Annotated in this window: 54 protein-coding genes, 1 tRNA gene and 1 pseudogene (2 of these 56 cut by a window edge); 25 read left to right on the forward strand and 31 right to left on the reverse strand. The window is 45.7% G+C overall.

Translation table 11 applies throughout. The features are described 5' to 3' along the window. The 4 genes from QUA74_RS00390 to QUA74_RS00405 form a co-directional block, all read left to right on the forward strand. Positions 1-2,121, forward strand: the 3' portion of a protein-coding gene (locus tag QUA74_RS00390) for a nitrate reductase (protein ID WP_333323935.1). It extends 87 nt beyond the left edge of the window; 2,121 of the gene's 2,208 nt are visible here — the last part of the coding sequence; the start codon falls outside the window, past its left edge; it ends in the stop codon at positions 2,119-2,121. 322 nt (positions 2,122-2,443) lie between these two features. Next, complete coding sequence (locus QUA74_RS00395; protein WP_333323937.1) at positions 2,444-2,719, forward strand: hypothetical protein; 276 nt, start codon at positions 2,444-2,446, stop codon at positions 2,717-2,719. Between the two features lie 16 nt (positions 2,720-2,735). Continuing rightward, on the forward strand, positions 2,736-3,047 hold the full coding sequence (locus tag QUA74_RS00400; protein ID WP_332948676.1) for an RNA recognition motif domain-containing protein: 312 nt from the start codon (positions 2,736-2,738) through the stop codon (positions 3,045-3,047). Positions 3,048-3,407: 360 nt separating this feature from the next. Continuing rightward, positions 3,408-3,866, forward strand: a complete 459-nt coding sequence (locus tag QUA74_RS00405) for a phosphate-starvation-inducible PsiE family protein (RefSeq protein ID WP_333323939.1) — start codon at positions 3,408-3,410, stop codon at positions 3,864-3,866. Between the two features lie 69 nt (positions 3,867-3,935). Here QUA74_RS00405 and rimM read toward each other — a convergent pair whose 3' ends face one another. From rimM to QUA74_RS00420, 3 genes are all read right to left on the reverse strand, one after another. Continuing rightward, on the reverse strand, positions 3,936-4,577 hold the full coding sequence (rimM, locus tag QUA74_RS00410; protein ID WP_333323941.1) for a ribosome maturation factor RimM: 642 nt from the start codon (positions 4,575-4,577) through the stop codon (positions 3,936-3,938). Between the two features lie 238 nt (positions 4,578-4,815). Beyond that, positions 4,816-5,448: a response regulator gene (locus QUA74_RS00415; RefSeq protein WP_006632834.1), complete on the reverse strand. Its 633-nt coding sequence runs from the start codon at positions 5,446-5,448 to the stop codon at positions 4,816-4,818. Positions 5,449-5,593: 145 nt separating this feature from the next. Further along, on the reverse strand, positions 5,594-6,868 hold the full coding sequence (locus QUA74_RS00420; RefSeq protein ID WP_333323943.1) for a molybdopterin-binding protein: 1,275 nt from the start codon (positions 6,866-6,868) through the stop codon (positions 5,594-5,596). Between the two features lie 117 nt (positions 6,869-6,985). Here QUA74_RS00420 and QUA74_RS00425 point away from each other — a divergent pair, with 117 nt between their 5' ends. The 3 genes from QUA74_RS00425 (at position 6,986) to cobO (ending at position 9,044) form a co-directional block, all read left to right on the forward strand. Continuing rightward, a complete protein-coding gene (locus QUA74_RS00425; protein WP_333323945.1) occupies positions 6,986-7,612 on the forward strand; it encodes a hypothetical protein in 627 nt (208 codons plus the stop codon). A gap of 159 nt (positions 7,613-7,771) precedes the next feature. After that, the gene (locus QUA74_RS00430) at positions 7,772-8,350 is read left to right on the forward strand and encodes a Uma2 family endonuclease (RefSeq protein WP_333323947.1); all 579 of its coding nucleotides are present in this window, start codon (positions 7,772-7,774) and stop codon (positions 8,348-8,350) included. Between the two features lie 58 nt (positions 8,351-8,408). Then, the gene (cobO, locus tag QUA74_RS00435) at positions 8,409-9,044 is read left to right on the forward strand and encodes a cob(I)yrinic acid a,c-diamide adenosyltransferase (RefSeq protein ID WP_333323949.1); all 636 of its coding nucleotides are present in this window, start codon (positions 8,409-8,411) and stop codon (positions 9,042-9,044) included. Positions 9,045-9,093: 49 nt separating this feature from the next. On the opposite strand, the gene QUA74_RS00440 is transcribed toward cobO, so the two are convergent. From QUA74_RS00440 to QUA74_RS00450, 3 genes are all read right to left on the reverse strand, one after another. After that, positions 9,094-11,631 (reverse strand): CHASE4 domain-containing protein, encoded by a 2,538-nt coding sequence (locus QUA74_RS00440; protein WP_333323951.1) that lies wholly within the window; start codon positions 11,629-11,631, stop codon positions 9,094-9,096. Between the two features lie 174 nt (positions 11,632-11,805). Continuing rightward, a complete protein-coding gene (locus QUA74_RS00445) occupies positions 11,806-12,303 on the reverse strand; it encodes a hypothetical protein (RefSeq protein ID WP_333323953.1) in 498 nt (165 codons plus the stop codon). Between the two features lie 273 nt (positions 12,304-12,576). After that, positions 12,577-13,581 (reverse strand): RNA polymerase sigma factor, RpoD/SigA family, encoded by a 1,005-nt coding sequence (locus QUA74_RS00450; RefSeq protein WP_333323955.1) that lies wholly within the window; start codon positions 13,579-13,581, stop codon positions 12,577-12,579. Between the two features lie 881 nt (positions 13,582-14,462). On the opposite strand from QUA74_RS00450, the gene QUA74_RS00455 reads away from it, so the two are divergent. Together QUA74_RS00455 and QUA74_RS00460 are read left to right on the forward strand one after the other, a co-directional pair. Continuing rightward, a complete protein-coding gene (locus QUA74_RS00455) occupies positions 14,463-15,158 on the forward strand; it encodes a hypothetical protein (RefSeq protein ID WP_333323957.1) in 696 nt (231 codons plus the stop codon). A 7-nt stretch (positions 15,159-15,165) separates the two neighbouring features. Further along, the gene (locus QUA74_RS00460) at positions 15,166-15,846 is read left to right on the forward strand and encodes an OmpA family protein (protein ID WP_333323959.1); all 681 of its coding nucleotides are present in this window, start codon (positions 15,166-15,168) and stop codon (positions 15,844-15,846) included. Between the two features lie 76 nt (positions 15,847-15,922). Here the strand turns inward: QUA74_RS00460 and QUA74_RS00465 are convergent, their stop codons facing one another. The 4 genes from QUA74_RS00465 to ribBA all read right to left on the reverse strand — a co-directional run bounded on the left by QUA74_RS00465 (position 15,923) and on the right by ribBA (position 21,679). Continuing rightward, on the reverse strand, positions 15,923-17,656 hold the full coding sequence (locus QUA74_RS00465; RefSeq protein ID WP_333323961.1) for an ATP-binding protein: 1,734 nt from the start codon (positions 17,654-17,656) through the stop codon (positions 15,923-15,925). Between the two features lie 98 nt (positions 17,657-17,754). After that, positions 17,755-19,194, reverse strand: coding sequence for a pentapeptide repeat-containing protein (locus QUA74_RS00470; protein ID WP_333323963.1), 1,440 nt, complete (start codon positions 19,192-19,194; stop codon positions 17,755-17,757). Positions 19,195-19,242: 48 nt separating this feature from the next. Further along, on the reverse strand, positions 19,243-19,698 hold the full coding sequence (locus QUA74_RS00475; RefSeq protein ID WP_333323965.1) for an HAD domain-containing protein: 456 nt from the start codon (positions 19,696-19,698) through the stop codon (positions 19,243-19,245). A gap of 265 nt (positions 19,699-19,963) precedes the next feature. Further along, complete coding sequence (gene ribBA, locus QUA74_RS00480) at positions 19,964-21,679, reverse strand: bifunctional 3,4-dihydroxy-2-butanone-4-phosphate synthase/GTP cyclohydrolase II (RefSeq protein ID WP_333323967.1); 1,716 nt, start codon at positions 21,677-21,679, stop codon at positions 19,964-19,966. A 241-nt stretch (positions 21,680-21,920) separates the two neighbouring features. On the opposite strand from ribBA, the pseudogene QUA74_RS00485 reads away from it, so the two are divergent. Continuing rightward, a pseudogene (locus tag QUA74_RS00485) lies at positions 21,921-22,693 on the forward strand (DNA-methyltransferase). Here QUA74_RS00485 and QUA74_RS00490 read toward each other — a convergent pair. From QUA74_RS00490 to QUA74_RS00500, 3 genes are all read right to left on the reverse strand, one after another. Next, complete coding sequence (locus QUA74_RS00490) at positions 22,665-23,297, reverse strand: ScaI family restriction endonuclease (RefSeq protein WP_333323971.1); 633 nt, start codon at positions 23,295-23,297, stop codon at positions 22,665-22,667. The pseudogene QUA74_RS00485 and the gene QUA74_RS00490 sit on opposite strands and share 29 nt — an antisense overlap. Continuing rightward, entirely contained in the window at positions 23,298-23,519 is a 222-nt protein-coding gene (locus QUA74_RS00495) for a helix-turn-helix domain-containing protein (RefSeq protein ID WP_190662642.1), read from the reverse strand. A 179-nt stretch (positions 23,520-23,698) separates the two neighbouring features. Then, positions 23,699-23,771: transfer RNA gene (locus QUA74_RS00500), tRNA-Phe, on the reverse strand. 132 nt (positions 23,772-23,903) lie between these two features. Between QUA74_RS00500 and QUA74_RS00505 the strand changes: the two genes are divergently transcribed. Then, positions 23,904-26,576 (forward strand): phospholipid carrier-dependent glycosyltransferase, encoded by a 2,673-nt coding sequence (locus tag QUA74_RS00505; protein ID WP_333323975.1) that lies wholly within the window; start codon positions 23,904-23,906, stop codon positions 26,574-26,576. Positions 26,577-26,642: 66 nt separating this feature from the next. Beyond that, positions 26,643-27,578 carry a cobalamin-binding protein gene (locus QUA74_RS00510; RefSeq protein ID WP_333323977.1) on the forward strand — a complete coding sequence of 312 codons (936 nt, stop codon included), beginning with the start codon at positions 26,643-26,645 and terminating at the stop codon, positions 27,576-27,578. Positions 27,579-27,716: 138 nt separating this feature from the next. On the opposite strand, the gene QUA74_RS00515 is transcribed toward QUA74_RS00510, so the two are convergent. The 9 genes from QUA74_RS00515 to thrS all read right to left on the reverse strand — a co-directional run bounded on the left by QUA74_RS00515 (position 27,717) and on the right by thrS (position 35,802). Beyond that, positions 27,717-28,391, reverse strand: a complete 675-nt coding sequence (locus QUA74_RS00515) for a fasciclin domain-containing protein (RefSeq protein WP_333323979.1) — start codon at positions 28,389-28,391, stop codon at positions 27,717-27,719. 165 nt (positions 28,392-28,556) lie between these two features. After that, on the reverse strand, positions 28,557-29,339 hold the full coding sequence (locus QUA74_RS00520; RefSeq protein ID WP_333323981.1) for an MBL fold metallo-hydrolase: 783 nt from the start codon (positions 29,337-29,339) through the stop codon (positions 28,557-28,559). Positions 29,340-29,604: 265 nt separating this feature from the next. Next, complete coding sequence (locus QUA74_RS00525) at positions 29,605-30,192, reverse strand: aminodeoxychorismate/anthranilate synthase component II (protein WP_333323983.1); 588 nt, start codon at positions 30,190-30,192, stop codon at positions 29,605-29,607. 202 nt (positions 30,193-30,394) lie between these two features. Continuing rightward, positions 30,395-30,907, reverse strand: coding sequence for a diacylglycerol kinase family protein (locus QUA74_RS00530; RefSeq protein ID WP_333323985.1), 513 nt, complete (start codon positions 30,905-30,907; stop codon positions 30,395-30,397). 161 nt (positions 30,908-31,068) lie between these two features. Beyond that, on the reverse strand, positions 31,069-31,605 hold the full coding sequence (gene ybeY / locus QUA74_RS00535; RefSeq protein WP_333323987.1) for an rRNA maturation RNase YbeY: 537 nt from the start codon (positions 31,603-31,605) through the stop codon (positions 31,069-31,071). Positions 31,606-31,811: 206 nt separating this feature from the next. Further along, positions 31,812-32,030 carry a DUF3285 domain-containing protein gene (locus QUA74_RS00540; RefSeq protein WP_333323989.1) on the reverse strand — a complete coding sequence of 73 codons (219 nt, stop codon included), beginning with the start codon at positions 32,028-32,030 and terminating at the stop codon, positions 31,812-31,814. Between the two features lie 89 nt (positions 32,031-32,119). Further along, positions 32,120-32,917 carry a DUF4058 family protein gene (locus QUA74_RS00545; protein ID WP_333323990.1) on the reverse strand — a complete coding sequence of 266 codons (798 nt, stop codon included), beginning with the start codon at positions 32,915-32,917 and terminating at the stop codon, positions 32,120-32,122. 149 nt (positions 32,918-33,066) lie between these two features. Beyond that, the gene (locus tag QUA74_RS00550) at positions 33,067-33,855 is read right to left on the reverse strand and encodes a DUF4058 family protein (protein WP_333323992.1); all 789 of its coding nucleotides are present in this window, start codon (positions 33,853-33,855) and stop codon (positions 33,067-33,069) included. A 117-nt stretch (positions 33,856-33,972) separates the two neighbouring features. Further along, on the reverse strand, positions 33,973-35,802 hold the full coding sequence (thrS, locus tag QUA74_RS00555) for a threonine--tRNA ligase (RefSeq protein ID WP_333323994.1): 1,830 nt from the start codon (positions 35,800-35,802) through the stop codon (positions 33,973-33,975). 293 nt (positions 35,803-36,095) lie between these two features. Here thrS and QUA74_RS00560 point away from each other — a divergent pair, with 293 nt between their 5' ends. The 3 genes from QUA74_RS00560 to QUA74_RS00570 all read left to right on the forward strand — a co-directional run bounded on the left by QUA74_RS00560 (position 36,096) and on the right by QUA74_RS00570 (position 39,564). Continuing rightward, on the forward strand, positions 36,096-36,425 hold the full coding sequence (locus QUA74_RS00560) for a DUF2605 domain-containing protein (RefSeq protein WP_333044728.1): 330 nt from the start codon (positions 36,096-36,098) through the stop codon (positions 36,423-36,425). Positions 36,426-36,583: 158 nt separating this feature from the next. Further along, positions 36,584-36,895, forward strand: a complete 312-nt coding sequence (locus tag QUA74_RS00565; RefSeq protein WP_333323996.1) for a DUF2973 domain-containing protein — start codon at positions 36,584-36,586, stop codon at positions 36,893-36,895. 677 nt (positions 36,896-37,572) lie between these two features. Then, complete coding sequence (locus QUA74_RS00570) at positions 37,573-39,564, forward strand: DICT sensory domain-containing protein (RefSeq protein ID WP_333323998.1); 1,992 nt, start codon at positions 37,573-37,575, stop codon at positions 39,562-39,564. A 65-nt stretch (positions 39,565-39,629) separates the two neighbouring features. Here QUA74_RS00570 and QUA74_RS00575 read toward each other — a convergent pair whose 3' ends face one another. Beyond that, positions 39,630-39,821 (reverse strand): hypothetical protein, encoded by a 192-nt coding sequence (locus QUA74_RS00575; RefSeq protein WP_333324000.1) that lies wholly within the window; start codon positions 39,819-39,821, stop codon positions 39,630-39,632. An 882-nt stretch (positions 39,822-40,703) separates the two neighbouring features. Between QUA74_RS00575 and QUA74_RS00580 the strand changes: the two genes are divergently transcribed. The 6 genes from QUA74_RS00580 (at position 40,704) to QUA74_RS00605 (ending at position 46,124) form a co-directional block, all read left to right on the forward strand. Further along, complete coding sequence (locus tag QUA74_RS00580; protein ID WP_333324002.1) at positions 40,704-41,204, forward strand: peptidoglycan-binding protein; 501 nt, start codon at positions 40,704-40,706, stop codon at positions 41,202-41,204. A gap of 298 nt (positions 41,205-41,502) precedes the next feature. Next, positions 41,503-41,928, forward strand: a complete 426-nt coding sequence (locus QUA74_RS00585) for a photosystem I reaction center subunit II PsaD (RefSeq protein ID WP_333106609.1) — start codon at positions 41,503-41,505, stop codon at positions 41,926-41,928. 165 nt (positions 41,929-42,093) lie between these two features. Then, on the forward strand, positions 42,094-42,957 hold the full coding sequence (locus QUA74_RS00590) for a GNAT family N-acetyltransferase (protein WP_333324004.1): 864 nt from the start codon (positions 42,094-42,096) through the stop codon (positions 42,955-42,957). 20 nt (positions 42,958-42,977) lie between these two features. After that, positions 42,978-44,525, forward strand: a complete 1,548-nt coding sequence (gene trpE / locus QUA74_RS00595) for an anthranilate synthase component I (protein ID WP_333324006.1) — start codon at positions 42,978-42,980, stop codon at positions 44,523-44,525. A gap of 76 nt (positions 44,526-44,601) precedes the next feature. Next, a complete protein-coding gene (locus tag QUA74_RS00600; protein ID WP_333324153.1) occupies positions 44,602-45,486 on the forward strand; it encodes a PhzF family phenazine biosynthesis protein in 885 nt (294 codons plus the stop codon). 161 nt (positions 45,487-45,647) lie between these two features. Next, on the forward strand, positions 45,648-46,124 hold the full coding sequence (locus QUA74_RS00605; protein ID WP_333324008.1) for a hypothetical protein: 477 nt from the start codon (positions 45,648-45,650) through the stop codon (positions 46,122-46,124). Positions 46,125-46,141: 17 nt separating this feature from the next. Here the strand turns inward: QUA74_RS00605 and QUA74_RS00610 are convergent, their stop codons facing one another. The 3 genes from QUA74_RS00610 to QUA74_RS00620 form a co-directional block, all read right to left on the reverse strand. Next, the gene (locus QUA74_RS00610; RefSeq protein WP_333324009.1) at positions 46,142-46,993 is read right to left on the reverse strand and encodes a hypothetical protein; all 852 of its coding nucleotides are present in this window, start codon (positions 46,991-46,993) and stop codon (positions 46,142-46,144) included. Between the two features lie 736 nt (positions 46,994-47,729). Then, the gene (locus QUA74_RS00615) at positions 47,730-49,481 is read right to left on the reverse strand and encodes a hypothetical protein (protein ID WP_333324011.1); all 1,752 of its coding nucleotides are present in this window, start codon (positions 49,479-49,481) and stop codon (positions 47,730-47,732) included. Positions 49,482-49,561: 80 nt separating this feature from the next. Then, positions 49,562-49,729 (reverse strand): hypothetical protein, encoded by a 168-nt coding sequence (locus QUA74_RS00620; protein WP_333324013.1) that lies wholly within the window; start codon positions 49,727-49,729, stop codon positions 49,562-49,564. 126 nt (positions 49,730-49,855) lie between these two features. Here QUA74_RS00620 and QUA74_RS00625 point away from each other — a divergent pair, with 126 nt between their 5' ends. Next, on the forward strand, positions 49,856-50,086 hold the full coding sequence (locus tag QUA74_RS00625) for a hypothetical protein (protein ID WP_333324015.1): 231 nt from the start codon (positions 49,856-49,858) through the stop codon (positions 50,084-50,086). A gap of 50 nt (positions 50,087-50,136) precedes the next feature. Further along, a complete protein-coding gene (locus QUA74_RS00630) occupies positions 50,137-50,349 on the forward strand; it encodes a hypothetical protein (RefSeq protein WP_333076781.1) in 213 nt (70 codons plus the stop codon). A gap of 682 nt (positions 50,350-51,031) precedes the next feature. Here the strand turns inward: QUA74_RS00630 and QUA74_RS00635 are convergent. The 4 genes from QUA74_RS00635 to QUA74_RS00650 all read right to left on the reverse strand — a co-directional run bounded on the left by QUA74_RS00635 (position 51,032) and on the right by QUA74_RS00650 (position 53,957). Beyond that, entirely contained in the window at positions 51,032-51,433 is a 402-nt protein-coding gene (locus QUA74_RS00635; protein ID WP_333324017.1) for an MgtC/SapB family protein, read from the reverse strand. Positions 51,434-51,536: 103 nt separating this feature from the next. Beyond that, entirely contained in the window at positions 51,537-52,193 is a 657-nt protein-coding gene (locus tag QUA74_RS00640) for a hypothetical protein (RefSeq protein WP_333324018.1), read from the reverse strand. A gap of 237 nt (positions 52,194-52,430) precedes the next feature. Beyond that, the gene (locus QUA74_RS00645; protein ID WP_333324020.1) at positions 52,431-53,396 is read right to left on the reverse strand and encodes a BadF/BadG/BcrA/BcrD ATPase family protein; all 966 of its coding nucleotides are present in this window, start codon (positions 53,394-53,396) and stop codon (positions 52,431-52,433) included. Positions 53,397-53,600: 204 nt separating this feature from the next. Further along, a complete protein-coding gene (locus QUA74_RS00650) occupies positions 53,601-53,957 on the reverse strand; it encodes a zinc ribbon domain-containing protein (protein WP_333324022.1) in 357 nt (118 codons plus the stop codon). A 215-nt stretch (positions 53,958-54,172) separates the two neighbouring features. Between QUA74_RS00650 and QUA74_RS00655 the strand changes: the two genes are divergently transcribed. Both QUA74_RS00655 and QUA74_RS00660 read left to right on the forward strand, forming a co-directional pair. Then, complete coding sequence (locus QUA74_RS00655) at positions 54,173-54,499, forward strand: phasin family protein (RefSeq protein ID WP_006634797.1); 327 nt, start codon at positions 54,173-54,175, stop codon at positions 54,497-54,499. Positions 54,500-54,777: 278 nt separating this feature from the next. Continuing rightward, on the forward strand, positions 54,778-55,365 hold the full coding sequence (locus QUA74_RS00660) for an FKBP-type peptidyl-prolyl cis-trans isomerase (protein ID WP_333324024.1): 588 nt from the start codon (positions 54,778-54,780) through the stop codon (positions 55,363-55,365). Between the two features lie 94 nt (positions 55,366-55,459). Here QUA74_RS00660 and QUA74_RS00665 read toward each other — a convergent pair whose 3' ends face one another. Beyond that, on the reverse strand, positions 55,460-57,671 hold the 3' portion of the coding sequence (locus tag QUA74_RS00665; RefSeq protein ID WP_333324026.1) for a replicative DNA helicase. The gene runs 401 nt beyond the window's last position; only the last 2,212 of its 2,613 coding nucleotides appear in the window; the start codon falls outside the window, past its right edge; it ends in the stop codon at positions 55,460-55,462.

Genomic DNA, 57,671 nt, shown 5'->3' on the forward strand with positions numbered 1-57,671 from the left:
CGGGGCGATCGCAATCACCCATCAAGTCAGGGCATGGTTTGTATTAAGGGAGCAACCGTAGCAGAGTCTATTCGGAGCGATCGGCTACTGTATCCGATGATGCGAGATACTCTCGACCAACCGTTCCGCCGCGCTAGCTGGGACGAAGCTCTCGATGCAATTGTTAATCGCATCCAAACAATTCGCAGCACCAGCGGCCCAGATGCTTTGTGCGTTTACGGTTCGGGTCAATTCGCAACAGAAGATTATTATATTGCCCAGAAACTAATGAAAGGTTGTCTGGGTACTAATAATTTTGATGCTAATTCTCGCTTGTGTATGTCTTCAGCAGTCTCTGGATACGTTCAAAGCTTTGGCTCGGACGGGCCGCCTTGCTGTTACGACGATTTAGAATTAACAGATTGCGCTTTTATTATTGGCAGCAATACAGCGGAATGCCATCCGATCGTATTTAATCGATTAGCAAAATACCACAAAAAGCATCCCAATGTCAAGATGATTGTGGTAGATCCAAGGCGAACTCCGACTGCTGAAGCGGCGGATTTGCACTTAGCAATTAAACCAGGTACGGATATAGATTTGCTTAACGGAATTGCCTATTTGCTGTTACGCAGGCAAGCAATAGATTCTGAGTTTATTCAAGAATGCACGGAGAATTTTTCAGCTTTTGCTGAGGTTATTAGCAGCTACACGCCGGAGTTTGTAGCCTCGCGCTGCGGCATTACTGTCAGCGAGTTAGAAACGGCGGCAAACTACTGGGAACAGTCGCAGCGCGTTTTGTCTCTGTGGTCGATGGGAATGAATCAGTCGTCGGAAGGCACCGCAAAGGTGCGATCGCTGATTAATTTGCACTTGATGACAGGTCAAATCGGCAAACCGGGAAGTGGCCCGTTTTCCCTCACCGGCCAGCCAAACGCCATGGGAGGGCGGGAAGCTGGAGGACTGTCTCATTTGCTCCCAGGCTACCGTTTTGTGAAAAATGCTGAACACAGAACCCAAGTCGAGGAGTTTTGGGGAATCGCACCGGGAAGTATTTCCCCGAATCCGGGCCGCACAGCTTGGGATATGATCACCGGTTTGGAAACTGGCGATGTCGAGTTGCTGTGGATTGCAGCTACTAATCCGGTGGTGAGTATGCCGGACTTGGAACGCACTAAAGCCGCTTTGCTGCGATCGCCCTTTACTATTTATCAAGAAGCTTACTATCCAACTGAAACCTCCGCCTACGCTCACATCCTGCTGCCGGCAACGCAGTGGAGCGAAAAAACCGGAGTAATGACGAATTCCGAACGCCGCGTTACCTTTTGTCCCGGTTTCGACACTCCCTCCGGGGAAGCCCGCGACGACTGGAGCATTTTCGCCGAGGTGGGACGGCGGTTGGGTTTTGCCGAACACTTTGCTTTCGAGAACAGTGCGGAGGTTTTTACAGAGTACGCGCAGTTGACGCGGGGCCAGCCTTGCGACATGACCGGCCTCAGCCACGAATACATCCGCCAAGAAGGGCCGCAGCAGTGGCCTTGCCGGGAAAACGAGCCTGTGCATCCAGCGAACGAAGCGAAACGGCTGTATACTGACAGGCGTTTTCACACTCCTGATGGGCGGGCGAGATTTTCGGCCTATCACTCCCGGGGACTGGCAGAACCTCCCGATCCGAATTATCCGTTTGTGTTGACGACAGGGAGAGTTTACGGACACTGGCACACGATGACGCGGACGGGTAGAACAGAAAAAATTAATCAATTGCACCCCGATCCGTTTTTGGAAATTCACCCCCGCGATGCTGCCAAATTGCAGATTAAGGAGGGTGATTTGCTGGAAGTTCGATCGCGCCGCGGCAAGGGGCAGTTTCCAGCAAAAGTCACAAAGGCGATCGCCCCAGGTACGCTATTTGTACCCATGCACTGGGGTGCTCTGTGGGCCGAAGGTGCTGAAGCCAATGCCATGACTCATGCTGCACGCTGTCCAGATTCCAAACAGCCTGAGTTAAAAGCTTGTGCGGTGCAGTTGGTGCTGGTTGGGGCAGAAACTGCGGCGGAAGTTGTCGCAGAAGTTGCAGCAGAAGTTGCCGCAGAAGTTGGGGAATTTAATTGGGTAAAATCCACCCTCGCCGTCACTTCTTGAACTGCCGTCCAACTATGGGATGTTACAACTCGCCGAAGAACGAGCGGGAAGCCCCGGGCGATCGACATCAGGATGAACGCGGTTGACGTTCGGCTCAAGACGCTCGGCGAGCGCCAGCAGTCGAAGGATTTGAGATTTACTCCACAGATGAATCTGGGATTTTGAACAAGAGTCTAAAATTTTGATCTCTCCACGACGAGTGTCGGGGGCTTGTATCCGTTTTTCGGGTAACAACCTTTTTCGATCAAGCAATTTTGAGTCCAGACGCAGCCTACACATAAATCTCAACTCCCCCAGCCCAAATCTAAAACCTAAAATCGTTATGCCCTTACGCACCCTACAAGCTGCGTTTCCCCGGCAGAGCCCGGAAACAAGGAAAATTAAATTTATTTATTCTGAGTTTTTCCTTCTTGATTGGGGGTTTTTGCTTCGGCTGAATGCCTTATGGCAAAAGGCTTCTGCTTTCTTTTTAATTAATCGAGTCAGACAATTGCCGTTTGCACCTCAAGGTGCTATAATCGTTTTACAAGGCTTTATTTTCGGCAGTGCAGTTCGTTCGATCGGCGTTCCTCCGGATTTAAATCTCTACACCCTCTGATTCTGGAGAATGTTCAATGTCAATCTATGTCGGCAATTTATCCTACGAAGTAACGCAGGAGCACCTCAACCAAACTTTTGGAGAGTACGGAACAGTAAAGCGCGTTCAGTTGCCTGCTGACCGGGAAACAGGTCGGATGCGGGGCTTCGCTTTTGTAGAAATGTCTACTGAAGCCGAAGAAGCCGCAGCCATTGAGGCTCTTGACGGTGCTGAGTGGATGGGTCGCGACCTCAAGGTCAATAAGGCAAAACCCCGTGAAGAACGTGGTTCTTCTAACAGCGGTAACTGGGGCAACAACGATCGCGGTGGCAATTCTCGTCGCTACTAAACCACCCAAGCTAAATTTTTAGCTATCTTGTATATTGCGTCGGAGCAAGCTGGGAGTCAACAATCATTCTTTGTTGAGAATAGATAGTTAGTTCAGTGGTTGTACCGCGCCTTAAAATCCTCAAAATATTGCTAGGCAATAGTTTGAGGCTTTTTTATGGCAAAAATTATTAATCAGGAGTTCGATCGCGTGCGATCGATTCCTAGTTGACACGAAAAACTATAAAATATAACAGGTAGAGAAAAGACCCTTGTCCAGCGCCAGGGTGGCGCCGCGAAACCAGGAAATCCCAGAGTTGGGCGCTTGCAAAGTGTACCGAACAATGACAGAATCATCAAGAAAGATGACTAAATCACTGGTATGCTGAAAAAAATATTTAGGCAAATTTCTAAGTTAGGGAATGAGGAAAATTTTCTGCATTTTACAGAAAGTGTAGAGGTAATAATATCGAAAATTTTATCACTGGCGATGATTTGGGTAATTCTCCTCAGCGTTTGCGATTTGCTGATTTTTTTAGCAAAAGAATTGGTAAACCACAGTGATAATTTGTTAAAAGACACGTTGTTTGTCATATTTGGGTTATTTTTAAATGTTTTAATTGCTCTGGAAATCTTGGAAAATATTACAGCTTATCTGAAAAAGCACGTAATTCAAGTAGAGCTAGTTATTGTAACTTCTTTGATAGCAGTATCTCGAAAAATCATCATTCTTGACCTGGAAAAAAAAACCGCAGCCGACTTGATTGGTTTGGCGACTGCAATTTTCGCGCTTTCCATCAGTTACTTGATAGTGCGAGTCACAAATAGAGGAAAGGATTAATATTGGGAATTGGGGATGGCGAATTGTTAATAACTAATATCATATCCGGTCGAGCGACCCGAAATGATATTATTCCAATAAACCAGGAGGAGGCACAATTTCAATTCTGCCTTGTTCTAAGTCAACAACTGGTACAATCTCTTCCACAAAAGGAATCAATATTTTTGTTGATTTAGGCTCTTTAACACGAATTTTCCGTGGTTTGCGGGTATTTCTAGGGTCAGCGTTGGCTTGGGGAGTTTCAGGCTGTTTTGGCTTTTCTAATTCTGCGACGACTGTTTCCGGCTGATCCCAGTTCGTTTCTACCTCTAAAAGGTCGTTACCTGCGGGAATAATATCACTTACCTTGCCTAAAATTTCCCCGGTTAACTGGTTAAAAACTTCCATACCGATCAAATCTTGGACGTAAAACTCATCCGATTCAAGGTAAGGTCGATCGGTCTTTTCAACAAACAACTTACAGCCCCGCAGCGCCTCAGCACTATCGCGGTCTTCCACACCCTCTACCTCTACAGCATACAGTCCTTTGCCCGGAATGTAGCGACCGCCCAAAAACTCGATCGGTTCCGGTTCACTTTTGTTAGGGCGCAAAATCCACCGCTTCCCCGGTTCGATAAATCTTTCTGGGAAATCCGAATCGGGATAGACTCGCACTTCCCCGTCCAAACCTTGAGCTGCTACAATTTTACCGATTTCTATCCACTCAGACATAGATTATATCACTCTAATTGCTAGTAATTGATAATTGGTAATTGGCAAGTGGGAATTGCTAATTGGTAATTGGTAACTAGGAATTGGTAACTAAGAATTATTCCCTGGAACCTCTTCTTAACCTCCGTTAAATCCCTTAAAAAATTAAACAATCCGTTACCAAACCTCCCTCTTAAATAAACATCCATCCGGTACATCCGTTAAATCCGTTAAACAATCCGTTGCCGAACTTCCTTCTTTACACCAATCCAGTTCTCAGCGCTACAACTGCTGCTTGCACGCGGTCATCCACTGCCAACTTATTCATAATACCGCGAACATGAGTTTTAATAGTATTTGGACTCAAGTAAAGCGCCGCTGCAATTTCGGGATTGCTGTTACCTTCCACCATTAATTTTAACACCTCCAATTCCCGCTGCGACAACTGACCAAAAGTAGTTGTAGAGGCAGGTATCGGGGGTTTGAGGTGTTCGATAACAGTCCGGGCAATTTGAGGGTCAAGATATGTAGCCCCCTCTGCTGCGGCTGCAATCGCTGCTAACAGCCTGTCTACGGAAGCACCTTTAATACAATAAGCATCAGCACCACTAGAAAGGGCAGCAATAATTTCAGTTTCTGCAGTGTGAGAAGTTAACATTACTACTCGAACTTCTGGCAGTTGTGCTTTAATTTGCTGCGTCGCTGCTATGCCGTCCAGCCGTGGCAAACCGATATCCATCACAATAATATCAGGTTTTAGTTTCAGTGCGGCTGCTACGCCTAAATAGCCGTCTTCTGCTTGTCCTACTATTTCTATTTCTGGGGAATCGGCTAAAACTTGCTCTAATCCCAGTTGCATCATCGGGTCATCTTCAACAATTAAAATTCTCATAATACGAAGGAAGTTCGGCAACGGATTGTGTAACGGATGTAACGGATGTCAGTCCGATGGAAGTCGGAAGAAGGAAGATTCCTTTGTTGTTAATATTTTACATGAAGTTATACCGAACCAATAACAAATAACCCATAACAAGTAACTAATGACTAACTTTTAAAACTTCCACGAATTCGCCCGGCCCAATCCAGGTTTCCGATGCGGGCAAAACTGCTAAACCAGTCGTATTGGCGAGGTTAATTAAATTCGCTGAATTTTGGCTGCCGCTAGCAGGTTCAAATTCCCACACTCCCGCCACTAAATGTAGTTTACCCCAAACATAAGTTTCGCGCCGACCAGGCGATCGCAATTCATCATTACACCTAGCTTTGACAAACTCCGGCCCCCAAGCATCCGCGCCAAGCCCAGAAATTTTTCTCAAAGCAGGCACAACAAACCGCCAACAGCAGACTAAAGCCGAAACCGGATTCCCCGGCAAACCAAAATAGAGACAATCCGAACTCAAACTCGGCGAATCCTGATTTTTTTCACCTCGTTTAAACGCAGCAACCGTTAAAGGTTTCCCCGGCTTAATCGCCACAGAACTAATGTGAATTTTTCCTCCTAAATCTGCCACAATTTTCTCTACATAATCGTAGTCTCCTACCGAGACGCCCCCCGTAGAAAGCACCACATCCGCAGTCGCAACAGCCCCGGATATCGCCTTATTTAAGGCATCTTCATTATCAGGAACAATCCCCAATCGAATCGGTTCAAATCCCATTTGGGACAACAAAACTGTCAAAGCATACTGATTCGAGTCTACCAGTTTCCCCGGCGCCAAAGGTTCGTTTGGCGATACCAATTCGTCACCAGTAGAAAAAATTGCCACCCGCAGCCGCCGATAAACGGGAACTTGAATGCACTGGGCTGTTGCTAACACCGCCATTTCTGCGGCATTGATAACTGTACCGGGAGTTAGCAAAGTTGTTCCTGCTTGATAAAAAGCGCCTTTGTGCCTGACAAATGCTTGCGGTTTTTCAGGAGAAACTAAGATAAAAATACGATCGCCCTCTCGCCTCGTTTCTTCCTGCATTACCACCGTATCAGCACCGGCAGGCATCACCCCACCCGTAAAAATTCGCGCTGCTTGCCCGGATTGGACGGTATTTTGAGGCTGATATCCGGCTGGAATTTCTTCAACGATATCAAGTGCGATCGGTTTTTCGGCGTTACAGTTTTCGACATCCGCAAACCGCACCGCGTACCCATCCATTGCCGAATTGTCCCAATAAGGAAAATCCAGGGAACCAATGACGGGTGCAGCCAAAATGCGCCCCGATGCTGCCAGCAAGTCTACAGTTTCTACATCCCACTGACTGTCGAGGGGTTGCGCCAAATTTAGAACGATCGATTCTGCTTCTTTCACTGACAGCATCACTGTCTCCTTGTTTTGATAACACTCCTGATTAAGTTTAGCAAAGTATCCAGAGATATTGGTGATATAATTTTTTTGTATTGGGGCAGTAAACCTACTTTTTGGTATTAATTGCTTATGACTATTTGTCGCTCTGTTGTTCGACTCAATTGTTTATCTTTCTTCTTGGTGGCGCTGCTGATAATTTCAACTCAACTTTCCGGCTTAAAAGTCAGCGATTTATTCTTTCAACCTTATTTTTCCCCCAATCCCAATGTCGCCTTGTTAACTCGAACTTTCCAAATTTTATGTTCTGTACCCGTCATTGTTTGTACTTTCACCTATGGATTAGCTAAAACTCTTCAACCGCGCCATGTAGAAAATAGATTTATTTTATTTTCCGCTCTTTTAACAGGGGGATTTCTGCTGAATCAAATTTACAGAATTCATATATATATGATAGCAGTAGGAATTCCCAAGCTAGGAGTAAGTCTTTTGTACGCCATTGTTTTGTTCTCCTACGGATGGTTTTTTAGGCGAGAACTACAGTTAACTCCCTACCAAATATTGTTAACTGGTTTGGGCTTGTTGTTTTTGGCTATCGGCGTGGATTCCCTGCATTTAAAAAACAAGATATTCTCCAGTTTACTAGAGGGAGTACCTAAACTGTTTAGCGAAATCAACATTGCATTTTATTATTGGTATGTCTGTAAGTGTTTACTGCACAAAGCTTTTTATAAAACTATTGATAGCTCGTTATTATAAGTAGGTGATATAATGATATCACAAGTTACGCCCAAAAAATACAATTCAAATCGTCCTTCCTCCATCAATAATATTTACAGCATCTGCATCGAGCGGCATTTATCCGCATTCATATACATTATGTGGTTTAAAAATTCCAACGCATCCTGATAAAATACCATGATAGCAGTTACCATCAACTTCAACTCGATCGCCAAAATAACCGACGACCAATTTTATCAACTGTGCCGCGAAAACCCCGATGTCAAATTTGAACGCAACGCCCAAGGAGAAATAATCGTTATGTCACCCACAGGAGGAGAAACCGGAAATTACAATTCAGAAATTAATGCGGATTTTGTGATTTGGAACAGACAAAGTAAACTAGGAGTTTGTTTCGATTCTTCAACTTGCTTTAAACTGCTCAGCGGTGCCAATCGTTCTCCCGATGTCTCTTGGATTGAAAAATCAAGATGGGATGGACTTACTCCCGAACAAAAACAAAAATTTCCTCCCATTGCCCCGGATTTTGTCTTAGAGTTAATGTCGCCAACCGACAGTTTAAAAGATACTCAAGACAAAATGCAAGAATACATGAATAACCAAGTAAAATTAGGCTGGTTAATCAACCGCAAAACCCGCAGAGTCGAAATCTATCGTCAAGGACAGGAAATAGAAGTTTTGGAAGGTCCAACAGAACTGTCAGGAGAAGATGTTTTGCCCGGTTTCGTGCTAAACTTGAAAACACTGTGGCAATAACTAGACATCTTCCATCTATCAGCGTTTATTTGCGTTTATCGGCGGTTAAAAAAAAATTATGGAAACCAATACAGAAACCACTGCAACCACTGGCTTAACAGCGGAACAACACAAACAGAAAATGCAGCGCCGCCAAGAAGTGCAATCACAACGAATCGCTAACTCCTCCAAAGAAAAAGGTTTAATTATAGTCAATACGGGTAACGGTAAAGGCAAAACCACGGCTGCCTTGGGAATGGTTGTGCGATCGCTCGGTCACGGCTACCGCGTCGCTATAGTACAATTTATCAAGGGCGCGTGGGAACCCGCAGAGAAAGCCGTTTTTCAACTGTGGGAAAAACAGCTAGAATTTCATGCAATGGGAGAAGGCTTTACCTGGGACACACAAGACCGCGATCGAGATATCGAAACAGCTCAAAAAGCCTGGGAAAAATCCCTAACTTTTATCTGCAATCCCGAATTTAAATTAGTTCTTCTAGATGAAGTCAATATAGCATTAAAACTAGGTTATTTGCAAGTCGAGCAAGTGCTTTCCGGGTTAGACCAAAAGCCAGAACAAACCCACATTATTTTAACAGGCAGAGGGGCCCCGCCAGCGCTAATCGAACGCGCAGACTTGGTGACAGAAATGACTTTAGTTAAGCATCCATTCCGAGAACAAGGGATTAAAGCTCAAGCAGGTATTGAGTATTAATGTTGTTTGTCGTCAAGACTTTTTCCCCGATATAAAATTTAAAAGAGAGCTATGCTGGTAACATCAGAGTAAAAGTTGACCCCTTGCCAAACTCGCTACTCACACTAATTTCTCCCCCCAGCATCTGAGAGTATTTCTGCGCTATTGCCAAACCCAAACCCGTACCTCCGTACTTGCGGGTAGTCGAAGCATCAGCTTGCGTAAAAGGTTGAAATAACTTTTGTAGCTGTTCAGGAGTCATCCCAATCCCAGTATCACTGCAATTAAAAATTAACTGTTCACAATCCCAACTATTCTCGTCATTTTTAATTCTTTCAACGCTGAGTGTAATTGTCCCTTGATGAGTAAACTTAGCTGCATTGCTGAGTAAATTAAACAAAATTTGAGTAAGCTTAATTTGATCGGAATACAATTCGCCAATATTATTAGGACACTCCACATTCAGGCGATTTGTGTTTCGCAAAAATAGCGGTTCAACAGTTCTGGCTACATCTTGAACTGCCTCCGACAAGTCAAAAGTTTCTAATTCAAGTTCCGCGTGACCGGCTTCAATCTTTGACAAGTCCAGAATATCATTAATTAAGGAAAGTAAAAGCTGGCCTGAATGGTGAATTCTCTCCAAATCCGACACAAAATTTTCTTCGCCCAAGTCTAAAGCTTCTTCTTGCAGAATCTCGCTGTAACCGATAATCGCATTCAGAGGGGTTCGCAGTTCGTGGCTCATGTTAGCCAAAAACTGACTTTTAGCCAAACTAGCTGCTTCTGCGGCTTCCTTTGCCTTGTAGAGTTCTGCCTCGGCTTGCAAGCGGTCGGTCACGTCGTGAGCTAGCACTAATTCAGCATTTCTGCTATCAAATAGCAGGGCATAAGAAGTAATTTCTACATCAATAATTGTTCCGTCTTTTTTCTGGTGCTGCCACACACCTGCAAACTCAATCCCGACATCTACTTGGGATTTATTTTCTAACAATCTCGGCAGCTCTTGAGGGGGACGAATGTCCGTAATGGTCATGTTGAGAAATTCGTCACGAGTGTAGCCGTAGTGTTGGACAGCAGCATGATTGACGGCTATAAATTCCAGAGTTTCTAAATCGTAAACCCACATCGGATGGGGGTTATTTTTGAACAAAAGTCTGTAGCGTTCTTCCGAGGCTCGCAGTTCGGCTTCGGCTTGCTTGCGCTCAGTAATGTCGCGGACAACAGTGCAAATAATCTCGCGGCCGCCGTAGGAAATCACGCTCCCGCTCACTTCTACATCCACGCAAGAACCGTTTCGGCGGCGGTAGAGAACTTCGCCAATTCTGAATTGTTTGTCCGTCAGCAGCAACTCGATATTGTTGTCAATTAGGTCTTTAGAGTAAGCGATGATATCGTAAATAGTCAGTTGCGAAATCGCATCAAGACTGTAATCGAGCAGGTCTCTAAACGCTGTATTGGCTTCCAAAAGGCGTTTGGTTTGAGCGTCCCACAGGAAAATACAATCTGTAGCTTGCTCGACTACGGCTCGGTAGCGGGCTTTTTCCTCAAGTTGTTCGCTTTCGGCTTGGGCGATCGCACTCAACATTCCGTTGATAGTATGGGCAAGGTCGGACAACTCATCTTCGCCCGTCACCGGTAGTCGCACCGAGAGGTCTTGGCTGCTGCTGACGTGGTTCACTGCTTTCGCCAAACCGCTCAACCGAGATAGCACCAGATGCTCTAGTAGCAGCAGAGTGCAGCCGACCAACCCAACTCCCGCTAGCGCTACAGACCCCAGCAGGTACAGCAAACTAATTTGACCTTGCCGGTATATTTCTCTGGGGATATCCACCCGCAATAGCAGCGCAGGTTTGTTGTAAATATCCCGGATCAAAGTGTAACCCGCGATCGACTCTTCGCTTAAAGGACGCACAAAAATCGGTTTTTTTTCCGACAGTTTCTCCCGCGCTTTCTCGAAGTCTGCAGGCAACTGAGCCTCATTAACGCTGTGTACTATTAATGGCAAGCGAGTAATTTTAGAAACCTTCGCAATGCTCGCAGCATCCAAATTGCGCCCGAATACCAGCGTACCCCGGATCGGGCCGGTGCTTTTAGTCGTGAGAATTGGCCGGGAAGTAATCAGTATTGGCCCTGACGGTAGCAGCAGGATACCAGCGAGGCTGCTTTTGGCGTTGGGGTGCTGCAACAGCGGGTCGCTGAGAGAAATGCGCCCTTTTAATGCTTCTGGAACAGGCGTTAGTTTCAGCTTTTCGCTGTCTAAACCCGTACCGTAAACTATTTTGCCAGAAGTATTGACAAAAATGGCTATATTAACTCTTATATTAGCGAGTCCTTCTGGAATTAAATTGGAGGCAATGAATTCTGAGTTGCGGTTTTGGATGAAAGTGTAGGTGTCGTCCCAGGACGACCAGTCGGCAAAGCGCGAGTTGAAGTCATCTGCGGTTTGCCCAAACACACTGAGCACTCCCTTGACAACCTGTGTGGCTTCTTGTTCCTCTGCTTTGATCAGGCTGCCCAAGAGGATGCTTGAGGAGGCGACATACAGAATGCCAGTCAATCCAGCGATGGTAATGCCAATGATCGATAGTGTTTTCCGACGCAGTTTCATCTTGCCATGTGTGTAGTGTCCGTCCAAAATTCTCAACTCAGGAGCAATTTTACTACTGTTTCCTGAACCCTGACCGAAAGCAATTTGATCTGGGGGTCCCCGATGTATCAGTGGGGTTGCTTTGTTCAATTCTAAAATCTAAAATCGATTGACTGGTGGCGCAGCGCGTGTTTCCTACTTTTCCCACACCTGCTGTTTGTGAGATTCTTTGCAAATACCCAAGATGCGCCGATCGTTCTCGCTGATGGTGGGAATTGGGTAATACTGTTCCAGGTTTACCGAGTAGGGAGAGCGACTGCCGTCGTAACTGTCCACTACTGTTAAATTTAACTGAGTTCGATCGCTTGTGCCGTAAAAACAGTAAAAAGCAGACCGAGGCAGGTAAAAAGCGCCTACTACCTTACTCTGTCGCATTTCAAATACAAAATATTCTTGTTTAAGTTCGTCTGGCTGGCTCGACTGACCGTAGAGATAAATGCCATCTCCTAAACCTGTGCTAGCTGTATCTGGCCCAGGATTTGGCGGGGATTGCGAGCTTAAAACGCCGGATTTGATGTCCGAGTCGTGTGATCGGTGTGCGGGGAATGCGATGCTGAAGTTACCGGGCCACAGAGCAAGCACGATCGCGATCGCTTCTAAACTTCCTGTCAATATCAAATAAGTCAAAACCACTCCAGACCCCAAAATTTAAAATAGCTGTTTCCCAGCGCCTCTTGTACCAGTTTCAAAAAGATCGCAGAGAAACCGGGTATTTGGCTTAATGTTGGCTATTAACTTGAATGAACGATCGCCCGCCTGGTTCCTGAACTTAAATATAAGATTAGTTTTGACAAATTTTGCGTCGCCTCCGATCGCGCGATCGACCACTCAAATAAAAGTATCCTTCCCAGCAGCGGCAACACAAAAAAAAGTTGAGATTTTGGGAAATCTCAACTTTTTTAGTGACTAACTAGCCAAGTATTCTCGGACTTGAGATTGACGGCGCCGCAGGTGGGCCAGGGCTTGATGTTCTAGCTGCCGCACCCGTTCCCGGCTGAGATTTAACCGTTCTCCGACTTTCGCCAGAGACATTTCTGTGCCGTCTTCCAAACCGAAGCGCAGAATTATTACATCTCGCTGCTGGGGGGTAAGTTCTGATATCAAAGTATTGAGGTCTTGCCGCAGTAATTCCGAGGTAATGTAGTTGTCTGGAGATGCCGTTTCGTCTTCTAAGAGTTCTTGCAGTTCGGTATCTTGGTTGTCTCCTACCCGCAAGTCCAAAGAAACTGGATGTCTTGCCATCAGCAGGTATTCCCGAATTTGGGAAGGGTGCAGTTCCAAAGCGGCGGCAATTTCTCCGGGGGAGGGAGACCGGCCCAACTGCTGCGTGAGTTCCCGCTGCACTTTTTTGATTTTGTTGAGTTTTTCGGTGATGTGAATTGGCAATCGAATTGTGCGGGCGTGTTGGGCGATCGCGCGGGTAATTGCTTGCCGAATCCACCAGTAGGCGTATGTGGAAAATTTGTATCCCCGCATCGGGTCAAATTTTTCGACTCCTCGTTCTAAACCGAGGGTGCCTTCTTGAATTAAATCCAAGAATTCCATATTGCGTTTCTGGTATTTTTTGGCGATCGCCACTACTAGCCGCAAATTGGCTTCAATCATTTTTTGCTTTGCCCGCCGCCCTATGTGTAAGATGCGGCTAAGTTCAGGTTCGGTCAACTCCATTTCGGCAGCCCACTCTTGATCCGTCAGATCCCGCTGCCATTCTTTAGCAAGTGCTTGTTTTGCTTCGATTAATTTCATCATTTGCTGCACCTGCTTCCCGAAAACAATTTCTTCTTCTCGGGTTAGCAGGGGTACGCGACCGATCTCGTGCAGATAGGTACGAACCGTATCCGTTGAGGAGTATGGCCGGCTGCCCATGCGATCGGCTTTCACTGTTTTGTTTTTGGGGGTTGTGGTGGACATGGGTGAGTATTGCACTCCTTGTAACAACAGATAAAAAGTTGGTGATACCCTGTCCCACTTTTGCAAGTGGGATAAAGACTGCGACAAAGGGGATGTTTCCCCTATTGTTTATCGGTGACGATCGGTAGAAGCTTTTTGTTTGGGATTACTTTTGTGCTTGATTTCCAGTAATCGCCGTCGATTTTCGGTAGCTCGCTAGCTTTAACGGCTAGTTTAAGGCGAAGTGAAGCAAGAGTTTAGTTTTCTCAATACTATTCCCAATTTTGAGGATCGTAAAGGCTAAAAACCTCTGTCTTAAGGTCAAGATTCTACATTTTTCCTTAAGGTTTTGAATTCCCTGTTAGTTTTAACTGCAACTCAACTTCACAATACTCATGCAAACAGACTCATGCAATTCGAGGGCTTTGTTTTGCTCTCTGTTCTATCATCGCTTGAAATTTTCTCGCTGCCTAGATGGTGGGATGCGAGATAACCGAACTCGATCGCCGTATTAGATGCGAGTAACTGTTTAAAATATTTATTGACATTTTTATTTAAATATGCTAAGCCAATTCTGCTGCGAGTAACGACAAGGTGTATAAAGGCTGGCTGTTGCCCTGTTTGACTTTCATTGTGTCACTAGGCTCCATCATCTCCATCATCTTTAAGCTTATGCAAATTTTGGGCAGTTAGGGATGAGGGGTGAGGGGGTGAAAGGGGAAAAGCTTCTGACTGAAAGTTGGGGCCTAATTTTTTGGACGTTCGATCGCAATTTCTAGTTAAAGAGATTTTAAGGGCGATCGCACTTTGTAGCTCATCTAATTCTCAAGGCTAGATTAAAGCCGCAACAAAAGCTACCACTCTATATTAAGATTAGCACAAAAGCTCGATCGGGTGCTGCAATGAAAGCTAAAAATTTCCCACAATTAGCATTACTATCGCTGGTGTGTGTCGCCTGTGTGCAGAACCCATTGGCACAAGCACCCGCCGCGTCGCCCGCACCCAATACCTCAACTCCTACGCCAATTCAAACTCCATCCATTTCACCTCCTTCTCAAACACCAATAGCACAAGAACCCGCCGCATCGCCCGCACCCAATACCCTAACTCCTACGCCAATTCAGACTCCACCTATTTCACCCCCTACTCAAACACCAATAGGACAAAAAACTCAAATTTCCCCACCAATTCCGACTCAAACGAGTTTAGAGGTTGCCCAAAAACCTACAAACTCTCTGCCACCTGCACAAACTTACGACCTGCGCGTTATCAATCAACAACTATGGAGACGGCTGACAAAAATTACCTTTGGTGAAGATAGCATTATAGTGACTATGGCGATTACAAATGGTAGCAAGGAAGTTGTAATGCTTAATGGTAAAGATGGTATGTATCTCTACGACAACTATGGGCAACGATATAATTTATTACCTCCCTCCAATAATACCCAAATTATGATTAAACCAGGCACTACGCTCAAAGGGCAGTTTGTATTCGTAGGTTGGTTACAACCGAAAGCCGATTCTTTGGATCTATATTCCACTATATATGAGGGTAGCTCTATTACCCTATTCAACAATATTCCAATTAAGAGGTAATTGAGAAATGACAAAGCTACTTAGACTGATTAATACTACCATAATCTCATTATTGCTTTTCGCGACCTCATCCTCTCAGTTGGCTGCCAGTAAATCCGCAAAAGTCGATACTGTTGAATCAGAATCAACAGCAGTTACAACCTTAGAAGTAATACCAATTACTCCTACTACAGTAAAAGTTGAAATTATTGCTCAGACTACAGTAAAAATTGAGAATATCACCGCTAATCAAACTGCGACAGAGGAGCAGCTACCAACTCAAATAACAACCGAGACTGTCAAAAACATTGAAACAGAGTTGAACGCCGAAAAAGTACCTGAAGGCATCAGAATTAATGTGCCAGAAACTATTTTATTTGATTTTGATAAATATAACGTCCGCGCCCAAGCTAAACCCACTCTCACCAAGATAAATCTGCTGCTGAGACATTACAAAAACGCCCAAATATTCATCAACGGACACACCGACAACAAAGGAGAAAATGCCTATAATCTAGAACTTTCCCAGAAGCGAGCCGCAGCGGTAAAATATTATTTTATCAACGTTTTCAAGGTGCAGAATACCCGAATGCAAACCAAAGGGTACGGCAAAACTAAACCGATTTCTCCTAATAATAATTTAGACGGCTCAGACAACCCGGTGGGGAGAGAGAAAAACCGCCGCGTTGAATTAATTATTAAAACATAGGAATTAGATTATTTGACGGCAGATGCACGCAGATGAACGCTGATAAAAAGGGATTTTATAAGGGTTTAATCTGTTGTTAAAACCCCAAATCCATTTTAGCAGATTCTGCCTCGGCAAATACTTGTTCATCCGGCATTTCTTGCCAGTCAATATCCCCAATTTCTCTGTAGAATTGCTCGTCATAGGGGCGAGTTTGCACGACTACGGGCATCGGTACGGCGTGCCCCAAAACTAATGCTTGCTGTTTGGAGTCGAGTTTTGCCAAAACTGAACGCAAACTCTGCCCTCCCGAAACGCCGGTAAAAATAGCATCGATGTCTTTATCATCGTTTAGCAAAGCTGTGATCCGGGTGCCTACTTGCGACATGACTTCAGCATCGATGCCGGAGGGGCGCTGGTCTACAATCAGCAGGGTGACAAAGTATTTTCGCATTTCTCTGGCAATTGTACCGAAAATAGTCGATCGCACGATCGCCGGATCGAGAAAGCGGTGAGCTTCCTCTATGGTAATCACCAATGGCTGCGGGCGATCGCACGGATTTTTACTTTGCAAAAACTTCTCAGCTTTCCGTACATAAGCTTGGTGAATGCGGCGAGTAATCACGTTTGCAGCCAACATATAGGACAGCAAATCCGAGTGCGAACCGAACTCAATTACTACATTCTTCCCACTGTCCAAACACTGCAAAACTTCAGTTACATAATTTTTAGGGCAGCGTTTGCGAATATACTTCAAATCGTTTAAACGCTCTAATTTGCGCTGCAAAGCCATAATCGAAGACTTATTTCCCCGCTTTTCTTCGCAAAACATTTGGATATCTTCGTTGGTCATTTCCAGCAACTTGTTTATCCAACCACTTCCCAACTCATTTCGCAAAATAATCGCATTTTCGATACTAGCTTCCGACAAATTTAACTCCCGCTGCACCAGCGCGATGTCTTCCACTTCAATTTGATCGAAACTCAAAAACAACTCTTGAGCGTCGCGGACTCCCCGGCGTTTTGTCGATTCTGGATCAAGGGTATAAATCTGCATTTTATCGGGAAACAACTGCCGCAAACCTTTAACAGTGCTGAACTGTTTCCCTTCCGAAACTGCTTCCCACCCGTACTCCGAGTGCATATCGAAAATTAAATTAACAGCAGCTTGCTTGCGAATAATTCCCGATAGAAGCAAGCGAGTCAGAAAAGATTTTCCCGTTCCCGACTTGCCAAAAACCCCGTTGCTGCGTTCCACAAATCTGTCTAAATCCAAGCACACAGCAACGTCCATGTCAATCGGTTTGCCGATCGCAAAATTGCGGCGATACGGGTCATCTTCCCAGCCAAAAACTGCCCGAAAATCAGTTTCTTTGGCATCAAACACCTGGGAAAAGTGGCTGGGAATAGTTTTGACAGGCAGCAACTCAATATCCGCACCCGTTTGTGACTCAAAAGAAGCCAAATTTCCTAACGCCAACTTGTTCTCGCGAACTCCGCCGTTTTTCGTCGGGTCGAAAATTGCCTGCTGTTTTTCTCGTTCTGCAGTCAACATCAACATCGGCGACAGTTCGATCGTACCGTAGGTGCTGCTACCGGCTAGCACTGCTAGGAGGAAATCGTCGTTGGGGTTGGGAGGATTAGATAAAATGCGAGCGCTGGATGTTCCGAGAGACACGTCGGTGAGCATACAGAAAAAGTGCGATCGCACCCCCCGCACTACTAGAAATTTCCCCACCCTCATATCTTCCACCGAAACATCGGCGTGCAGTCGCACTTCTAATCCCTTGCTCAGGGAGCCTTGAATAACAGAGCCTAACGGTCGATCCATTTTAGATTTTAGATTTTAGATTTTAGATTGTTAATAATCGAGCAATTTTCGATGGGCGATTTTTGATTGTTGATTTTCGATTGTTAACAGTCAACTAATTACCATTCCGATTCTAGCGGCAATTCAAAAAAACTCGGACTCAGATCTATATCGGTCAAATCCGTTTCGCTCAAATAAGCGTCGGTCAAAAATACCCCTTTTAAACTTGCGCCTTTGAGGTTAGTACCTTTCAGGTTAGCACCTCTGAGATTAACTCGAAATAAATGAGCATCGCTCAAGTCTGCCTCACTTAAATCTGCTCCCTCCAAATTTACTCTCATCAAATCTGCTTTTCGGAGGTCAGCTTCGGTTAACTTAGCGCCGCTGAGGTCAGCTTTTGTCAAGTCTACACCTCTCAAGTCTGCCCCGCTCAAGTTAGCGAACAGCAAAGTAGCTCCCGTGAAATCTGTGTCCCTCAAATCGGCATCCCTTAAATTAGCGCCGCTGAGGTCAGCCCTTGTTAAGTCTACACCCCGGAGGTCAGCAGAACTCAAGTTTACTTGGTGTAAAATTGCGCCGCTTAAATCGGCTCCTCTCAAATCTGTTTGCTCCAAGTTTGCACCTTTGAGGTAAGCTTTTTTTAAGCTAGCTCTGCTGAGGTCTACATTTTTGAGATTGACCGAAGTTAAGTTAGAACCGCTCAAATTAGCTCCGCTTAAATCTGATCCGTTTAAGTCGGCTCCGGTTAAATTTACCCCTTGCAGCGATACATTGGGAGCAATTAAATAAGCTCCGCCCAGAGCGGGGTCAATGCCTTCTGAAAACAAAGTCTTGTTGCTGTAAACAGCTTTCTCCAAAATCGTGCCGCTCAAACTAGCTTCCCTCAAGTCCGCTGCGCTGAGGTTGGCTCCTGCTAAGTTTGCCCGATCAAGTTTTGCACCAAATAAAATAGCTTTGTATAAGTTTGTCCGCCGCAAATCGGCTCCTTTTAAATCGGCTTCGGTCAAATCTACCATAGCCAGATTTAAGCCAGGGAGCGAAGCATTGGGAGCTAGCAAAAATGCTCCCATTGCACCCGGATCAATATCTTCGGGAAAGATAGTCCGGTTGTTGTATACGGCCTTGTCTAAAATGGCGCCGCTCAACTGAGAACCGCGTAAATCCGCTCCGCTGAGGTTGGCTCTGGTTAAGTTGGCTTCGTGGAGATTTGCTCCTACTAAATTAGCCTTGATCAAACTTGCTTGTTTGAGGTTGGCGCCCGTGAATTCGGCTCCTACGAGATTAGCTTCTCGGAGGACAGCACCAGTCAAATCAGCTCTAGTGAGGTTAGCTAAATTGAGAAATGATTCAGCTAAATCCGCCCCGCTGAGATTGGCGCCGGTGAGGTCGGCTTCAATCAGGTCTGCATACCTGAGCATAGCGCCGCTGAGGTTGGTTTCTCGGAGATCCGTGCCTCGGAGGTTGGCTCCCCGGAGTTCCGCACCGCCGAGGTTGGTGCCTTTAAGTGCTTGTCCCCTGAGATCGAGTCGGTGCAGAAAGTCACCAACGTTCATTTCCATGTCAAATTTACCCTCTCTATTCCGATACTTTTTTCCTAACCTTTGAAATCAAGTTAGATATTCTGAAAGTATCTTTGCTGAGTTCTGGTCAAAACCATTGTAATCATCAATAGCCACAACTGGCGCATCTGGCGGATAGTGTTCTGGAATATCGTCAATGGCTACCCAAGGTGAGTTTTCTGCTTGATTTTGTCGAAGATACTCAAGAACTTCCTGGTGTCGTAAATATTTGTGTTGATGAATATTTTTGGGGTTGAGAAAAGGGGTGAATCCGATAATACGGATAGCGATATCTGGGGAAAATAATGGCGGGATTACCTCGAAGGGGAATATTTCACGCCAGGATGATGAAATTACTACTTGCACATTAGGATAGGAACGAAGAACCTTTTCAAAGTGATTAAGGCAAGCTGAAGTGAATTTCATTATATTTGTTTGCAAACTCAATGTTTCATTTCTTATGTCAGGAATAAGTACACCATCAATGTCTAAAAAAATTAACATTAACTAAAAATCTTCTTGAATGCTTTGATGACTATTAATACTATTTAATAATATAATTTTGCATCTACGATGCTCTCTCAAATGTTCGCTACATCGATTTTTTAGACTGCAATTAACATTGTTATTCACTGTTTTTATTGGTGGCTGCTTTCTGACGAAAGGAAGATGCTGGTATCAACAAGTATTATTCTGAAATTCACAGTTTTTCTTGGCTTCTGCCTTCCCCCCTGCTAGGGTAGGGGGGGTTGGCTTCTACCTTCTGCCTTCAGGGAAGAGGAGCAAAACTGTAGATTTTTTGAGGTTCGAGCCGATCGCAAATTCCGGTTAATTCCGACAACAGGAATGTCTCGCGATCGAGCTGGACTTGCAGGGTTTTGAGCGGATCTCCACCGGAGGAAACCATGAATTCTAATGTTTGCAAATTCGGCTCAGTGCTGATTTGACCGAGAATTTGACCGATCGCCCTGACGTAAGGATGGTTTGGATCTTTGTACCAATCGGGGGCTGCGAGTCCGGCTTGGTCGAAGCCGAGGTGAACGATGAGCGAACTTTCTCCGAACAGGGCTATTCCCACCGGCCGCGCTTCTTCTTGCAGCAGTAAATCGCGACTTGCTACCAAATGCCGCAGTTTCTCAAGGTGTTCGTACCGATTTTGGATTGCAGAATCTTCCTCTTTTCCTTCTGCTTTCTGGCTTCTACCTTCTTCCTTCGTTTCTTTCCACTGAATCGCCACTGTTACTAAATAAGTTTGCAGCAGCATATGACCGAGTTTTTCGGCTTTTGTTGCCAGATAGATCGAGTTGTAATCTGTGGCTTCAATTAGTAAGGGGACGCGATCGGCTACTTCAATCCCGTAACCTTTCAAACCGGCAATTTTGCGCGGGTTGTTGGTAATCAACCGAATTTTTTTAACTCCCAAATCGTTGAGCATTTGGGCTCCGACGCCGTAGTTCCGCAAGTCGGCGGGAAATCCCAACCGTTCGTTGGCTTCTACAGTATCCAATCCCAAGTCTTGCAGCGAGTAAGCTTTTAGTTTATTTACCAATCCAATACCTCGACCTTCTTGGCGCAAGTAAACGATGACGCCAGAACCGACATTTTCGATCATTTTCAGTGCCGCTTGCAGTTGCATCCGGCAGTCGCAGCGCAAGGAACCCAAAGCATCGCCGGTCAGGCATTCGGAATGCACCCGAACCATCACGGGTTTGTCTTTAAATTCTGCCGGATCGCCCTTGACAATAGCAACGTGTTCTGAATTGTCTTGAGTGTCGCGGTAGGCGTAAATCATAAAATCGCCGAATTGAGTGGGCAATTTGGCGACTGTTTCGCGGCGGACAAATCGATCGTGCTTGAGTCGGTAGCTAATTAAGTCGGCAATACTGATTATTTTGAGGTTGTGGGTTTTGGCGTACTCGATTAATTCGGGCAACCTCGCCATCGAACCGTCGGGGTTTTGAATTTCGCAGATGACGCCGCTGGGATACAGGCCGGCGAGTCTGGCGAGGTCAACCGAGGCTTCGGTGTGGCCGGCGCGCTTGAGGACGCCACCGTCGATCGCCCGCAGGGGGAAAATGTGACCGGGACGGCGCAAGTCTTGAGGTTTGGTGTCCGGGTGGATGGCTACTTGGATGGTGCGCGCCCGGTCTTCGGCCGAGATACCGGTACTGACGCCGTTGACTGCATCGATGCTGACAGTGAAGGCAGTTTGGTTGTTGTCAGTGTTTTTGCTGACCATGAGGGGCAGTTCCAGGCGATCGAGCCTTTCGCCACTCAATGCTAGGCAAATCAAACCCCGCGCGTTCACGGCCATAAAATTGATGTTGTCGGGGGTGGCGAATTGGGCGGCACAAATCACGTCGCCTTCGTTTTCGCGATTTTCGTCATCGACTACTACCACCATGCGACCTGCTTTGAGGTCTACGAGGGCGCTGTCAATTGAGTCAAATTGAAAGGATTGAGTTGAGGTGTTGTTATTTGTCACTGAGGAGTTCAAGCTATAAACAGTAATGTTATGGAAATAGAATGTATTTGTGATTGTAACCTTTTGTTTCCGACAGGGCGATTCCCAGTCCAGATGAGTTTGACAATTTTTCTCAACTCACTTACTATAATTATTGCATCTTGTCAACAAAATCTCTCCCCAATATTTCATGAGCTTGACTGAGATCGCGAAACTTTTAGGTAAACCGTACTTCCAAGCTCCTAATTGCCTAATTTATAACATGGATTGTTTGGAAGCATTGAAGCTGCTGCCGGATCAATTTGTAGATTTAACCGTTACCAGCCAGCCTTATAACATCGGCAAAGAGTACGAAAAATCCTTGGTGTTAGACGAGTATTTAAACTGGTGCCAGAAGTGGATAGCGGAGGTTTACCGGGTAACGATCGATCGAGGAGCGTTTTGGCTGAATTTAGGTTATTTGTCAATTCGCGATCGGGCAAAAGAAATTCCGATTTCCTACCTGCTTTGGGACAAAGTTCCTTTTTATCTGATTCAAGAAGTTGTCTGGAACTACGGCGCGGGAGTTGCGGGCAGCAAGTTCTTTTCACCCAATGAAAAGTTTCTCTGGTATGTAAAAAATCCAGATAAGTATACATTTAATTTGGATGAAGTGCGCGATCCAAATGTGAAATATCCGAATCAGAAAAAGAACGGCAAGATTAAAGTAAACTTAAAAGGCAAAAATCCGACGGATGTTTGGCAGTTCCCAAAAGTTACGTCGGGGAAAAATCGAGCTTCAAAAGAACGCACGCCTCACCCGCTCAATTTCCTGTTACTGTTGTCGATCGCATCATCAAGTGGGCATCGAATTTAAACGACATTGTTTTAGATCCGTTTATGGGTTCCGGGACTACAGCAATTGTGGCTCTGGGTTTGCAGCGTCAAGTTATTGGATTTGAAATTAGGGCTGATTACTGTGAGATTGCCGCTAGTAGAATAGATGATTTTTTGATGGACAAGGAACTCAGAGAAGCACAGTTATCTTTATTCTAAATTTGGTAAATTGCAGCAATTTATAACGTTCAACAGCAGGACTTAATTTCGCTTGTTGCCCGGTTGCAGCGACTTGACCTTGCCAATCTTCTCGGTCTAACCATCCAAATCTGACTAAATTAATCTGCGGTAGTTGTGAGCCTTGAATTTTTTGGTTGAATTTCTGGAAATTAACAACAAGATAATAGCCCGATTTATTCTTCTTTCCTTCTATACCAGTAGTGCTTAGTTGAGTAGAACTGCGATTTCCATATGTATTACGATTACTTGAAGAAGTTTTAATCTCGATCGAGAAGCAATCATCTAGGAGACAGACCAGATCTTTTTCAGTAGCATTTTCTTCGCGGCGCCAAATTTCTGGGTATCGCCTAGCCAATTCTAATGGGATGAGTTCGTGCAAAAAGTATCCCATAATTTGGGGGCGGGGAAATAAATCTACACCTATTTTATAGTTTTTGCTGGTTAGATTAGATTCAAATATTTCTCGCCAGACTTGAATTACTACTTCATATATTTCGTTGGGGCTAAGTGGATGTATCTCTATCAGTTCCCGCGTTTTTACTGCCCAATCTTCTGTGGCAAGCCCCGCATAAGGTGAAGTCATTTACTCTATCCCCTCCAACAATTTGCTTAGCGGTACTTCCAAAGCTTTAGCTAGACGCACAATATTCAGAAGAGCGACATTTCTCTCGCCACGTTCTATGCCGCCAATGTAATTTCGATGCAGTTCTGCTAGTTCAGCTAACTCCTCTTGGCTTAGCCCCCTAGCTTTTCTCAATTTCCGAACCTGTTCGCCAAATATTTTAAGCTGATAATTTTCTGTCACGCCCAAAATATAAAGCTTATAAGTGTTTCACATCTACACACTATGAGTGTTAACTTGAAAAAACGCTTTAAATCTACACACTATGAGTGTTAATTAGAAAAAAGGCAGAAAGATCTGGATTCTCCGAGGAGCAAGTGCCTAAACAAAAAAAAGCCCTCAACTTTGTGAGGGCTTTGCGATGCCAGGAACGAGACTTGAACTCGTGACACGTGGATTTTCAGTCCACTGCTCTACCAACTGAGCTATCCCGGCTTGTTTTTTCGCGCTTTACTATCTTAGCAGACACATACAGAATTTAGCAAGCACTTTTCTCAATTAATTTTCGATCGCCCGGAACCGCCCGCCTGTAAGCTAAAAGCTGCAACCTAAAATCCAAAAATCGCAATGGCACAGCAACATCGGGACAGCGAGGGCAAGAGTCTGCTTGTCTTAGGCATAATTTGGCTGCTGGGGGCAATTAGCGATCGCCTCTGGTTTGCCCTCGATCGATCTGTCCAGGCGTGGGATCAAGCAGACTACCTGACTAGCACCCTGAAATACTTGCAGGCGTTGCAGCATCCTCAGTGGCTTTCCGGGGAGTGGTGGACAAACTTCTGGCTGCTTTCGACGAAAATTCCGCCCTTGGCATACATCTTAACGGTTCCGTTTCTTCAGGTTTTCGGTCCTGGGGGCGATCGGGCAACCCTCGTTCATTTATTATTTAGTGCAATTCTCCTCGCCTCAGTCTACAGTCTGGGCGTCCAACTATTTAACCGGCAAGTCGGTTTGTGGGCCGCTGCAATTTGCGTTTTGTTACCGGGGCTTTATCGGTTCCGCTTGCAATTTTTGCTCGACTATCCCCTCACTGCTGCGATTACTTTTGCTTTCTATTGTCTGACAATGTGGAAGGCTTCTGAAGGAACAAGGAAGAAGGAAGAAGGAAGTTCGGCAACGGATTTAACGGATGTAACCGATAGAATTCAGTTGGAGGAACGAACAAAGAAAAAGTATAAATTCTCCCCCTCCCCCACTCCCTCACTCTCCCCGTCGTCTTTCTTTTGGGCGATCGCCTTTGGAATTTCTCTCGGTTTATCAATATTAGTTAAACACACTACCGTATTATTTCTGTTTACCCCGATTGTGTGGTTGGCTGTGGGTGCTGTGCGGCAAAAAGCTTGGGGGAGATTAGGTCAATTAACTGGTGCTCTGTTGCTGTCGGTGGCTGTGTTTGGGCCCTGGGCAAAAACCAATTGGCTGTTAATTTTGACCGGGGGAAAACGGGCAACGCTGGATTCTGCGATCGCCGAAGGAGATCCTGCCCTCAATACGATCGACGCTTGGATTTACTACGGTCAACACTTACCCGAACACATTTCTTGGCCTCTGTTACTTATTCCCTTAGTAGGATTAATACTTTATTGGCGTCGTCGGCAAGATAGTTCGTCAATCTTGCATCTCAACTCCTGTCGCTGGCTGGCTGTTTTCTGGGTAGGAGCTTATTTAATTAATTCTCTAAATATCAACAAAGACGACCGATATGTGATACCTTATTTGCCAGTTTTATCTATTTTCTTAGCCTACTGTTTAACGCTGTGGCCTTCTCGGTGGGGACGACAAATTCGCTGGGGTACAATTGGCTTGGCAATTCTAGCGATGCTGTTCCATATGTGGCCGCTGGGAGGTGCTTTTGGACATAGCTTAGTCCAAATTATCAGTCCCGGCAATTCTAACTATCCTTACTTGGGGAAAGAGTGGCCGCACCGAGAGGTAATTGCCGAAATAATTGATCGGGAACCTTATTTGCAATCTACTTTAGGCGTGTTGCCTTCTACGCCGGAAATTAACCAGCATAATTTGAATTATTACGGTGCTTTGGCGAATTTTCAGGTTTACGGGCGGCAGGTGGGAACGAATTTAAAAGAAGTGCCGCAAGATGTGCGATCGCTCTCTTGGTTCATAACCAAAACTGGCCCGCAAGGTTCGATTCGCGAACGGATTAAACAAGCTCAAAATGCCGCCGTAACGGCGATTGAAAAAGGGGATAAATTTGAGTTAGATAAAACTTGGATTTTGCCAGATTATACTAACTTAAATCTTTATCGGAAGCGAGTGCAGCCTGTCGAAATACAGCCGTTGAACGAAGGGCGATCGCAAGTACAATTAGATCGAGTTACTGTCGCTGCAAAAGCAGTTCCCGGCGTGGCGTTGCCGGTTACTTATACTTGGTCTGGGCCTTGGCAGCAGTTGCAGTCTGGTTTAGTGTTGGTAACGTGGCAAAATCAGCAGTCTGGCGATATTCCACCGGGACAGACTTTCAGGATTTTACACGATCGCGCGATCGCCCAGGCGACTTTGCATCCGGGGATGCTGGAAGCGGATAAATTTGCTGTGGGGTTTCGAGTTGTCGATCGCACGGCGATGCTTCCTCCTGCTAATATTGCACCGGGAACTTACAATCTGCAAGCTACTTATCTAAATCGGAAAACCGGGGAAACTTATCCGATTAATGTGCCGGCAGTTAGTGTTAAGATCGAGGCAGAGCCTCTGGATATGCGTTCTCAGGCAGATCATGGGAACGTGGATAATACAGATAAGCCTGAGTTAGATTTGGTGACTCAATTGCGGGCGATGGCGGTTAATTTACCCAAAGGATTGCCCGGTTTAGAACCTGTGTTCGAGCAGATTGGGCGGATCAATCAGTACGATCCAATTCAAGATTATACGGTGCAAGCGGAACAAGCGTTAGAATATCGGTTGCAGCAGGAACCAAATAACCTAGAATTGGCTTATGCTTTGGCATTTTCTCGGGTATTGCAGCAGAATGTCGAAAGTGCGATCGCAGCTTTAGAAAAAGTCACTCAACTCGACTCTCAAAACCCCTACGCCTATGCTTATCTCGCTTTCGTACACCTGTACGGCTGGCATCCCAAAGCCGCTCAAACAGCCTTAAAACCTGCTATCGCTCTCAACTCCAACCTACCGGAAATTAGAGTTTTAAACGGCGTAGCGGCTCTGATGCAAGGTAATCTAATTCAAGCATGGCAAGATTTGCAATACTTAAAAAAACTAAAAATTTAACAATCCCTTTTATTGTGGCACGGGCGTCCCCCCTGTGCTTGCGAAGCGGTAAAAAACAGAAAACCAATGAACCAACCAAGAATTGTCTCTCTAATTCCCAGTGCCACCGAAATTGTAGCACTTTTAGGATTAACCGATGCAATTGTGGGCCGTTCCCACGAATGCGATTACCCCCCAGAAATCCAAAAGTTACCTGTTTGCACTCAGCCTAAATTCAATCCCGAAGGAACTAGCAGCGAAATTCACAACCGCGTGACAGAATTGTTGCAAAATGCGCTGAGTGTCTATAAAGTAGAAATAGATACTTTGGAAAAATTGCAGCCGACTCACATTATTACTCAAGCTCAATGTGAAGTCTGCGCTTGTTCTCTAACAGAGGTTGAACAAGCGGTAAGCACGCTGGTAAATAGCAAGCCGGAAATTATTTCTTTACAGCCGAATCTGCTAGCAGAAATCTGGACGGATATTCAGCGAGTTGCTGATGCTTTGGGGGTAAATGGCAAAAGTGCGATCGACCTTTTGCAATCCCGCATCGATGCTATTACCTCGAAAACACAAGCATCCTCTATTATTACCACAAAAGAGAGACTTCCCAAAGTAGCTTGCATCGAGTGGATTGAACCTTTGATGGCTGCGGGTAACTGGATTCCCGAATTAGTGGCAATGGCGGGAGGCAATTCGCTATTTGGAATTGTCGGGGAACATTCCCCTTGGCTAAAATGGGAATCGCTAGTAGAAGCTAATCCCGATGTAATTATTTTCATGCCTTGTGGCTTTGATTTAAGCCGAACTCGCAGCGAAGCAATGCAGATAACTAAATACGTAGAATGGCCTAATTTGCACGCAGTAAAAACCGGGAAAGTTTACATAACTGACGGCAACTCTTACTTTAATCGCCCAGGGCCGAGATTGGTCGATTCGTTAGAAATTTTAGCAGAAATTCTCCATCCCGAAGTCTTCGATTTGGGCTACCGGGGTAAGGGTTGGCAGCCATTTTTGTAGATACCCGCAGCTAGCTAAAGCTTTATCTATATTAATTCTGAATTGCCTGCCATAAAAATAAGGACACAACATCGCTGTGTCCTTACTTCGCCTTCATTTAACCGAATCTGACATTAATTGATGCAAAAAACCCTAGTCCTACTTTGTTTGAGCAGGCGGCATCAAAACCTTGTCAATTACGTGAATAACGCCGTTGCTAGCTTTGATATCAGCTTTCACAACATTAGCGCCGCTGACAGTAACTTTGCCTGCGTTAACTGCCACCTTCAGCGAGGAGCCTTCCACACTTTTAACATCGCCCGATTTCAGGCTCGTAGATACAACCGAACCAGGAACAACGTGGTAAGTTAAAATCTTAGTAAGTTGGGCTTTGTTTTCCGGTTTGAGCAAGTTCTCCACAGTTCCTTCTGGCAAAGCAGCAAATGCCGCATCAGTCGGAGCAAAAACAGTGAAAGGGCCTTTTCCTTGTAAAGTTGTCACCAAACCTGCAGCTCCCAAAGCCTTCGTCAACGTCTCGAATTGAGCGTCGCCAGATGCAATAGCAACAATATCCTTAGCAGCGGAAGTTGGTGCCGGTGAAGCGCCAGTTGGTGTCTGTGAAGCGCCAGTTGGTGCAGGTGAAGCGGAAGTGGGTGCCGGTGAAGCAGCGGTTTTCACTTTTCCTGCAACTTGTGAAGTTTGAGTTGCATTAGCAACATTGGTGTTGGAGGTGATGTGAGCCCAAGCCGGGAAACCGATTAACGCGCTAGCGCCGATTACTCCTGCGAAACCTGTGAGTTGTTTCATCCAGCTAGGTAAATTTTGATTTTTCATTGCGCTTGCATTTCCTTATGAGATAAAACCGTGAACATGAATTGTTATGTTAGCCAAATCTCGACAAAAGGCAAGGTTGCCAGAGGCTAAGATAGAGAGAAATTTCTCTTGCATCCCCGATCGACCAAAACTTCCTTACTATAACGCAAGCTGAGAAATCGGGCATCAACCGCTAAATCTGTAACTCAAAACCTCAATCACCGAACCAGTTTGGGGTAAGTCAGCAGATTTGATCGAAATCGTGTCATTATTCAATCGGCGCACCGGCGTACCATCCATCAGCGCCAAGAATTCATCTAGCGGCACCAAATCGCACGCAGCAGCATCGGCGGCTTGGGTTTTGAAATGTGTCGGAATCACCATCTTCGGTTTGAGAAGCTGCAAAGTTTGCTTCGCTTCCGCCGGAGTGTAAGCTTTCGGCCCTCCGCCCACGGGAATCAGCACTACATCGGGCCGCCCGATCAAGATTTGTTCTTCAATGCCGATCGGGCCAGCAACTCCGCCCAAGTGTAAAATCTTAACGCCCGCTTGCTGCCACAGCCAGGCCACATTGACCCCAAATCGCCTTCCTCCCTCACGGTCTTTTTCCGTCCGAATCCCTTGAATCCGCAGCCCGTTAGACCTGTAAGACCCAGGCTCGTACAAAAGGCCGGGATTGCCCGCAAATCCGTCGATCGCCCCTTCATCGAGCAACCGGCTGCTAATCAGAATCAAATCTGTTGGCACTTTAGGAGAACGATAGCCTGCCGTACAGCCCAGGGGGCGAAAAGGATTCACCAGCACCCTCGCACCGCCTCCGGCAAACAAGAAGCAAGTGTGGCCCAACCACTGAACCGACAAAGAATCAGCAGTTTGAGCTTGATAGCTTTCCCATCCAGATGGCAAACCCGTGAAGAAAGCTCCTAGCAAACCCGTCTGTGCGTAACGTATTAATTGTCGCCGTTTCATCTTTAGGTTGGGGTTGTCGGGTGTTGGTCGTTTGTTGTTATACCACAAAACACCGTCAGTCGATTTTAGATTTTAGATTTTAGATTTTAGATTTACTTGCAGCATTGAATCTGGAATCTCGAACAGCAGTCTAAAATTTGGGGTTCACCACGACAGGAGTGGGGGGCTTGTATCCTTTTTGGGGCGGTTCAGGTGCGAAAATGTGTACCCTACTCTCACCGTAAGGTGCTATAAGAGCGAACCCTACAAATTCAGAGAAATTCAACTAAAGCCGTTCCAAGAAATTTCGCAATAATTGCTTTCCCGAAGTCGTCAAAATACTTTCCGGGTGAAACTGTACACCTTCAATGTGCGGATATTCCCGGTGCCGCACGCCCATAATAGTTCCGTCTTCAACCCAAGCCGTAATTTCTAACACTTGTGGACAACTCTGCTTTTCAATTACCAAACTGTGATAGCGAGTTGCAATCATCGGCGATTCCACACCCTGAAAAACTCCGACTCCTGCGTGTTCTACCTGAGAAGTTTTGCCGTGCATCAACACGGGTGCAGAAACAATTTTGCCGCCGAATACTTGACCGATACTTTGATGTCCGAGGCACACGCCTAAAATTGGTAGAGTCGGGCCTAATTCTTTGATTAATTCCAGAGAAATTCCCGCATCTTCCGGCCGCCCCGGGCCTGGAGAAATCACCACTGCTGCTGGCTGCAATTGGCGAATTTCTGCTAAGGAAATTTGGTCGTTGCGGTAGACTTGCACTTCGCTTGCTATCGGCAACTCAGCACCGAGTTCTCCTAGATACTGTACCAAATTGTATGTAAAACTGTCGTAGTTATCGATGACTATAATCACGGGTTAAGTTAGATTTTAGGTTTTAGATTTTAGATTTTAGATTGACTCGCTGCCTGAAAGCAAGGGTTTCAAGATTTTAGATAGATGCCGAAGATAAAAATAGCTGCAATATAGACGAATAAAACTAAAAATCTCAAATTGGTCATCTAAAACCTAAAATTTGCGTGAAGCGAAGCTATCCAGCAGGGAATCGCCCAATAAGTTACTGACGGGCGATCGCAATTTGAACGACTGCCCACAAAGGAGGAAGCAGAAGTGCAGTACCGACGATGATCGCAGCCATTGCCGATACCAGAACCGCTCCAGCACCGCAGTCTTTGGCAATTTTGGCTAGTTCGTGGTAAGATTGCCCGACTGTCAAGTCTACCACGGATTCGATCGCCGTATTCAACAGTTCCATTGCTAAAACTATGCCAATGGTGACGCCGATCACAGATATTTCTACAGGTTTCAGTTGCAAAAATAGGCCGAGTCCGATCGCCAAAGTGCCAATAACAGTGTGAATCCGAAAATTGCGCTGAGTTTCAAAAGCATAACGCAGACCCCCCCAAGCGTATCTAAAACTCGTAGCTAAGCTAGATGCGATTTTCCAGGACAGCTCTCGATTGTATTTCAAGGCTTTTTTCGGCTCTTGGACTGTCTGGCTAGAAGAGTCTTGAGGCATGGGCAGAAACTGTGCGATTTGTGATGAAATTGAGGGTCTATCTAGTGTCATAAAGAACCAACTTTAATTTACAGAGATGAATGAAAGCTACACTTTTCAAATTAACTTCATCAAGTCTAGGTAACTTTTCTAAGTTTTTACTAAAGTTTTGGTTTAATTTCAGAAAGTTATGTTGGGCTTGACATGATTTGTTAAATCACCATCAACTTCAGTTATGCTGTTTGGATCGCAAGACCGATCGCCTGCAGCAATTTTTCTTGTTGATCTAGCATTTGAGTCAGACTTTCTTCATCCGGGTGATCCCAGCCCAAAAGATGCAGAAAACCATGGGCTGCGAGCCAAGCTAGTTCGGTCTTCAGGGGATGTCCTTGCTGCTGGGCTTGTCGGTTAGCTGTATCGATCGAGATGACGATATCACCCAAGTATAGGGGTTCGGATGACTGCATTTCCTCTAGCTGAGGACAGTCTACCTCTAAAGATGCGAAAGCTAGTACATCGGTCGATCGATCGAGCTGGCGGTACTGGAGGTTGAGGGCTTGCATCTCGGAATCGGCGGTTAAACGCAGACTGACTTCGTAGCCCGGAGCGACTGGCACATACTCTTCCTGGTTTTCCAGCCAAACGCTAAACCAATTTTCCCAGGTTTCGGCCCAAATCTCCCCGCTGGCTGCAATCTCAGGGAGGTTGGAAGCGTCGGCTGACTGCTGGGCGAGCCCGTAACAGTCTTCGACGTTCACCTCAATTAACATTTTTTTGCTCTCCTGTCAAGGGATATATTCAATTTTTTTACAAATTCCAATTGCGCGATCGAACGGCAGGGGATTTTGCAGTTGGTGGCAAGATACAGTAATCTGTTAGAGATTGCAACAGGCAGGCAAAACAATCAGCTTAATTGCCTATTTATGAAAGATGAAATTAGAGATCGAAATTAGAGGCTGATTGTTGGAATCCTCGATTAAGAATTGAAATAGCGATCGAGAAAAGCCAAACCGACGAGTACGCCTAAAAGTCCCGCCGCTGTCAAGGCAAAATGAAACAAAGAAGTCGCCCGCTTGCGAACCATATTCCGCATCGCCAGCTTGACATAACTAGGTGGAGGTGCATTGTTTGTCGGTGCTGTCTGAGTTTCGGCGGACTCTTCGGAGACGGGAATTGCTGAGGGAGGTTGACTCATAGTGGTTAGTTTAGAAGGTTAATAGAGGGGCTGCTGAGGACAGACTCGCCACGATGGTAACAAATATGTAACGTTTTGTGTAGGGTTTTTTAGGTTTCAGATTGTCGGAGGCTGGTTTCGGACAACAAAGCATCCGCCCAAACTGCATCGGATTCTGAAAGCGCAGGGACTAACTCAGCCATATAATCGAGGGTAATGTCATAGGCGGCGCGATCGTACACTGTATTCAACAACGCCTGCAAATCTACGATCGGTTCCACATCGCCTGCACCCAAAGGCAGCGAAAAACAAGGAATCACATCTGGTAGATTAAACAAGTATAAATCCGCAAAAGGTCTTTGATTTCCCCGACTCACCAAAATCCGATAATGGGCTGCAATATCATTGTCCAAAACTGGGAGAGGTTCCCAACCCCGCAACAAATCAATCTCCACAAAATTAGTGCGACTTGCGAATATCTTATCCCGCTTTTCTTCATACATTTCGCGCCCTTTACCCGGACGTTTATTAGCAGGTGAAAGCACCTCAATTACTGTCACAACTTCCTTAGTCGCCATATCTATCACCTCCAAATACCCCTCTCTCACCTCCTCAGACATCGCTAATCTGATTTTCAATGGTTCAGTAGTTCGTGTAGCCACAGCCACATTCGATGTAGTTGAATTTCTGGGAATCGGATTGCGCTGGATAGAAACATCAGGAATCCCGACTAACAGAGATTGTTCTCCCTTTATTTCATAAATCCGCTTTTCAATCGCAACGCGATATTTTGGCACCAGTTGGGGAACCAAAGACTCCTGAATCATACCAATCAGCAAGTGATGTACTTCTGGCCAAAAGTCAGGGCTTTCTAAATAAGGATTCATTCCCGGAAATGGATTAGGCATTGATTTAACTCCTGTGGATTTACCTGCTTAGGACTTATGCACGGGTGGCCAGAAACCGGGTTTTTCACGATAATACTTTATTACAGCCCACAAAACAGCAAAAAACCCGGTTTCTTTGCTTGAGATGCGTCCAAGATTACTACTTCATATTATCCCCTCAATCCCCTCTCTCGAAGCAGAGAGTCAGCCCAAGCAGCATCGGCTTCCGACAAGGGGGGAACGGGTGCGGCGGTGTAATCTATTCTAAAGTCATAGGCGGCGCGATCGTAAACCCCATTTAATAACGCTTGTAAATCTACAATTGGTTCCGCATCACCCGCGCGCAAAGGCAAGGGAAACTGAGGAATCATATCGGGTAAATTGAAAAGATACAAATCCGCCAAAGGCTTTTGATTGGCCCGACTTACCAAAATTCGATAACTTGCCTCAATATCGTTCCCAAAAACTAGCATGGGTTGGTAACTTCGCAGCAAGTCAATTTCAACCAGATGAGTGCGACTACCAAACACCCTTTCTCGCTTTGCTTCATACATTTCTCGCCCTTTGCCAGGGCGCTTATTTGTGGGAGAAAGCACTTCAATCACTGTCACTACCTTTTTAGTTTCAGTTTCGATGACCTGCAAATAACTTTCTTTTACTTCCACTGGCCAAGGTATTCTCACCTTCAAAGACTGGGTGGGCCCAGCGGCAACGGCGACATTAGAAGTAGTCTCGGTTGTTGGAGCCAGTGAGCGTTGTATTGTGACATCGGGAATGCCAATTACTAAAGCATCTTCGCCGCTGAGTTGATAAATTCTTTGTTCGATATCTACTAAATATTTAGGCAGCAATTGCGGAGTTAACAAATCTGCGATCGCCACTATTAACCTATTGTGAACAGAACGCCACAATTCAGGACTTTCTAAATAAGGATTCATCCCTGGAAATGGATTAGGCATTAATCTAGCTCTTGTTAATTTACCTAATTATATGATTTTAGCCGATCAATTAGAAAAACGCAGACAATTTATAAATATCATCTGCGTTAATCCGCGTGCATCTGCGATTAAAATCCCCTAAAAATTCCCGTAACTACTAATAGCCTCCTGCAACCTCCGAATCACTTCATCAACCGAAATCGCCCCCAACTCCCCAGAAGCACGAGTCCGAATATTCAAACTATTCGCCTCAACTTCCTTCGCACCCACAACACCCATCACCGGAATTTTATCCTTCTCAGCATTGCGAATCAACTTGCCCAAACGCTCGCTATTCTCATCAGCTTCAGCGCGCATTCCGAGCATTTTCATCTTCGCCGCCACTTCCTTGGCAAACGGCAAAAACTCCGCGCTGACAGGCAACAACCGCACCTGAATCGGCGCCAACCACAGCGGAAAATCCCCTGCATACTGCTCGATCAAAATCCCGATTAAGCGTTCCAAAGAACCAAAAGGAGCACGGTGAATCATCACCGGGCGCTTGCGAACACCGTCTTCAGCGACGTATTCCAAATCAAAACGTTCGGGCAAGTTGTAATCTACCTGAACAGTTCCTAATTGCCATTCTCTATCCAAGACATCTTGGAAAATGAAATCGAGTTTCGGCCCGTAAAAAGCCGCCTCCCCAATTCCCTCAAAATAATTCATCCCCAAAGTTTCCACCGCGCGGCGGATTGCACCTTGAGCCTTTTCCCAAGCTTCATCGGAACCGATGTATTTCTCTAAATTGTTCGGATCGCGGAAACTCAAACGCGCTTTAAAGTTTTTCAGTTGCAGACTCTTGAAGACTGACAGAATCAAATCCACCACATTCAAGAATTCCTGATCCAACTGTTCCGGCGTGACAAATAAGTGGGAATCATCCACCGTAAAGCCGCGCACCCGCGTTAAACCGCCCAATTCTCCCGATTGTTCGTAGCGGTAAACTGTGCCGAATTCCGCTAAGCGCATCGGCAATTCGCGATAGGAACGCAATTCACTTTTGTAAATTTGAATGTGAAAAGGGCAATTCATGGGTTTCATCACAAAACCCTGTTCGTTTGCTGCCGCTTCCTCATCTTCTGCCATCAGCGGAAACATATCTTCTTTGTATTTCTGCCAGTGGCCGGAAATTTTGAACAAATCGACTCGGGCAATGTGGGGAGTCACAACTTGCAAATAGCCGCGCTTGATTTGTTCTTGTTTCAAGTAATCTTCTAAAATACTTCTCAAAACAGTGCCTTTCGGCGTCCACAAAGGCAAACCTGGCCCAACTGGATCGGCAAAGATAAACAAGCCTAATTCTTTGCCTAATTTGCGGTGATCGCGCCTTAATGCTTCTTCTTTTCGGTGTTTGTATGCTGCTAATTGTTCGGGAGTTTCCCAAGCAGTGCCGTAAATGCGCTGTAATTGAGCTTTGGTTTCGTCGCCGCGCCAGTACGCGCCTGCTAGGCTTTCTAGCTCGATCGCCTTTGGATTCAACTCACTGGTATTATCTAAGTGAGGCCCAGCGCACAAATCCCACCATTCCTCGCCCACATGGTAAAGAGTAATCGGTTCGATCAAACCTTCTAAAATTTCTAATTTGTAAGGTTCGTTAATCTCCTTAATTCTGCGTTCCGCTTCCTCGCGGCTGACTTCTTCTCGAATTACAGGCAATTTACGGTTGATGATTTTGATCATCTCTTTTTTAATGGCTTTTAAATCCTGTTCCGTAAAAGGTTCGGGAGTGTCAAAGTCATAATAGAAACCGTTTTCAATCCAAGGGCCAATGGTTACTTGCGCCTTGGGAAATAACTTCTGCACCGCCATCGCCATAACGTGGGAGGTGGTGTGGCGAATTTTTTTTAGTGGCTCCGACTCACTCGTGCGGGGCAACTCAATCTTAACGGACTCTTCTGGAGGGGACATGGATTCTGAGCTAGACATCGGCTGAATTAGCAATTAATTTAGTTGCAGTTGCTTCTATCTTACTCAGATTGGGACAGCAACCGCCGACTTCCGGCAGGGGGACACTCCGGGAAATTACGCAACGGCCCTCACGGTTAGGACGTTCTTAGCAGAATTTGGGGATTTCGACTCAAAAATCGCTGCTGACACAATTAAATTTATTCACATTCACCTGCTAATTGTTGTTAAATTCTTGAATTTTTTTTATAAATATGTTACAGTTTGTAAAGACCGTCTAAGATTATAATAAATAAATAACCCAATTTTAGTCCATGCTTAATTCCAACTTGCCCGAATCAGAATTGCTCAAAGCGTTACTGGAACCGCTATTAGAGGATTTCAATTACTGGTTCGACCGATCGGCAAACCTCTTAGAAACTGAGGAAATTCCCTTTCTGAGTGGCGAAGATCAATCTGACTTGGTGGCGCGAGTCAAACAGGCTCAGCAAGAAGTAGGCGCAGCTAAAGCTCTATTTCAAGCAACCGGAGGTCAAGTTGGGATTGAAACCGCAGCACTAATGCCGTGGCACAGACTGCTCGCCGAATGCTGGCAAGTATCGGCCCGTTTTCGCTCATTGCAGTCAGCTCCCCCTGGAAAATAAGGAAGCGAGTTCAAGTTCAACCCGCAGTCAAATCCCCAACCCTGGGAAATGTGGCGGCCCACTTGACAACCTCAAACAGATTTCCAGTTAATAAGTTATTACTTGCTGAAACACTTTTGTAAATTGCTGTGTGGCTGTTTAGCCCGGAGGAGAAAATAATGTTGCACCTGCTTTATATTTTAGCTTTTACCGTTCTAGCCTTTCTGGCAGTCGGTAACTTAATCCGCAGTCTAGTCACCGTAGGTATGGAGTCTCAGCGCCCTCAACAATTCAGGGCAAATAATCCCTACGCATCCTCTCCTCGCTCTCAATCTGTACCGCATCCAGAACTTTTAGATGAATACGGAAACGTTGTCAATGAGCCACTATTAGTGATGCGTTCGCTGACTGTGCAAGACGCCCGCGAACAATTAGATGCTCTCTACAAATCATCTCCGGGCGGCAACGACGAAGGGGGCGAACTAGCCTGATACAACCACAGCCACAGCATTTATACTCAGGCGCGATGCCTCAAAAAAATATAGGACTTACAGCCTAGGTGTCCGAAACTCTTTTTCTTCATAGATTTTTGGTGAAAATCGTTTCCGCTGGCATCGGAATAATCATTTTCCGAGTTCAGTGCGAGCTTAAGAGCTCGCGACGATGCTCGCACCCTCGGTATCATTCCGAATCTAACCAGATTGGATATAAGTCCTCAAAATAATTGGCCGTTAGTTTTTAACTAATGGCCAATTATTTGTGATTTTTGAAAGTTTAATTGCCGATTAGCCCGATCTATCGCCAAAAACCGGTTCGCCAAAAACCGATACTGATGGCACTGATATCAAATAGCTCAAGAATAGTATAATGCAAGAGATCCGCAAGCGGTGCCTAACAAGTCTGAATGGTGAGAGTGTTAACGCCCGAATTCCAGCCTGAATAGATGAGTTAGCGTCAAAACCTAGAGGTAAAAACAGGTGACTTTGGGATGAACTCAAGGTCTTGGAGGGATACCTCTGCTTAGATTCGTCTAAGTGCTATTGCTAGCATGATATGACTTAAACAGTCGTGTTATGAGGCATAAATGTATCAGATACTGAAAAGGGATCGCTCTAAACCTCCTATCGATCCTGTTTTGTCATCGGCAAAAATGCACGTTTAAGGCTAGATGATCGTCCCTATTTCGCTACTGGCAGAACTTCTGCAAGCTTGGCCCCAATTGCGGCCACAAATTTATTTCAAATCTTCCATGACAGCCCTGTCTCACGCGATGGAAGACTTGGTTTTGGCGGGTTCAGACGACGAACCGCTAGTCATTGCAAGCTTTCAGCGAGAGCGCTTCTACCGCCAGGAAGCTCACCGCTACCGGCGAATTGCCTCACGCTCGTCTCAGGTATACGTGCTGGCAGCACCGGAAACTGACTTTAAAAATGCTTCAGAGTGTCACGAAACTGTGGCGTTTGCACCGGAGGACGGATTAAGTAAAGAGTGGCACTTAGTGGTGCTGGGGCAAAACTACTCAACTTGCCTGATTTGTCAAGAAAAAATTGTGCCGATCGACAACCAGGACGATCGCGGGCCACTGTTGATGGATCAAGCTCGCAGATTTGAAGGAATTTGGACGTTCGATCGCGAAGTAAGCTCCAAAGCTGCCGCATTGTTGCTCGATAAAATTGTCAATTATCGCCCGGAATTGGCGGAAAAGATCGATCGAGCGCGAACTACTTACAAGCTAGTCAAAACACCGAAAAAAACGAGGAAATCCGCCACTTCCAAAGCCCCCAAACCTGACATAAGTGCAGGAAAAAACTCAAAAATTCCCAATCCCAAATTGAGCGATGCTTTTGCCGAACGCTTAGTAACCTACTTGCAAGCAGGCCAGCACAAACTGCTCAAAGCATACGCCGCCATTGCCGCCCAGGAACGCAAAGAACGCCTCGTAAACTTAATTACAACGGCAATGCGGCAGTCTCTCAACCCGCAAGAAATCGTCGAAGTCGCAGTGCACGAACTGGGAACAGCACTGTCAGCAAGCCGCTGTTTGATTTATCGCTGCAAGACAGCAGATGTGGCGGTCAAAATCGATCGCGAGTTTTTGCGTCCGGGTGCTAGTTCTCTACTAAACCAGACTTGGCTTTTGCAGGAAAATCAAATATGGAGCGATGCGGTGGCGCGGCAAGAGCGAGTTTACATCCAAGACACAGCACAACACCCCCTGATTGTCAATACAAAATTCCTGAAGAAAACTGTAAAAAATTGGCAAATTGTCTCTTGGTTAATGGTGCCAGTGCTTTATCAGGGGCGGGTTTTGGGCATGGTGGAAATGCACCAGTGCCGATCGACTTTGGCTTGGGAAGAAGACGAAATTGCTTTAGTAGAGGCGATCGCCACCCAACTCGGGGCAGCCTTAATTCAAGCAGAAACCTACGCTCATTTAGAAGAACTCAACCAACAATTAGAAGCATTAGACCGCACTCGCAGCAATCTAATTGCCATCACCGGACACGAACTCCGCACTCCGCTTTCTACGATTCAAGTGTGTCTAGAAAGTTTGAACTCCGAACCAGATATGCCCGCCCAGTTGCGGCAAATCATGTTAGAAACTGCCCTCGGCGATGCCGATCGAATGCGGAAACTCGTGCAAGATTTCTTAACTCTTTCTCACTTAGAAAGCGGGCGAGTTCAATGGAATGTAGAATCGCTGACGCTGCAAGAATGCGTGGATTTGGCCCTCAGCAGCGTGCGATCGCGCACAGTCGATCAACAGTTGCCGGAAATTATCGCCGAAGTTTCGGCAGAATTGCCTTTAGTGCAAGCTGACGGAGAGTGGCTGGTGGAGGTACTCTCCAAACTGCTAGACAACGCTTGCAAATTCACCACACCTCAAGGAAGCGTGACCATAAGAGCGAAATGCAATGGTTCTCGGATGGTGGAAGTGCTCGTAGCTGATACGGGGAGGGGAATAGAGGCCAATAGTTTAAAAGTAGTGTTCGATCGATTTTATCAAGAAGAAGGAGCGCTGCGCCGCAGTGCCGGCGGTACCGGTTTGGGATTAGCAATTTGCAAGCAGATTGTTGCCGGCTGGGGCGGTAAAATTTGGGTAGATTCCGCAGGAAAAGACCGAGGAAGTGAATTTCACTTTACTATTCCCACTGTTTAGACTCAATTGACAAGTGTTAACTCATGACTAATCACTAATGACTGCAAACTACCCCTCGGTCTATCCTACATTGGAATACCGATCGCAAACTCTGTTCCACCTTCTAGCGATGACAAACATTTCCAACTTCCCCAATGTTTTTGAGTTACTATCTGATAGCCAATAGACAGTCCCAATCTCGTACCTTTGCCTTCTGCTTTAGTTGTAAAAAATGCCGCAAACAATTTTGTTCTGACTGATATCAAATCTGTTAGCATCGGAATTATTCCTATCTCTATTCTCGACCTCTGCGTGAATCAGCGTCAATCCATTGTCATCTGCGGTTAATACATTCTCTTTTTTTAACTGCAGATGAGAACAGATAAACACAGATTAACGCAGATGAATTATCTCAAGTCCGGTTGCACCATTCGTGATTGTTGACCCTTCGGCTTCGCTCAGGGCATCGCTGTTGACTAGATTTTCCTATTCCGATGCTACCGGAATTGATATGATTCCGGCATTTCCAGTCTGCTGTCAGCAATGCGAATCAAAATCGTGTGGATTATTTCCGGTTTTTTCAGGTAACGAAAATACTTGCTTAAAGCCCTCGAACACAGTTAAAAAAACGGGTTTGTGAGCGTCAGATCACGCAAGTATCGATCGAGTTAATCGATCGACCGAGACACGATAGCACAGAAAAGTTTTCACTGCAGAACCAGCCTCCGCTGCTACACCCTCTCTCACCCTCAATCCTCACCCTGTGAGATCAGCCTTAAAGGTGATGTGGCAACGCGGTGTTCAGCTTTAAAATCAAAAGTATCAAAGCAGATTCAGGATGCGCTTGCCGTCTTAAACCCGGTTTGGCGACAGAATACCTACGGAGGCTGCCAAAAATTAATATCAGTTTAAAACAAGAATCCAACTGTAGGTAAGCTGCAAACCCCCATAGTAATCAGTCAGGCCGAATCTCAAATCTCAAATCTCAAATGGTATAAGTCTCCTGTCCACAAGTCGTGAGATGGTAAAAGTCGCTCGAATCTGTTGAGGCACTGCCGACGCCAGTGTTGATTCGTGAAAATTTGAGGATGCAAATGTTTCGCCCGGAAAAAGTTTTTTCCCAGAAGAATAGTCAAACCTAGAGGGTAGGAAAATCGATTATGTCACCTACAAGCCAGATGAAATCTACTCAAACTATAGGCAACAAGCCACAACTACAATTAGGTTCTCAAGGTAAAGCGGTATTGGAACTCGAACAACTGCTAACCAAGTTGCAACTTTATCGGCAGCCTGCTAAAGGAATTTTTAACCAAGCAGTTCAATTTGCTGTGAAACTGTTTCAGTTTCGGGTTTTCTTGTCGCCGGACGGCATTGTCGGGCCGCTGACTTGGCAGGCGCTTTATACTGCTGCTCCAGTTAATATGCCGGTACTCAAATTCGGCAGTTCTGGGGAAGCAGTCGCTACTGTCCAGGAAGTTCTCAAAACTTCCAACCATTATGGTGGTAAAATTGACGGCGACTTTGCTACTTTGACGGAGAAAGCTGTTCGCGCATTTCAAAAAAGCTTTGGGATTCAGGCCAACGGGATTGTCAATCAAGAAACTTGGACTGCTTTGAGCCAAATTCCGCGTGGCTATGACCCTAATTGGTTCTTGACTTAGGGTTGGCGCGGTCAATTGTTCGATCGTGTGTGGGGGAAATTGGAGGAATGTGCGATTATTCGGGTGCCCCACAAGCACCAGAATAATTGCTGTTTTTTTTGGATTATTTTTTCGGGATTCGTGCTGCCTAATTTGGTTTTATAACTTTGGTGGAAATTATCAATTATCAATTATTAACTACTAATTATCAATTATCAGAAAAGATCGATCGCCAAAAAACTGTTAATTTTCCTTACAATTTCGAGAACAGCGTGCAGTCTCGATGATACGATGCCGTAAAAATCCTTTGGATATATCTATGGCCGAACAACTTACTGGACAACCCCCAATCTTCGGCGGCAGCACCGGCGGCTTGCTGACCAAGGCGCTAGTTGAAGAGAAGTACGCTATCACTTGGACTAGCCCCAAGGAGCAGGTGTTTGAAATGCCTACTGGTGGCGCTGCGATTATGCGTCAAGGCGACAACTTGCTGCATCTGCCCCGGAAGGAGCAGTGCATCGCTTTGGGCGGCCAGCAACTGCGGGCCAAATTCAAAATCACGAACTACAAAATTTACCGCGTGTTTCCCGACGGTACTACTGAGTACCTCCATCCCAAGGATGGCGTGTTCCCTGAGAAGGTGAACGAAGGTCGTCCCTACAACGGTAAGATTGACCGCAATATTGGCAGCAATCCAAATCCGGCTACGCTCAAGTTCACAGGTAAGAAGACTTTCGATCCTTAGACAATGACTGCATCGCTGAGCAAAACCTAGGTAATATTGCCTCGAACGGCTCAGCTTGTAAACTTGTTTTTGCAGTAGTATTCGGGCGCCCGATGCCGTCGCTCGCAGCACCCGAACACTACTGCCAAGTTCAAATCTAATTAAAAGTTAATCGTTAAATTAAAAATGAATGTTGCAATCAGGCGAGCGCAGCCTTCTGATATAGATGTTTGCGCTCGCATTAATTATGAAGCTTTTAAAGGTATTTCCGATCGCCACCAATTCCCTAATACAGATTTTCCGACGCTGGAGTTTTCAACCGAAATAATTGGTCTTCTGATTGACAGTCCATTGTTTTTTGACATAGTAGCCGAGAGTTCCGGTGCGGTTGTCGGCTGCGGGTTTATGGACGAACGCAACCCGATTCGCGGTATCGGGCCCGTCAGTGTCGATCGCACTTTTCAAGGCCGCGGCACGGGACGGCAAATCATGAAAGCTTTGCTGGAACGCGGAGAGGACGCTGTGGGTATTCGTTTGGTTCAGGAATCTTTTAATATGGCGTCGCTGTCGCTGTACGCTTCTTTGGGTTTTGAGGTGAAGGAACCTTTCGTGTTAATGGAAGGGAAGTTTCGCAGCCAGCCCCAGTATGGGTTTGAGGTGCGACCGATGACAAGTGAGGATGTTGCTGAATGCGCGGCTTTGTGCGAAAAACTGTGTGGGTGCGATCGAACTTCGGAAATTCAAGACGCCCTGAATTACTTTTCTCCCTTCGTTGCCGATCGGCAAGGTCGGATTGTGGCTTATACTTGTGCGGTGTCTGCTTTGGGCCACAGCGTCGCGGAAACTGAAGCTGATATGCAGGCTTTGCTCTTGGGTGTCGCTGCGTATAGTTCCGATGAACTGCTTGCTTTTCACTTGCCGATGAGGTATGCAAGTTTGTTTCGCTGGTGCTTGCAAGAGGGGCTGCGCGCCCTCAAGCCGATGGCGGTGATGGCAGTTGGCGAGTATCGGTCGCCGGAGGGATGTTGGTTTCCGTCTTTTGTTTATTGATTGTATAGCGAAGTTAGTATATGATATTTCCCGATTTCTCACAATTCTCGGAACTGGCGAAACAAGGCAATTTTGTACCCGTGTATCAAGAATGGGTTGCTGATTTGGATACGCCGGTATCTGCGTGGTATCGGGTGTGTGCGGGTCAACCTTACAGTTTTCTATTGGAGTCGGTGGAAGGTGGGGAAAAACTTGGGCGTTATAGTTTCTTAGGGTGCGATCCGTTGTGGATTTTGGAGGCAAGGGGATCTCGCACAACTCAAGTTTACCGTGACGGTTCCGAAAAAGTATTTACGGGCGATCCGTTTGTAGCTTTAACTGAATGTTTGGAGTCTTATCAACCGGTGAAATTGCCGCAGTTACCGCCGGGAATTGGCGGGCTATTCGGTTTTTGGGGTTACGAGTTAATTAAGTGGATAGAACCGCGAGTTCCGGTGCATCCAGCAAGCGAGAATGAGTTGCCGGATGGGTTGTGGATGCAGGTGGATAATTTGCTGATTTTCGACCAGGTGAAGCGGAAAATTTGGGCCGTCGCCTATGCGGATTTGCGGGGTGTTGGGGTTGATTTGGCCGATGCTTATGGGCAAGCGTGCGATCGCGTTGGCAAGTTAGTTCAGAAGCTGCAATCGCCGCTTTCCCGGCAATCTACTCTCATAGAATGGACACCTCCCAATAACGGGCAAGATGCCCGTTCCACAACCGAAAATACAGAATTGGCTTACACGAGCAATATTACCCGTGAAAAGTATTGTGCCAATGTCTTAAAAGCTAAGGATTATATCAAAGCCGGAGATATTTTTCAAGTAGTTATTTCGCAGCGACTAGAGGCTGAATACAGTGGCGATTCTTTTGCACTTTACCGCTCTTTGCGTCTGATAAATCCTTCTCCGTACATGGCTTATTTTCATTTCGGAGATTGGCAGATTATCGGTTCGAGTCCCGAGATTATGGTGAAGGCGGAAAACACTGCTGATGGCAAAAAGATAGCAACTTTGCGGCCGATTGCGGGCACTCGCCGCCGGGGTAAAACTCCTCAAGAAGATGATGCTTTGGCTGCTGAATTGCTGCAAGATCCGAAGGAAATTGCGGAACACGTCATGTTAGTTGATTTGGGCAGGAACGATTTAGGAAGAGTTTGCCGAAACGGTACTGTAAAAGTTGACGAATTAATGGAAATTGAGCGTTATTCTCACGTCATGCACATTGTGAGCAATGTGGTGGGAGAATTGGCTGAGGATAAGACAGCTTGGGATTTGTTGAAAGCTGGTTTTCCTGCGGGCACGGTTAGCGGTGCTCCGAAGATTCGGGCGATGGAGATTGTGCACGAGTTGGAAGGTTGTCGCCGGGGGCCTTATTCTGGGGTTTACGGGTATTATGATTTTGAGGGACAGTTGAATAGTGCGATCGCCATTCGGACTATGGTTGTTCGTTCTTTAGGTGGTGACAAACATTCGGTTTCTGTGCAAGCAGGTGCTGGTTTGGTGGCTGATTCTAACCCGGATCTGGAGTACGAAGAAACGCTCAATAAAGCCAGGGGAATGTTGGAAGCAATTCGCTGTTTGAAATAGCAAGTTAAAAACTTCTTTTATAAGGAGGAGGCGGTTGAAACCGCTGCTACACAAACTACTGTTGAACGAGGGAAATGTGAATTTTTATATAGTTGACGTGTTTGCGGAGTCAAAATATGCTGGCAATCAACTCGCTGTATTTTGTGGTGCAGGAGTTGCCGAACTATCTGAGGCCCAAATGCTGCTGATAGCGAGGGAAATCAATTATTCAGAAACTACGTTTATTCGATCGCCCGATCCGCGAGATGGCGGCTATGACGTGCGGATATTCACGCCCAAGAAGGAATTGCCCTTTGCCGGTCATCCGACTTTGGGTACTGCGTTTGTGTTGCAGCAAGAGATTATTCGCGAAAAGGTCGATCGAGTAATTCTCAATCTAGCCGTCGGTCAAATCCCCGTCACTTTTAATTATCACAATGAATCGGCAGATATTTTGTGGATGCGACAAAACCCGCCTAGTTTTGGTGAAGTTTTATCAGCCCAAAGTCTAGCAAATGTCCTGAATTTAGAACCAGATGAAATTGATTCGAGATTCCCCATTCAAGAAGTTTCGACCGGAGTGCCGTTTATTATTGTACCCTTAAAAACTCTCGCCTCGCTCAAAAAAGCTCAAGTCAACTTAGATAAATATTTTGAGCTAGTTGATACAATGGAAGCGAAAGAAATTTTGATATTTTGCCCAGAAACCTACAGCGACGTTAATGATTTAAGCGTGCGAGTTTTTGCCCATTCATTAGGAATTCCCGAAGATCCGGCGACTGGCAGTGCTAACGGCTGTTTGGCTGGATATTTGGTAGAATATGCTTATTATGGGGAAGGAAACATTGATGTGAGAGTTGAGCAGGGTTATGAAATCGATCGACCTTCTTTGCTGTTGTTACAAGCTGCCAAAAATGAAGGGGAAATAGCAGTTTTGGTTGGTGGTAAGGTGGTGATGGTTGCTAAGGGAGAATTTGTGTAAAATTATTTAATAGAGAATTATTAACCGACGATGCACGCAGCTAGATTTAGAGGCTTCTTTGGCGATCGAGATCTTACAATTTTGCTAATATGAGGTAGCTCATATTCATTGATTCGCGTGATTGTTAGGCTAAAAAAGTCATCTCTACCAGATACTTTCCAATGCTGCAAACATTTTCGCGGACTTTAAATGTATCCCCTGACGCTTCAGAAGCGCTGCTTTCACTTCCATTAACCAGCTTGCTGGATTCACCGGAATTCAATCTACTCTTGGAAAGTCTGGATACTAATTTGCTCAAAGAAACTTTGCCAACTGCTGGGACTGTTTTAGCTCAAAAGCTGCCGCCTTTTTACGACTGGTTGCACACAGAACTAGGAATTAAAAACGTCCCTGACAGTCCCGATCATACTACGAAATGGGTAGTCGGTTTTTTGAAGAATCAAGAAAGTTTAACTCGTTTAGTTGATCTGCACAAATCAATTCCTAGACAGGCATTAGAACGAGCGATCCCTCGTTTAGTTAGCGCCTTTGATGAGGTTCAACCCACCGCTGTAAAGCAAGAATGGGAAAAAGCGATCGCAGCACTTTGTCTGCTTCTCGCTGTCGCAGCGCGGGAAAACCAGCCATCTGCGGCCTGAAGCAATTCTGTCTGAGTTTAAACAAAGCGCTTTTTTCGGAAAATTTGCAATTGAGTGCGATCGATCTGAACGACTATCGGCCGTCGCTTGTTGAGGACGATCGCATTGTGTCTGTTTACCAAAAGCAACTGAGCCAATACTACCACCAGAGCTCGTCTTTTCTGAAACTTGCCTTCAAAACGCGCCATTCGGACGATCGCCTCTTCGATTTTATAACAACAGTTGTTGCCTTTCTGGGAAATCACAAAAATTGTTCCCGGTATGTAATCGCCTTCATTTGCCCAGAAAGCATACCTTTCACCTAAAGTAAAGTAGTGAAAAACATTGTTAGCGGTGGAAGTTTTAGCTAACTTTTCTGAAACGCCTAAAGAATTAAAAATTACCGTTGATCGAATATAATCCGGGTATTTTGCGGCTATTTGCTGAGCAACTTTGCCGCCCAAACTTTCTCCGATGACATCGGGCGGATTCCCGCTGTGAAATTGCTGTTTTATCCAATCAATAGCACCCGCCGTTTGCGCGGATTTTAGCTGGCGTTCTAGTTTTGCCATAAATACATCTGGCGTATCTTCCAAAACGTGCTCGAAAGGATACCAAGAACCATATCCGCGAATCACCAAAACAGGCGGATTATTGCCAGAAATGGGAACGCGACTTTCAGCATAAAAACCAGTGCGAGAGTCTTCAAACACTTTTTCTATGATATAATTTCCATCAACAACTTGCCCTGACTCGTGCCGAATGTAAATAGACGGGTTATTGGGTTTAAAAGTATCGTGCAGTTGGGGTTTGGCAAATTTTTCATACAGGGCATCTAGCAAGTGCCTTCCCGTTTGGCGATCGACAAAATCGAATTCTGTTCCTTTCATTATCTGGTAGCGGCCGGTTTTACCAACAATATTTAATAAGTACAAAGAATCTACATAAACCCGCCCGCCCTACAACAGATCGACAAAATCCGACTTGGTTGTTGTCGCTATTTGGTAGATACTGTCTTTACCTGTCAAGGGGTAGCAGTCAAATAATTAGGATCGAAACCTGAAAACCTTCCCCATGAAGGAATTCTGCTCAAGCTTACCCCTAAATGCTAGTAGCTTCCATGTGCTTGCATGGAGTTCGACTACACTTTGTTGTGTCAGCCAGTTATGTAAACTCTCAAAGCCCTGAGTATTGTTCGTAAACTTTTTGGGTTGAGTCGCACGACGACTTTCTTTCAATAATCAGACATGAAAGTCTTTTTTACTGATGTCTATACCTAAGACTGTTGGTGTCATTGTTTGCTCTCGCTCTACTCCGATTTATGAAAGAACTGACAGGCAATTGAATACTAAGCTTGTTAATGCAAGCTTGGGAGCATCTCATACACCCGCCCCCCACAACTAATAACCTATATCAACCTTGACTTTTATCAAATGGAAAAAATGTACATTGAGGTTTACCGTTGAGAGGGGGGGTTTATGGGATTATTAGTTTTTGGCGGAAATGGTTTATAAAACCTGCTCCTAGGAGAGCGCACATTATACAAAAACGAACCAACCGGACATGATATAACAACACAAAATGAATGGAAAATGCAACTACCAATTTTCCATTCATTCTCAATTTTTACGCTTTCGCCTCAACCCAAACCGTCATCCCCTCAACCCTCAAACCTTTGCCGCGAGTGCCGCAATATTGACCGTTAGTAGTAACAGGAGTATCGCCTACATTCTGAATGTGAGCTGTGTAAAATACGTCGTATTTATCAGCTTGTGGCCCTGTCAGCCGCGCGGCAAATCCCTCAATCCGCTTGGCTTTGCCCCGGAATCCAGCTAACTCCCCTTCCGAGATCCAAGCAGTATCGCCAACTCCTTCAACGTGAGCCATGTACTGCAAATTTAAACCTGGCACGGGAGGTTCTATTTTAATTTGAAATCCTTCCACGCGGAGGCCTTTGGCGCGAGTGCCTGCATATTCTCGATCGCTAAAAGTTCGATCGCCAATTCCTTGAATATGCGCCAACACTTTTAAACCCACAGGCGCCACAACTTGGGAACTCGCAGACTGCGCGATCCAAACTTTGATGCCCTCTATTCTCAAAGCTTTGCCGCGAGTGCCGCAATATTCGCCGTTGGAGGACACGTCGGTGTCGCCGATATTCTGAATGTGAGCGCTATAAAATACGTCGTAATTATCAGCTTGCGGCCCGCTCAACCGCACCGCAAATCCCTCAATTCGTTTCGCTTGACCCCGAAAACCTGCCAATTCTCCTTCGCTAAGCCAAGGAGTATCGCCAACACCTTCGACGTGAGCCATGTACTCGACATTTAAGCCGGGAATTGGCGGATCGATATTAATCGCAAATCCTTCGACGCGCAGCCCCCGCCCCTTAGAACCCGAGTATTCTTGAGAACCGAAAGTTCGATCGCCAATTCCCTGAATGTGCACCAAAACTTTGATTCCCAAACCGCCCTCTGCTGCCACCGTTGGTTGAATGTTCCGGGGTGCCCCAAAAACAATGTTCCCCGAACCGGTTGTCTGAAGAGACTGAGGTACTTCCACGCTGGGAACAATAATTACCTCGTGCATGGGGACAGAAGGTGCGGGGGATTCCAAAATCTGGATCTGTGGCGCAACTGTAACTTGTTTCGGTGCAACATTTCCTGACGGGATGACAATCACTTCTGGCAAAGGTTCGGCGCTGATTTTTTGTTCTGGCGCTGCTTTAAATGCTGGTTCGACTTTTGCAGGTGCTGCTTTTACCATCTCAGCAATAGTTAATTTGCCTCTGGATATGGCTACGGCTATTTGTTTGCCAAAAGCGGCGCTGACTGTTTCTTCGAGAATTACCCACTGTTCGTCATCTAATTTGTCTTGCTGTTCCACCAGGGCGAGCACTGCTGAAACTGGGTGTTTGCCGCTGACTAAGGATTCTGCGTCAGAATGCAGTTGAGTTGGGGTTGATTCGGAAATCGCGCGTTGCAGTTCGCGGGCTTTGGCATGAACTGATTGTAAGGGTGCGAAGTCGCTTTGTTCGCGGTGGGCGATCGCCAATACTCGATCGATCACTTTCAATGCTGCATCGCGAATTTCTGCTTTACCTTCAGAAGCTGCGGCAGTCTCGACTAAGTTTTGAATGTCTTTGAGGGAAGCAATTTCCCCCGGTGCGATCGCGGATTTGTTGAGTTCGAGAGCTTGTTTTTGGACTGCAGCAAAGTTGCGGCTGTAGGCGGCTACTTCTTGCAGCAAGCTGTCAGAGGGAGGAAGACCGGAGTCTTGCAGTTGTTTTGCTGCTTGAGACAGGCGATCGGCCAAATTAGCATAAGTTTCCGATAGTCGGGCTATTTGTTGTAGCAAATCTTTATGAGCTAGTTCCATATGTCTTGCCGTAAATATTTAACTTGCTGATTATAGACGTTGAGCGTCTTCTGAAGGTAGAAGGCAGTAGTCATTAGTCATTAGTCCCAGGGAAGAAGAAAAATGCTCCCACTCTCCGACTCCCCCACTCGGACACTCTCCGACTCCCCCACCCAGACACCCGGACACTCTCCGACTCCCCACTCGGACGCTCCTCCTCTGGCATCCCCCGCGTGATCGCCGTCACAACCGTGCAAATACTTAGTCACACTCTGCGACTCCGGCTGTCACGAGTGGCCCGTAACAATGTCACACCTATCGAGCAATAGCCGTCACTGCTGATTCTGTGAAAACAGTTGATACTGAGGCTTGAACCAATAAAATCCCGAAGTGTTATGGTACTAATTCGCGATCTCGCCCACCAAGCTCTGACTCTAGGCTATCTAACCCTTGAAGCCGAAAATCAACTGCGGCGGATGTTAACTACCACCCAGTATGACTTGGAAGACTTAAATGCTTTTATGGCTTTGCAACTAGCAGCTATGTCCGGAGGAGTGAAACAAGAGTCTCGCGAGCTGAAAAAATTTGAAATTTTTGGCGAGACGGCTTCCGAAACTTCCTGTTAGTAATTAGTTGGCTTTTGATTAGTTAAAATTTAGTGAGGGACATTTCTACCATGCAGATTCGTGAAGTTGTAAAACAAGCTATTGCCGCTGGATATCTGAGTTTGGAAGCGGAAAATGAAATGCAGAAGATTTTTTCCTCAGCCAAGTGTGATTTGGAAGATTTGAATGCTTTTATGAGCTTGCAGTTAGCTGCGATGGCGGGTCGCGTCAGGCAAGAGTCTTTGGAATTGATAAAAATGCCAAGTTTTCCAGAAACGAATTAACGGGCTTTATTCATTCATGAGGTATTAGGGGAATAAATATTAATTAATTTATAAAAAAACGTTTATTTAATAATTAATTTTACTAATTTATATACTAATTAATTTGACAAAAATTGCTATCTGGGTTCACTCGGTAGTAAGCAAGTAAACTCAAATTTAAATATTTTTTACAATAAATGTTTAAGTTTGTAGTCAGGACTTGACTCCTCAAAGGCAAGGCTGGGATGACCAGAGTTATCACCCTGTTTGCTGACTAACCGTTGAGCATTATTATATTGAAAGGTTATTTCTTGTTATATCAATTCTGGTTGCACTCCTTATGATATGGAGGACACGGCAGTGCCGTGTCCTGACTGTGGGTAACATTAATTCCCATGCTACCGGATTTGATATTAATTATCTCTCCCATTAACAATATTCATCTATCGCCCGAAGCAGAAAATTCAAGCGTTTGAGCCACTTTTTCACTACCTGGACAGGTGTGGCGGGGAGGAGACCTAACAATTCATGATAAGTGATTAACTCGACTTACTGGGAAACAACTAATATTATTTATCCTCGATTAACCGCCATCAAATTTGTTCGTAGTGAGGAATTTGATCTTCCTAAAATAACTCTGAGTTCCGGCATCACTACCAACGTTGTAACGGTTATTTTACCAAGTTTTATATACTCAATAAGACTATTTCCTAGGATGGCGACGCTCTAACTCTTTAATTACTCTCAGAACAAACAGCGACATTAAAGCGCCAATTAATGCCAGTTGCCACAACCCGCATCCTGCCGCAGTTCCTAAAGCTGCTGATACCCAAATAGCGGCGGCAGAGGTAAGCCCATGAACTTCCGGTTTGCCTCTTTCCTGTTGATGTTGTCGCAGGATTTCTCCACCTCCCAAAAACCCAATCCCGGCAGCAATGCCTTGGATTACGCGCGCTACAGCATCTCCTCCGTTTTCATTTTTACCCATTGCCAGCGGTATTAAAACAAACAGTGCAGAACCCATACTAACTAGCATATGAGTTCTTAATCCCGCTGGTTTGTGCCGGAGTTGGCGCTCCCATCCAATAATTCCGCCAACAAACATGGCTAGGCACAACCTTAATAGTATGCCTAGCCAATTATCGGGAGACCACAAGTTAGCGATCGACAATGTTTTACTGCAAATAATTAATCCGAAGATTCCAATATTAGCGGAGTACGATGTCCGATCGCAATCTCACTGCCAAATCTTGTTCCGGGCGAATCACGAGCACGTCAACGCTGCGCCGCCCCAACAAGACTCCAGCTAAAGCGCCGATCCCAGCGCCTCCTAATACTTCTTCAGTCGCGATCGCTTTGTCGCCGGTAATGCCTGCTAGCGCTGCGGCTGCTGCTGCACCCAATGCTGCACCTTGCCCTACTGAACCTGCACCAGCACCTTTTTGGACTCTTTCGGTTCGGGTAATAATTCCCGAATAGCCATCAATCCGATAGCGTTGGCGCCGGCTGATAATTAACTCTCTGGCAACAAATTGAGTACCCATTTGATTGCCTCTTCTGACAGGTTGCAATGCCCCGACAATCTGGCTGCCTGCGGGGATTAATACTCTGCCTTGAGGTGTGCGGATGTCTCGCGCTACTGTTAAAGTTAAAGGTGCAGTTTCTTCGCGGGTGACAACTATTTTGTCTTTTTCATAGCTAACTGGAATTACACTGCCCGATGGAATTGTGATGCTATTAAATTGGGAAATTCGTTGTTGAGCTTCTGCGGGAGTAGCTACCACGAGCGGGGCGCTGGTTCCCACTGTAATGCCCAGTGCGAGGATTGCTGCTGTTGCTGAACGCCATTTTTGAGAAGTAATCATATAAATTGTCTCCTTGCTTCGGTTTTGCTTTACTTAGGAACGCACTACTGCTAAATTTGTTTCTTGTTTCGCATTCATCTGATGTTTCGATTATGGCAGGGCGGAATTCTACAAGTTGGGAAGATAAGGTCGATAATCCAGAAGTTGAAAATTTGGAAAAATCAAGAAAATCGGCAAGACAGGGGCGATCGGGAAGATAAGGAAGATAGTCAACAGTCAACAGTCAACAGTCAACAATTAATTGTTGAGAGCGTTTAAGGCTAACAATCCAGCACCGAAAGCTGGTTCGTATCGGGGCGAAATAACCTGAGCTTTTGGGGCGATCGCACTTATGGCCGCTTCAAACCGACCCCGGCAATTTGCCTCGCCGCCCCACACACCTCCTACGATAACTATTTCAAACTCTTCTGTTTGGTTAAATAGCGCTGAAATGGCTATTTTTGTTGAATAGGTTAATTCTGCCACAGCATTATTGATAATGCAGTCAGCGACGCGATCGCCCTCTGCTGCGGCTTGATCGACAATCGGCGCTAAAGCTGCAATTTCTTTGACTCCCCAACCGCGCCCGTAAACGACTTCTACCAATTCTTCTAGGTTAGTGAGGCCTAAATGCTTTTGAAATTTTTCCGCAAGCACGGTAAAATCTTCGCGTCCGTCATAGAACTTCAAAGCAGCTTGCAAACCCTGAAGAGCGATGTTATATCCGCTGCCTTCATCGCCTAAAATGTATCCCCAACCGCCGACTCGTTTAGTTTTCCCTTGACGGTTTTGCCCAAAAACAATCGAACCGGTTCCTGAAATAACGGCGATACCCACTGGATGCCCTGTACCGCCAGCAAGTGCGATCGCGCAGTCGCTGCAAATTACGATATTCCTGGGGAGGAATGATCGGGTTACCGGTAAAGTATTCGTCAACTGCAAGTTCTGCACTACAAATTGCACTATTTCACGATCTTTTGGACGCCCGACGCCTGCTAGTCCCAGACCAATTGCTTCTATGTTGAGATTGCTATTCGTCTCGACCTGAGCGGACAGAACTGCTCGTTCGATCGCCAATTGGATGGATTGTTTTGCTGTCTCAATTCCCAGGGTTTGATAATTTGACGGCCCTGCTTCACCCCGTCCTAAAACAAGGTGGTTGTCGTCCATTAAAAGGCAGATAGTTTTAGTGCCGCCGCCGTCGATGCCGAATACGTAGCTCATGAATAATTTAGAGAATAATAGAGCAACCCAGATTAACAGAGATATCTCTATTCTACGCTTTGTACAATCCGATTAAACTGAGATGTTGCACCATTGTCAATAAGCATTTTATGAACAGGCTTTCCGGCCTGTTCCACAAGAAAATCTACTCTTTGTGGAACAGGCCGGAAAGCCTGTTAAGCGAGAATGGTGCAAGATGTGAGATTAAATCGACAGAGCAATGCTAATAATAATTAAACCTAATAAAGCTAACCAAACGAGATGGCGCTGACACCAATTTTTGATTGATTGAGGCCAGCCGCCGCTGATGTAACGGCTCGTCTGTGGCACAAGTGGCTCAGCTTGATTGTGATAAAGTGTGCATTCTTTGGCAAAGGGACGCTGCGGGTAGTTGCAAGTGTCGTCTGCGTGATAAATACAGCTAGCACACAGAAATTCTTCGGGTTTTGATCGATAAAGAGGGATACCCGGATGACCGAAAGCTTTGAGGGGGATTTTGCAGTGTGGACAGGCAAGCGCTTGGGCGTCTACAGATTGGTGACAGCGGGGGCAATCAGGCATAGACAGCAGGGTGATGGGGTAATGTGGTGGGTAGGCTCATTAGCGGGTTTTCCGAACGCCGATTAGCGTGATCGACTCGCCATCAGGCGGCTGGATGCTCCAAAATAGAAAGGTAGGTGTGCGCTGATGTAACTTTAAGTTTACAGATGGTTTCGCAGCGACAGCAGGCGACCTGAGCCGATCGGGTATGAAAGGGCAAACATTAGGAAAAATCTATGGATAACAATAGCAACTTACTCAAACAACTGGTAATGCTGGGCATTGGTACTACCTCCCTGGTGGCCGAGAAATTGCAGGAAGCTAGCGAGCAATGGGTCAAAGATGGCAAAATCAATCCTGAGCAAGCCAAAACCTTTGTCGATGACATGACGGAGCACCTCAAGTCTGAGCAGGGCAATTGGGATACGCAGTTGCAGCGGCAATTGCGGAATATTCTCCAAGATATGGGAGTTCCCCGACAGTCCGAAATGGATGAGTTGCGGGGAAGGCTCGATCGTTTGGAACGTCAGATGCGGGATTTAGAAAACCGTAACTGGCGCTGAGTTCGATCCTCTTCGAGGGCTTCGCTAACGCCCGCGAGAAGTTCGCTGCTATCTTGTGATAAGATTGTCAGCCGAAGGCAGAAGGCTAAAAAAGGCACTTATGTAGAAGCCACTTATGTAGAATTACAAACATTCTGACTTCATACTTTTGCCTTTAAAATTATCTGGAACCTGCCATTTTTTGGTGGAAAAGTTCAGATAAAATTTGGTAGTTCTTGTTGTACTAGATGTCTTAGATATCTGAGATATTGCGGTTAAAAGTATCAGGAGGATTAATTTTGCGAGGAGTTCTAGTCAGCTTGGGAGTAATGCTGGTTTGCTTTGTGTTTTTGATAGTCGCTCAAATGGGCGGTTCTGGGTCCCAAGCAGTTGCAGCCGAATTGAACAATCTTTTACCAGAGACTGCTATTGAGAACTTGTCAGCGCAGTCTTTGAATGAAAATAACTTGCTAGTAGCTGATGCTACTTTACCGGAGGTACCAGCTACTATCGCTGGCAATAACATGACTGATAATACTGAGAAAACTGTCACCACAGATTCAGGTCTGAAATATGTGGAATTGAAGCAGGGTGATGGGGCGACTCCAAAAACCGGGCAGACGGTTGTGGTACACTACACTGGAACTTTGGAGGATGGCACGAAATTTGACAGTTCGCGCGATCGCAATTCTCCTTTTCAGTTCAAAATTGGCGTAGGTCAAGTAATTAAGGGTTGGGATGAAGGTGTCGGTACGATGAAAGTCGGAGACCGCCGCCAGTTGATTATTCCCCCTGAACTCGGTTACGGTGCTCGCGGTGCGGGTGGCGTGATTCCTCCTAATGCTACGCTGATTTTTGATGTGGAATTGTTGAAAATTGCTGGCTAGGTAGCTCAACCTAATTAAACGTAAAACTTTTACGGTGTTTAGAAACCCGGTTTTTTTATTAAGAAACCGGGTTTCTGTGTATGTTCTGGTTGATTTACGATCGCTTCGGAGATGCCAGATTGCGAAAGCAGGTAAATTGGGCGTCAAATAATAGTTTGATGATTCCTGTGGGCCCGTTTCTGTGTTTGGTAATAATTACTTCTGCAATTCCGCGATCGGGCGAATCAGGGTTGTAATATTCATCGCGGTAGAGCATAATTACTAAATCCGCGTCTTGCTCGATACTATTATGAACTATGATGTCATTAGCGACAAAATTATGCAGTGCAGGCACGGTTAAATCGTAAACTTCAGCTTCGCCATCAACTTCTATTGAGGCGATTTCATCCCAGTAAATATCGCTCTTAGATAAGAGGGCAAGTTCATCAGATTTAACAATTGTAGCTAATCTGAATGCTCGTTCCCGACCAAGGTTGTGTTTGTAAAGGGTTGTACCACAATATAAGTTGCCAAGCTGTGCTTGCATCTGGCGTGTAGTTAAACCAAATTGCTGCATAGCAGGAACAGCATACATTTTCCACACATCACGCGGTATGACATCTCTATTAGTATTGCTAGAACGAATTTCAATGTATTCTGCAATTTCTGTCAGAGCTTGCTGTTTGTAGTTACCTACTGCACTAATCAAATGAATAAACTTATCTAAATCAGGTCTTCCAGTAACCCAAACTTGATGTTGATCTCGCCCTTTCCCTGGCTGGGGGCTTAAAAATAAGCGGGCATTGATACCAAGTCTGAGTAAGAGTGACTGAACATCTCTTGCCAATTTTTCACTACTGGAAGCATAGTAAACACTAGGGTAATGACATTTACCCCTACCTGTTTTTATGCAACCATCAGTACACCAAAGATGGCGTAAAAATAAAGCTATTGCTTCTTGAGGCTGCTCAAATATTTGATTGGGGACAAACTTCTGGTGAGAACGCAGACCAAAAACACCTAAAGCATCTAGCCATTCAGTTACAGGATTCCTCACATTATGTGTGAGATGATAGGCAGCAGGAAGATAAACTTGATACCAATCACGTTCTTTACAAATACGAGGTATGATTCGCTCTCCAAAGACTTCTATTGCAAGATTTGCAACTGTATTGGCTAAATCTTCCTCTCTAGTAGTGTATTGAATAACGTGTCGAGGTAGAGTACATCCGTCTCCAATCATGTGTCCTAGCAAGGCTATTTCGGCATTGTCCATCGATTGGATGAAGGAACTTGATATGTATCTAGGTAGGGCAATACGATCGCCTATTTTTAACTCGTCCAATCGCCGCCAGCCCTGAATGGTTAAGAACTTATGATTGCCAGTGGCTCTAATTGCCCGTCCCAAACGAGTTTGCAGTCGTAGTACAGGCTTAACACCTGTAGCAAAGGCATTGCTAACAACGGCTTTTTCTAACTGCATGCTGGCTTCATTGAGCGCCCAAACTGTGAAGCCAGATTTCCCTACTAATTCACGAATGGGTACGCGCACACCAGTATCTGCTAGCATTACCAAACTATCACCTGTTAAGCAGCCGCTTTCGCGTAAATCAGACATCATCGGCCGCTTGTTTGTCCTCGCTTCCACACCCCGACTCAACTGAGATAAGGCAATAATCGGCACGTTGAGTTCGCGGGCTAAACCTTTAAGACTTCTGGTAATTCGAGATAGTTCTTGCACGCGGTTGTCGCTGGTACCTTCCATTAATTGCAGGTAATCTAGCAAGACTAATCCTAGGGTTCCGCCTTGTTCTGCTTGGAGGCGGCGGACTTTCGATCGTATTTCTGTGACGGTAATATTGGGAGTATCGTCAATAAATAGTGGTAGTTCTGATAAATTGCCAATGGCTGTACTGATAGGTTCCCATTCGTTTTGACTGATTCTACCCGATCGCAATCGGTTACTTTCTATTTTGGCTTCGCTGGACAGGATACGCTGCACTAGCTGTTCTTTCGACATTTCTAAGCTGAAAACGGCAACCGGCAATTTCTGCTGTCCGGCGGCGATGTGGTGGGCGATGTTGGTACAAAAGGCCGTTTTGCCCATCGCCGGCCTAGCCGCAACGATGATTAAATCCGATCGCTGAAAGCCTCCTGTCATAGCATCTAAGTCATAAAAACCGCAGGGAATGCCGGGAAGTGTGAGGCCTTCATTGCGATTTTCTAGGTCTTGAAATGTTTGGTTTAGCGTTTCGCCGATCGACACTAAATCCTGTTGCGGACGTTCTTGAGTTATGCTGAAAATTTCTTGTTCGGCGCGGTCTAAA

Source organism: Microcoleus sp. LAD1_D3, assembly GCF_036702135.1.
Classification (GTDB): domain Bacteria; phylum Cyanobacteriota; class Cyanobacteriia; order Cyanobacteriales; family Microcoleaceae; genus Microcoleus.

What these genes read in the sequence shown, in the direction of transcription:
- QUA74_RS00395 (WP_333323937.1), top strand. Translation starts at nt 2,444, where the DNA reads ATGCCCTTACGCACCCTACAAGCTGCGTTTCCCCGGCAGAGCCCGGAA.
- QUA74_RS00400 (WP_332948676.1), top strand. Translation starts at nt 2,736, where the DNA reads ATGTCAATCTATGTCGGCAATTTATCCTACGAAGTAACGCAGGAGCAC.
- QUA74_RS00405 (WP_333323939.1), top strand. Translation starts at nt 3,408, where the DNA reads ATGCTGAAAAAAATATTTAGGCAAATTTCTAAGTTAGGGAATGAGGAA.
- rimM (WP_333323941.1), bottom strand. Translation starts at nt 4,577, where the DNA reads ATGTCTGAGTGGATAGAAATCGGTAAAATTGTAGCAGCTCAAGGTTTG.
- QUA74_RS00415 (WP_006632834.1), bottom strand. Translation starts at nt 5,448, where the DNA reads ATGAGAATTTTAATTGTTGAAGATGACCCGATGATGCAACTGGGATTA.
- QUA74_RS00420 (WP_333323943.1), bottom strand. Translation starts at nt 6,868, where the DNA reads ATGCTGTCAGTGAAAGAAGCAGAATCGATCGTTCTAAATTTGGCGCAA.
- QUA74_RS00425 (WP_333323945.1), top strand. Translation starts at nt 6,986, where the DNA reads ATGACTATTTGTCGCTCTGTTGTTCGACTCAATTGTTTATCTTTCTTC.
- QUA74_RS00430 (WP_333323947.1), top strand. Translation starts at nt 7,772, where the DNA reads ATGATAGCAGTTACCATCAACTTCAACTCGATCGCCAAAATAACCGAC.
- cobO (WP_333323949.1), top strand. Translation starts at nt 8,409, where the DNA reads ATGGAAACCAATACAGAAACCACTGCAACCACTGGCTTAACAGCGGAA.
- QUA74_RS00440 (WP_333323951.1), bottom strand. Translation starts at nt 11,631, where the DNA reads ATGAAACTGCGTCGGAAAACACTATCGATCATTGGCATTACCATCGCT.
- QUA74_RS00450 (WP_333323955.1), bottom strand. Translation starts at nt 13,581, where the DNA reads ATGTCCACCACAACCCCCAAAAACAAAACAGTGAAAGCCGATCGCATG.
- QUA74_RS00455 (WP_333323957.1), top strand. Translation starts at nt 14,463, where the DNA reads ATGAAAGCTAAAAATTTCCCACAATTAGCATTACTATCGCTGGTGTGT.
- QUA74_RS00460 (WP_333323959.1), top strand. Translation starts at nt 15,166, where the DNA reads ATGACAAAGCTACTTAGACTGATTAATACTACCATAATCTCATTATTG.
- QUA74_RS00465 (WP_333323961.1), bottom strand. Translation starts at nt 17,656, where the DNA reads ATGGATCGACCGTTAGGCTCTGTTATTCAAGGCTCCCTGAGCAAGGGA.
- QUA74_RS00470 (WP_333323963.1), bottom strand. Translation starts at nt 19,194, where the DNA reads ATGGAAATGAACGTTGGTGACTTTCTGCACCGACTCGATCTCAGGGGA.
- QUA74_RS00475 (WP_333323965.1), bottom strand. Translation starts at nt 19,698, where the DNA reads ATGTTAATTTTTTTAGACATTGATGGTGTACTTATTCCTGACATAAGA.
- QUA74_RS00490 (WP_333323971.1), bottom strand. Translation starts at nt 23,297, where the DNA reads ATGACTTCACCTTATGCGGGGCTTGCCACAGAAGATTGGGCAGTAAAA.
- QUA74_RS00505 (WP_333323975.1), top strand. Translation starts at nt 23,904, where the DNA reads ATGGCACAGCAACATCGGGACAGCGAGGGCAAGAGTCTGCTTGTCTTA.
- QUA74_RS00510 (WP_333323977.1), top strand. Translation starts at nt 26,643, where the DNA reads ATGAACCAACCAAGAATTGTCTCTCTAATTCCCAGTGCCACCGAAATT.
- QUA74_RS00515 (WP_333323979.1), bottom strand. Translation starts at nt 28,391, where the DNA reads ATGAAAAATCAAAATTTACCTAGCTGGATGAAACAACTCACAGGTTTC.
- QUA74_RS00520 (WP_333323981.1), bottom strand. Translation starts at nt 29,339, where the DNA reads ATGAAACGGCGACAATTAATACGTTACGCACAGACGGGTTTGCTAGGA.
- QUA74_RS00530 (WP_333323985.1), bottom strand. Translation starts at nt 30,907, where the DNA reads ATGACACTAGATAGACCCTCAATTTCATCACAAATCGCACAGTTTCTG.
- ybeY (WP_333323987.1), bottom strand. Translation starts at nt 31,605, where the DNA reads ATGTTAATTGAGGTGAACGTCGAAGACTGTTACGGGCTCGCCCAGCAG.
- QUA74_RS00540 (WP_333323989.1), bottom strand. Translation starts at nt 32,030, where the DNA reads ATGAGTCAACCTCCCTCAGCAATTCCCGTCTCCGAAGAGTCCGCCGAA.
- QUA74_RS00545 (WP_333323990.1), bottom strand. Translation starts at nt 32,917, where the DNA reads ATGCCTAATCCATTTCCGGGAATGAATCCTTATTTAGAAAGCCCTGAC.
- QUA74_RS00550 (WP_333323992.1), bottom strand. Translation starts at nt 33,855, where the DNA reads ATGCCTAATCCATTTCCAGGGATGAATCCTTATTTAGAAAGTCCTGAA.
- thrS (WP_333323994.1), bottom strand. Translation starts at nt 35,802, where the DNA reads ATGTCTAGCTCAGAATCCATGTCCCCTCCAGAAGAGTCCGTTAAGATT.
- QUA74_RS00560 (WP_333044728.1), top strand. Translation starts at nt 36,096, where the DNA reads ATGCTTAATTCCAACTTGCCCGAATCAGAATTGCTCAAAGCGTTACTG.
- QUA74_RS00565 (WP_333323996.1), top strand. Translation starts at nt 36,584, where the DNA reads ATGTTGCACCTGCTTTATATTTTAGCTTTTACCGTTCTAGCCTTTCTG.
- QUA74_RS00570 (WP_333323998.1), top strand. Translation starts at nt 37,573, where the DNA reads ATGATCGTCCCTATTTCGCTACTGGCAGAACTTCTGCAAGCTTGGCCC.
- QUA74_RS00575 (WP_333324000.1), bottom strand. Translation starts at nt 39,821, where the DNA reads ATGCTAACAGATTTGATATCAGTCAGAACAAAATTGTTTGCGGCATTT.
- QUA74_RS00580 (WP_333324002.1), top strand. Translation starts at nt 40,704, where the DNA reads ATGTCACCTACAAGCCAGATGAAATCTACTCAAACTATAGGCAACAAG.
- QUA74_RS00585 (WP_333106609.1), top strand. Translation starts at nt 41,503, where the DNA reads ATGGCCGAACAACTTACTGGACAACCCCCAATCTTCGGCGGCAGCACC.
- QUA74_RS00590 (WP_333324004.1), top strand. Translation starts at nt 42,094, where the DNA reads ATGAATGTTGCAATCAGGCGAGCGCAGCCTTCTGATATAGATGTTTGC.
- trpE (WP_333324006.1), top strand. Translation starts at nt 42,978, where the DNA reads ATGATATTTCCCGATTTCTCACAATTCTCGGAACTGGCGAAACAAGGC.
- QUA74_RS00605 (WP_333324008.1), top strand. Translation starts at nt 45,648, where the DNA reads ATGCTGCAAACATTTTCGCGGACTTTAAATGTATCCCCTGACGCTTCA.
- QUA74_RS00610 (WP_333324009.1), bottom strand. Translation starts at nt 46,993, where the DNA reads ATGAAAGGAACAGAATTCGATTTTGTCGATCGCCAAACGGGAAGGCAC.
- QUA74_RS00615 (WP_333324011.1), bottom strand. Translation starts at nt 49,481, where the DNA reads ATGGAACTAGCTCATAAAGATTTGCTACAACAAATAGCCCGACTATCG.
- QUA74_RS00625 (WP_333324015.1), top strand. Translation starts at nt 49,856, where the DNA reads ATGGTACTAATTCGCGATCTCGCCCACCAAGCTCTGACTCTAGGCTAT.
- QUA74_RS00630 (WP_333076781.1), top strand. Translation starts at nt 50,137, where the DNA reads ATGCAGATTCGTGAAGTTGTAAAACAAGCTATTGCCGCTGGATATCTG.
- QUA74_RS00635 (WP_333324017.1), bottom strand. Translation starts at nt 51,433, where the DNA reads ATGTTTGTTGGCGGAATTATTGGATGGGAGCGCCAACTCCGGCACAAA.
- QUA74_RS00640 (WP_333324018.1), bottom strand. Translation starts at nt 52,193, where the DNA reads ATGATTACTTCTCAAAAATGGCGTTCAGCAACAGCAGCAATCCTCGCA.
- QUA74_RS00645 (WP_333324020.1), bottom strand. Translation starts at nt 53,396, where the DNA reads ATGAGCTACGTATTCGGCATCGACGGCGGCGGCACTAAAACTATCTGC.
- QUA74_RS00650 (WP_333324022.1), bottom strand. Translation starts at nt 53,957, where the DNA reads ATGCCTGATTGCCCCCGCTGTCACCAATCTGTAGACGCCCAAGCGCTT.
- QUA74_RS00655 (WP_006634797.1), top strand. Translation starts at nt 54,173, where the DNA reads ATGGATAACAATAGCAACTTACTCAAACAACTGGTAATGCTGGGCATT.